The organism is Nitrospirillum bahiense (assembly GCF_007828025.1).
Classification (GTDB): Bacteria; Pseudomonadota; Alphaproteobacteria; order Azospirillales; family Azospirillaceae; genus Nitrospirillum; species Nitrospirillum amazonense.
This window is the reverse complement of sequence record NZ_VITO01000020.1, coordinates 1-57671: the sequence shown is the minus strand read 5'-3', so window position 1 is coordinate 57671 and position 57671 is coordinate 1. Positions and strand designations below refer to the sequence as shown.

Annotated in this window: 46 protein-coding genes (1 of these 46 running past the window's edge); 15 read left to right on the top strand and 31 right to left on the bottom strand. The window is 68.3% G+C overall.

Annotated features, from left to right (window positions below; genetic code table 11):
* The 5 genes from FBZ88_RS23500 to FBZ88_RS23480 form a co-directional block, all read right to left on the bottom strand.
* Positions 1-217: the start of a hypothetical protein gene (locus FBZ88_RS23500; RefSeq protein ID WP_145619527.1), read on the bottom strand. 929 nt of this gene lie to the left of the window's left edge; the window shows 217 of its 1146 coding nt (coding positions 1-217); its start codon is at positions 215-217; the stop codon falls past the left edge of the window.
* On the bottom strand, positions 217-3198 hold the full coding sequence (locus tag FBZ88_RS23495; protein WP_186464575.1) for a TonB-dependent receptor: 2982 nt from the start codon (positions 3196-3198) through the stop codon (positions 217-219). Before FBZ88_RS23495 ends, FBZ88_RS23500 begins: the two co-directional genes overlap by 1 nt.
* A 28-nt stretch (positions 3199-3226) precedes the next feature.
* Positions 3227-4222 carry a FecR family protein gene (locus FBZ88_RS23490; protein ID WP_145619525.1) on the bottom strand — a complete coding sequence of 332 codons (996 nt, stop codon included), beginning with the start codon at positions 4220-4222 and terminating at the stop codon, positions 3227-3229.
* Positions 4219-4767 (bottom strand): RNA polymerase sigma factor, encoded by a 549-nt coding sequence (locus FBZ88_RS23485; RefSeq protein WP_186464574.1) that lies wholly within the window; start codon positions 4765-4767, stop codon positions 4219-4221. Before FBZ88_RS23485 ends, FBZ88_RS23490 begins: the two co-directional genes overlap by 4 nt.
* Before the next feature lie 161 nt (positions 4768-4928).
* A complete protein-coding gene (locus FBZ88_RS23480; protein ID WP_145619523.1) occupies positions 4929-7727 on the bottom strand; it encodes a TonB-dependent receptor in 2799 nt (932 codons plus the stop codon).
* 246 nt (positions 7728-7973) lie between these two features.
* Here FBZ88_RS23480 and FBZ88_RS23475 point away from each other — a divergent pair, with 246 nt between their 5' ends.
* Both FBZ88_RS23475 and FBZ88_RS23470 read left to right on the top strand, forming a co-directional pair.
* Positions 7974-8204: a DUF4160 domain-containing protein gene (locus FBZ88_RS23475; protein ID WP_088874605.1), complete on the top strand. Its 231-nt coding sequence runs from the start codon at positions 7974-7976 to the stop codon at positions 8202-8204.
* Complete coding sequence (locus tag FBZ88_RS23470; RefSeq protein ID WP_145619522.1) at positions 8197-8625, top strand: DUF2442 domain-containing protein; 429 nt, start codon at positions 8197-8199, stop codon at positions 8623-8625. Before FBZ88_RS23475 ends, FBZ88_RS23470 begins: the two co-directional genes overlap by 8 nt.
* Before the next feature lie 150 nt (positions 8626-8775).
* On the opposite strand, the gene FBZ88_RS23465 is transcribed toward FBZ88_RS23470, so the two are convergent.
* The 5 genes from FBZ88_RS23465 to FBZ88_RS23445 form a co-directional block, all read right to left on the bottom strand.
* A complete protein-coding gene (locus FBZ88_RS23465) occupies positions 8776-10824 on the bottom strand; it encodes a hypothetical protein (protein WP_145619521.1) in 2049 nt (682 codons plus the stop codon).
* 82 nt (positions 10825-10906) lie between these two features.
* Entirely contained in the window at positions 10907-12412 is a 1506-nt protein-coding gene (locus FBZ88_RS23460; RefSeq protein ID WP_145619520.1) for a tryptophan halogenase family protein, read from the bottom strand.
* Positions 12413-12494: 82 nt separating this feature from the next.
* Complete coding sequence (locus FBZ88_RS23455) at positions 12495-15305, bottom strand: TonB-dependent receptor (RefSeq protein WP_145619519.1); 2811 nt, start codon at positions 15303-15305, stop codon at positions 12495-12497.
* A 208-nt stretch (positions 15306-15513) separates the two neighbouring features.
* Complete coding sequence (locus FBZ88_RS23450) at positions 15514-16488, bottom strand: FecR family protein (protein ID WP_145619518.1); 975 nt, start codon at positions 16486-16488, stop codon at positions 15514-15516.
* Positions 16485-17024, bottom strand: a complete 540-nt coding sequence (locus tag FBZ88_RS23445) for an RNA polymerase sigma factor (RefSeq protein ID WP_186464573.1) — start codon at positions 17022-17024, stop codon at positions 16485-16487. The genes FBZ88_RS23450 and FBZ88_RS23445 overlap by 4 nt, the downstream gene beginning before the upstream one ends.
* 250 nt (positions 17025-17274) lie before the next feature.
* On the opposite strand from FBZ88_RS23445, the gene FBZ88_RS23440 reads away from it, so the two are divergent.
* Complete coding sequence (locus FBZ88_RS23440; protein ID WP_145619516.1) at positions 17275-18897, top strand: ABC-F family ATP-binding cassette domain-containing protein; 1623 nt, start codon at positions 17275-17277, stop codon at positions 18895-18897.
* An 8-nt stretch (positions 18898-18905) separates the two neighbouring features.
* On the opposite strand, the gene kynB is transcribed toward FBZ88_RS23440, so the two are convergent.
* Genes kynB through kynU form a run of 3 tightly spaced genes read right to left on the bottom strand, consistent with a single transcriptional unit; the run spans position 18906 to position 21615 of the window.
* A complete protein-coding gene (kynB, locus tag FBZ88_RS23435) occupies positions 18906-19535 on the bottom strand; it encodes an arylformamidase (protein ID WP_145619515.1) in 630 nt (209 codons plus the stop codon).
* Positions 19532-20383: a tryptophan 2,3-dioxygenase gene (kynA, locus tag FBZ88_RS23430; RefSeq protein ID WP_246138822.1), complete on the bottom strand. Its 852-nt coding sequence runs from the start codon at positions 20381-20383 to the stop codon at positions 19532-19534. Before kynA ends, kynB begins: the two co-directional genes overlap by 4 nt.
* Positions 20380-21615 (bottom strand): kynureninase, encoded by a 1236-nt coding sequence (kynU, locus tag FBZ88_RS23425; RefSeq protein WP_145619514.1) that lies wholly within the window; start codon positions 21613-21615, stop codon positions 20380-20382. Before kynU ends, kynA begins: the two co-directional genes overlap by 4 nt.
* A gap of 133 nt (positions 21616-21748) precedes the next feature.
* Between kynU and FBZ88_RS23420 the strand changes: the two genes are divergently transcribed.
* The 7 genes from FBZ88_RS23420 (at position 21749) to FBZ88_RS23390 (ending at position 31270) form a co-directional block, all read left to right on the top strand.
* Positions 21749-22210 (top strand): Lrp/AsnC family transcriptional regulator, encoded by a 462-nt coding sequence (locus FBZ88_RS23420; protein ID WP_145619513.1) that lies wholly within the window; start codon positions 21749-21751, stop codon positions 22208-22210.
* Positions 22211-22327: 117 nt separating this feature from the next.
* Positions 22328-22639 carry a hypothetical protein gene (locus FBZ88_RS23415; RefSeq protein WP_145619512.1) on the top strand — a complete coding sequence of 104 codons (312 nt, stop codon included), beginning with the start codon at positions 22328-22330 and terminating at the stop codon, positions 22637-22639.
* On the top strand, positions 22636-25026 hold the full coding sequence (locus FBZ88_RS23410) for a membrane-bound PQQ-dependent dehydrogenase, glucose/quinate/shikimate family (RefSeq protein WP_145619511.1): 2391 nt from the start codon (positions 22636-22638) through the stop codon (positions 25024-25026). The genes FBZ88_RS23415 and FBZ88_RS23410 overlap by 4 nt, the downstream gene beginning before the upstream one ends.
* Positions 25027-25213: 187 nt before the next feature.
* Positions 25214-28702 (top strand): chemotaxis protein CheB, encoded by a 3489-nt coding sequence (locus tag FBZ88_RS31410; RefSeq protein ID WP_145619510.1) that lies wholly within the window; start codon positions 25214-25216, stop codon positions 28700-28702.
* The gene (locus FBZ88_RS23400; protein ID WP_145619509.1) at positions 28686-29084 is read left to right on the top strand and encodes a response regulator; all 399 of its coding nucleotides are present in this window, start codon (positions 28686-28688) and stop codon (positions 29082-29084) included. Before FBZ88_RS31410 ends, FBZ88_RS23400 begins: the two co-directional genes overlap by 17 nt.
* Before the next feature lie 157 nt (positions 29085-29241).
* Positions 29242-30411 carry a zinc-dependent alcohol dehydrogenase gene (locus FBZ88_RS23395; RefSeq protein ID WP_145619508.1) on the top strand — a complete coding sequence of 390 codons (1170 nt, stop codon included), beginning with the start codon at positions 29242-29244 and terminating at the stop codon, positions 30409-30411.
* Between the two features lie 52 nt (positions 30412-30463).
* Positions 30464-31270 carry an SDR family NAD(P)-dependent oxidoreductase gene (locus FBZ88_RS23390; protein WP_246138821.1) on the top strand — a complete coding sequence of 269 codons (807 nt, stop codon included), beginning with the start codon at positions 30464-30466 and terminating at the stop codon, positions 31268-31270.
* Positions 31271-31278: 8 nt separating this feature from the next.
* Here FBZ88_RS23390 and FBZ88_RS23385 read toward each other — a convergent pair whose 3' ends face one another.
* The 12 genes from FBZ88_RS23385 to FBZ88_RS23330 are packed head-to-tail and all read right to left on the bottom strand — an operon-like array spanning position 31279 to position 42871.
* Positions 31279-31542, bottom strand: coding sequence for a cytochrome C oxidase subunit IV family protein (locus FBZ88_RS23385; protein ID WP_145619507.1), 264 nt, complete (start codon positions 31540-31542; stop codon positions 31279-31281).
* A gap of 1 nt (position 31543) precedes the next feature.
* Complete coding sequence (locus FBZ88_RS23380; protein WP_145619506.1) at positions 31544-32155, bottom strand: cytochrome c oxidase subunit 3; 612 nt, start codon at positions 32153-32155, stop codon at positions 31544-31546.
* Positions 32148-33761 (bottom strand): cytochrome c oxidase subunit I, encoded by a 1614-nt coding sequence (ctaD, locus tag FBZ88_RS23375; RefSeq protein WP_145619505.1) that lies wholly within the window; start codon positions 33759-33761, stop codon positions 32148-32150. Before ctaD ends, FBZ88_RS23380 begins: the two co-directional genes overlap by 8 nt.
* Entirely contained in the window at positions 33758-34729 is a 972-nt protein-coding gene (gene coxB / locus FBZ88_RS23370; protein WP_145619504.1) for a cytochrome c oxidase subunit II, read from the bottom strand. The genes ctaD and coxB overlap by 4 nt, the downstream gene beginning before the upstream one ends.
* On the bottom strand, positions 34726-35496 hold the full coding sequence (locus tag FBZ88_RS23365) for an SCO family protein (RefSeq protein ID WP_145619503.1): 771 nt from the start codon (positions 35494-35496) through the stop codon (positions 34726-34728). Before FBZ88_RS23365 ends, coxB begins: the two co-directional genes overlap by 4 nt.
* A complete protein-coding gene (locus FBZ88_RS23360; RefSeq protein WP_145619502.1) occupies positions 35493-35870 on the bottom strand; it encodes a hypothetical protein in 378 nt (125 codons plus the stop codon). Before FBZ88_RS23360 ends, FBZ88_RS23365 begins: the two co-directional genes overlap by 4 nt.
* Positions 35867-36871, bottom strand: a complete 1005-nt coding sequence (locus tag FBZ88_RS23355) for a hypothetical protein (RefSeq protein WP_145619501.1) — start codon at positions 36869-36871, stop codon at positions 35867-35869. The genes FBZ88_RS23360 and FBZ88_RS23355 overlap by 4 nt, the downstream gene beginning before the upstream one ends.
* Complete coding sequence (locus FBZ88_RS23350) at positions 36868-37410, bottom strand: c-type cytochrome (RefSeq protein ID WP_145619500.1); 543 nt, start codon at positions 37408-37410, stop codon at positions 36868-36870. The genes FBZ88_RS23355 and FBZ88_RS23350 overlap by 4 nt, the downstream gene beginning before the upstream one ends.
* Positions 37407-37961 carry a DUF3341 domain-containing protein gene (locus FBZ88_RS23345; protein WP_145619499.1) on the bottom strand — a complete coding sequence of 185 codons (555 nt, stop codon included), beginning with the start codon at positions 37959-37961 and terminating at the stop codon, positions 37407-37409. The genes FBZ88_RS23350 and FBZ88_RS23345 overlap by 4 nt, the downstream gene beginning before the upstream one ends.
* Positions 37948-39312 carry an NrfD/PsrC family molybdoenzyme membrane anchor subunit gene (nrfD, locus tag FBZ88_RS23340; RefSeq protein WP_145619498.1) on the bottom strand — a complete coding sequence of 455 codons (1365 nt, stop codon included), beginning with the start codon at positions 39310-39312 and terminating at the stop codon, positions 37948-37950. The genes FBZ88_RS23345 and nrfD overlap by 14 nt, the downstream gene beginning before the upstream one ends.
* On the bottom strand, positions 39309-42203 hold the full coding sequence (locus FBZ88_RS23335) for a TAT-variant-translocated molybdopterin oxidoreductase (protein ID WP_145619497.1): 2895 nt from the start codon (positions 42201-42203) through the stop codon (positions 39309-39311). The genes nrfD and FBZ88_RS23335 overlap by 4 nt, the downstream gene beginning before the upstream one ends.
* Before the next feature lie 5 nt (positions 42204-42208).
* Complete coding sequence (locus FBZ88_RS23330) at positions 42209-42871, bottom strand: cytochrome c3 family protein (protein ID WP_145619496.1); 663 nt, start codon at positions 42869-42871, stop codon at positions 42209-42211.
* A gap of 207 nt (positions 42872-43078) precedes the next feature.
* Here FBZ88_RS23330 and FBZ88_RS23325 point away from each other — a divergent pair, with 207 nt between their 5' ends.
* The 3 genes from FBZ88_RS23325 (at position 43079) to FBZ88_RS23315 (ending at position 47372) form a co-directional block, all read left to right on the top strand.
* Positions 43079-43996 carry a DUF6328 family protein gene (locus tag FBZ88_RS23325; RefSeq protein ID WP_145619495.1) on the top strand — a complete coding sequence of 306 codons (918 nt, stop codon included), beginning with the start codon at positions 43079-43081 and terminating at the stop codon, positions 43994-43996.
* A 59-nt stretch (positions 43997-44055) separates the two neighbouring features.
* Complete coding sequence (locus FBZ88_RS23320) at positions 44056-45180, top strand: flavodoxin family protein (protein WP_186464572.1); 1125 nt, start codon at positions 44056-44058, stop codon at positions 45178-45180.
* Positions 45181-45299: 119 nt separating this feature from the next.
* On the top strand, positions 45300-47372 hold the full coding sequence (locus FBZ88_RS23315; RefSeq protein ID WP_145619493.1) for a methyl-accepting chemotaxis protein: 2073 nt from the start codon (positions 45300-45302) through the stop codon (positions 47370-47372).
* Here the strand turns inward: FBZ88_RS23315 and FBZ88_RS23310 are convergent.
* From FBZ88_RS23310 to FBZ88_RS23300, 3 genes are read right to left on the bottom strand one after another with little or no spacing between them, the layout of a single operon-like run.
* Positions 47359-47799 (bottom strand): hypothetical protein, encoded by a 441-nt coding sequence (locus tag FBZ88_RS23310; RefSeq protein WP_145619492.1) that lies wholly within the window; start codon positions 47797-47799, stop codon positions 47359-47361. The two genes, FBZ88_RS23315 and FBZ88_RS23310, sit on opposite strands and share 14 nt — an antisense overlap.
* A gap of 56 nt (positions 47800-47855) precedes the next feature.
* Positions 47856-48473: a response regulator gene (locus tag FBZ88_RS23305; protein ID WP_145619491.1), complete on the bottom strand. Its 618-nt coding sequence runs from the start codon at positions 48471-48473 to the stop codon at positions 47856-47858.
* A 31-nt stretch (positions 48474-48504) separates the two neighbouring features.
* The gene (locus FBZ88_RS23300) at positions 48505-49887 is read right to left on the bottom strand and encodes a histidine kinase (protein ID WP_145619490.1); all 1383 of its coding nucleotides are present in this window, start codon (positions 49885-49887) and stop codon (positions 48505-48507) included.
* Positions 49888-50098: 211 nt separating this feature from the next.
* Here FBZ88_RS23300 and FBZ88_RS23295 point away from each other — a divergent pair, with 211 nt between their 5' ends.
* Positions 50099-52531 carry a TonB-dependent receptor gene (locus FBZ88_RS23295; protein ID WP_145619489.1) on the top strand — a complete coding sequence of 811 codons (2433 nt, stop codon included), beginning with the start codon at positions 50099-50101 and terminating at the stop codon, positions 52529-52531.
* A 90-nt stretch (positions 52532-52621) separates the two neighbouring features.
* On the opposite strand, the gene FBZ88_RS23290 is transcribed toward FBZ88_RS23295, so the two are convergent.
* The 3 genes from FBZ88_RS23290 to FBZ88_RS23280 form a co-directional block, all read right to left on the bottom strand.
* A complete protein-coding gene (locus tag FBZ88_RS23290) occupies positions 52622-53623 on the bottom strand; it encodes an Ldh family oxidoreductase (protein ID WP_145619488.1) in 1002 nt (333 codons plus the stop codon).
* A 97-nt stretch (positions 53624-53720) separates the two neighbouring features.
* Positions 53721-55046: a PQQ-dependent sugar dehydrogenase gene (locus FBZ88_RS23285; RefSeq protein ID WP_145619487.1), complete on the bottom strand. Its 1326-nt coding sequence runs from the start codon at positions 55044-55046 to the stop codon at positions 53721-53723.
* The gene (locus FBZ88_RS23280; RefSeq protein WP_211102781.1) at positions 55043-55543 is read right to left on the bottom strand and encodes a DUF2231 domain-containing protein; all 501 of its coding nucleotides are present in this window, start codon (positions 55541-55543) and stop codon (positions 55043-55045) included. Before FBZ88_RS23280 ends, FBZ88_RS23285 begins: the two co-directional genes overlap by 4 nt.
* 260 nt (positions 55544-55803) lie before the next feature.
* On the opposite strand from FBZ88_RS23280, the gene FBZ88_RS23275 reads away from it, so the two are divergent.
* On the top strand, positions 55804-57489 hold the full coding sequence (locus FBZ88_RS23275) for a tyrosinase family protein (protein ID WP_186464571.1): 1686 nt from the start codon (positions 55804-55806) through the stop codon (positions 57487-57489).
* The last annotated feature ends 182 nt before the right edge of the window (positions 57490-57671 follow it).

Sequence of the window (57671 nt, the reverse complement as noted above, 5' to 3'; positions counted from 1 at the left end):
CGCGATGGGCCACGCAGGTGGCGGGGTTGAACAGGGCGTCCTCGGTCGCGGCCTTGATGACCGGATTGCGCACGGCGTCGACGTCCGCCCGCAAGCGGGCCAGGGCCTCGCGCGTGAGCGGCGAGGCACCCGCCAGGGCGGCGGCATCGGTCGCCAGCGCGGGCGGGGCCAGCAGCAGGGTGGCCAAGGCGGCGGCTAGGCGGAGGGGCGTCGTCATCAGAACTCCTGTTGCAGGCTGAGTTCATAGCTGCGGCCGGCGGCGATGGTCTGCACCACCGCGTCGCCATGACGGCCGACACTGGTGCGGTAGGCCAAGGCGTCGCCCAGATTGCGCACCGTCAGGCGCGCGCTCAAGCCCCCGCCGGCATCATAGCCGGCGCTGATGTCCAGCCGTCGCGTGGGATGCACCCAGGTGTCAAGCGCGCTGCCCGCCAGGGTCGTTCCGCCCCCGGAAATAAACGCGGTGCCGTAGGACTGCACGTAATCGTCGGCCCAGCGGTAATCCACGGCCAGATGCAGGGCGTCTCGGTCGTAACGCAGTTGCACCCCGGCCAGCCAGCGGGGCGCGTACTGCACCCGTTCCACGGCGTTCAAATCGGGGCTGTTGAGGCGCACCGCGGTGGTCTCCCAGCTGAGCGTACCGGCCAGATGGAAATCACGCAGGACCTCGGCCACAGGCGCCAGCCCCTGGTCCACCGACAGCTCCGCCCCGGTCAGCCGGGCGGTGCCGCCGTTGGTGGGGATGCTGAGGCGGACTTGCGCGTCACTGGTGGGGGACCCCACTGCCAAGCCGCCGCCGGCGTCGTAAAGGTAGTTCTTCAAGCGCTTGTGGAAGAGCGCCAGTTCCAATCGGCCCTCCTTCCCGGCTATGTCGCCCCAGGTCCAGGCGCCGGACAGGTCGAAATTCAGGCCGTCCACCGCCTTCAGGTCAGGGTTGCCCCGGGTTATGGTCACCACGCCATCACTGTCCTGGGTTGCGGTAGCGTTGCCCGCCAGCTGATAGGGTGACGGCGCGGTCTGGCTGGTCCAAACGGCGGCGCGGTAGGTCGAGCGCTCATCCGGTTGCCAGCGGGCAAGCACGCGGGGCAGCAGGGCGGTGAACCGGCTGCCACTCTCGTTCCAGCCGTAATGGACGCCGCCCGTGGGCACGCCGTTGTTGCCCGACAGCCAATAGCGGTTGGTCAGGTCGGAGAATTCCGCCCGGAACCCCGGCAACAGGGTGAGATCATCCCAGGTCAGCCGCGCCTGGGCATAGGCGGCCACCGTGCGCTCCCCACCGCTCAGCGTGTTGCCGTTCCAGGCATCGGCCGTCCAGGTCGCGGTGCCGTCGCGCTGGCGGTACAGCTGCGCCAGCCGATCGGGGTCGACCAGGGGGAATGTGAAATTGTAGATGCCGCTGAGCGGTGCCGTCAGCGTGCCGGCGCGCAGGCCCACGGCCGCCAGATCGGCGACGGTGGTGCCGGCGTCCACCGCACCCCGCCCGCCCACCAGTTGCCCTTCCTGGTCGCGGCGGTAGCTGTCGCGCTGGCTGTCGGTGATCTTCACCCCCGCCTCCAGCGTGGCATCGGGACCCAAGGCAAGCTTGCCGTCCAGGGCGCCGCCCAGCCTGTCCTGACGGCTGGACAGGCTGGTGATCTGGCCGCGGTTGGACACGGGCAGGCTTTCCACCCCGTCAGCCATTGCCAGAGCGCCGGATGGCGCCGCCACGACGGGATAGCCATACTGGTGCCCCAAGCTCAGTCCCTGGTTCACCGTGGTGCCGGTAGGATTCCAGAACGACAGCTCGATATGCTGGGGCCGGCCGTTTTCCCCCCAGGTGTAGAACAGGCGGGGCGACAGGGTGAGGGCGCCCGTGTGCCAGTCGGCGCCCAGCTGGGCCGTGCCCAGGGTGGCGGTGTCGGGGTTGGTCTCGAACCAGTAATGCACCTGGGTCTTGACGCTGCGGTTCTCATAAAGGCCGTTGCCCAGGGCGACGCGGGTGATGAAGCTGGGGTCGCGCCCGCCCTGGAAGCCCATCTGGTAGACCTCCTGGTCGGTGTCGGCCGTGGCCACGGTGACATGGGCGAAGGCGCGGAAGGTGTCGTTGGGCTGCCAGTCACCCGCCAGGCTGCCGCCCCAGCGCCGCGTCTCCCCTTCCGAATATTGCACGTTCAGCGAGGTGGCCAGCAGGTTGCGCGCCGGGTCCATGCCGGCTGGTGTCTGTCCGTTGGCATCGACCAGGCGGTATTCGAATTGGGTGGACTGGTAGGACTGTTCCACGCTGGCGAAGCGGTTGCGCCCGTAATAGCCGGTGACGGCCAGGCCCAGGCTATGGTCGCGGCCGAATTGGCGGGCGACGTCCACGGTGGCGAGGCCACCGCCCGAGGGCCGGCCCAGGCTGGCGGACCGTTCGTCCAAATTCCCCTGGACCAACAGGCGGGTATGCTCCCCACCCTCCAGGGCGGACGCCAGGCGCAGGTCGAACTGGCCCGCGGTGGCGTCGCCGTCGTCATGGGCGTCCGGCGTCTTGGTCAGTTCCACCCCGTCCATGGCCAGCGGCGGCAGCAGGCTCAACTGCACGGCGCGACTGTAAGGCATGCTTTGCGCCACCGACACCCCGTCCAGGCGGGTGACGGCGTAGGCGCTGTCCAGCCCGCGCACGGCGGCGAACTGCCCTTCGCCCCGCGCCGCCCGGTCAATGCCGCCCAGGTCGCCCTGAAGGGAGGTCACCAGCACGTTGACCCCGGCCAGCCGGCCCAGGCTTTCCGCCAGGGTGCGGTCGGCACCGTCGTGCAGATCCGCCGCGGTCAGGCTGTCGGTCACGGCGGTGGCGGTGATTTCCGCCGGGGGCATGCCGTGGTAGGGCGCCTTGACGATCACCACCTCGGGCAGCTGACCGCCGCTGGCCGGTGCCACGGCCGGTATGGCCGGGGTGGACGGTGCCCGCTCCAACTCGATGGCGCCGCCGTCGCCCAGGCGATAGCGCAGGTGGCAGCCGGATATCAGGCGGCCCAGCGCCGCCTCGAAATCCGTCACGCCCGCCAGCGGACCGGCGCGGCAGCCGCGCACCAGTTCCGGCCGGAACAACACATCGCGGCCGGACTGGCGCGCCAGGTCCAGCAGGGCGCCGCCCAGGGGTTGTTCCGCGATGGTGAACGGCGTTCCCGCCGGCGCGGGCGCCGCTACCAGCAACGGCAGCACGGCGCAAGACGCCGCCAACGGGCGGCGCCTGGTCCGGCGCTGGGGCTTACCGCCGGCGCGCAATCCGGTAATCCCCATTGGCGTCCTGCCGCCAGGTGATGGGATGCAGGCGGGCCAGGGCGGCGAGGAAGCCGGCGACATCGTCGGCGCGGTAGCTGCCGCTGACGCGGATGGCGCCCAGGGCGGGGTCGTCCAGATGCAGCACGATGCCGGTTCGTGCCGCCACCTCCGGCACCACCTGGGCCAGGGGCACGTCATCGAACAGCATGCGGCCGTCCTGGCGGGCCTTGACCTGGTCTATATTGGCCTTGCCCAGGCGCAGGGGGCCGCGGCCGTCCTGGTCCACCTGCTGGCCGGGCGCCAGGCTGGCCAGCACCCGGCCGCTGTCGCAGTCGCGGATCTCGGCCGCCCCCTCCAGCAGCACGGCGCGCACCTGCCCGCCGTGGGATGAAACGGTGAAACGCGTGCCCAGGTCGCGCACCTCGAGCGCCCCGGCCATCACATGGAAGGGGCGCAGCGCCTCGTGCGTCACCTGGAACTCCGCCTCGCCCTGGGCCAGGTCCACGCGGCGACCCAGCGGGTCGATGCGCACATGCAGGTGGGTGGACCCGCCCAGGCGCATGACGGTGCCGTCGGACAGGGTGACCTGGGCATGGTCGTGGGCGGCGGTGACGTAGTCGGCCTCGCTGACCGCGCCGTTCCACAGCCAGACCAGCGCCAGGACCAGGACGGCGGCAAGGCCGCCCACGGGGGGCATCCAAGCGACGGGGCGCCAGGAGCGGTGGGGCCGCGTCTGACCATCAGCCAGGCGCAGGCCACGGGCGCGGGTCAGGTCGGGCCGCAGGGCGCCCTTGTCGTCGATGGCGCCGCTGGCCGTCCAGGCACGGGTCACCAGGTCCATGGCGGCGGTATGCCGGGGGTCGGTCGCCAGCCAGGCGCGGAAGGTCCGCTGGCCCTCCGGCCCCAGTTCCCCCGCCTGTATGCGCCGCAGCCAGGCGGCGGCCGTTTCCAGCAAGACTTGATCGTGATCGGTGGAGGTCAACGCGCCGTCTCCACCATCGTCCGGGCCAGGTGGGCCAGGACGCGTTCGATTTGGCGAGACACCATTTTGACCTCAAGGCCCAGGCGGCCGGCCACTTCCCGGTGGCTCAGCCCATCAACCCGCACCAGCAGAAAGGCATGCCGCGCCAGGGGGTCGACGTCGCGCAGCGCCGCCTCCAGGCTGGCCAACTCCTGCCGGACCATGACGGTGTGCTCGGGCGTGGCGGCGCCGTCGTCGACCAGCTCCGCCACCTGGTCCAGGCCGTCGTGGGCGTCCTGGTGCCGGGCGGCGCTGCGGCGGAAGCGGTCGACCAGCAGGCTGCTGGCCACGCGCAGCAGGAAGGCGCGCCAGTTGTCCACGCCCCGGGCGGGGGCGGCGGCCAGGGCGCGCAGATAGACGTCCTGGACATAGTCGTCCACATCCTGCGCCTGGCGCACGCGGCGGGCGAAATAGCCGCGCAGCACGGATTGGTGCGCCTCGAACTCCGCGCCGTCGAACGCTGACGGCGCATCGCTCCTGGCCCGGGCATCGGCCTGACTGTCCATCTTTCCCCTCGGCCGGCTAATGGGCGCGGACAAGGTCATAGCGACGGCAGGCTGCAGATTTATGATGGAGGGCTGCGCCATGTGCAGGCTCCGGATGACGGGGACGCGGGGGTCGGGATGGGGGCGGGACCTGGCGGCCCCACCCCCGGTAGCGGAACGGATCAGTAGGTATACTTGACGGTCATCAGGGCTGTGGTGCCGCTGTCGACGATGTTCGACAGCGTCAGGTTGTTGTGCCCGATATGCGCCCAGTAGGTGTAGTCGCCGGTGAGGTTGGAGACGGAGCCGTCGACCGCGAAGCCGTTGTCGAACTTGTAGCCCACGTGCAGGTCCAGGCGGTTGGTCGGCCGGACCCACATGTTGTCCCAGCTGCCGCCCTGGCCCAGGTAGTCGTAATAGGCCAGGTAGGAACCGGTGTAGTTGTAACCGAGGTCGGCGGAGAAGCCGCCCACGGTGTAGGACAGGGTGGCGTTGGCCAGCCAGCCGGGGGCGTTCTGAATGGGCTGGTCGGCGTCCAGGCCCTTGATGCCGGTGTCGACCACCGACCACTGGCGGGTGACGTTGCCGCCGATGCTGAAGCCGGACAGCCAGCCGGGCAGGATGGTGTCGAACTTCTGCCGGAAGGCCAGTTCGATGCCGTAGACGTCGCCGTCGCCGCCGTTCTTGGGCTGGCTGATGCTGACCAGGTTGCTGGTGGTGCTGAAGGGGTTCACCAGGGTGGAACCGTTGTCGAACAGGTAGTTCGACAGCCGCTTGTAATAGACGGCGGCCGAGGCCGTGCCGCCCTGGCTGTTGTGCCATTCACCCGACATGTCCAGGTTGGTGGACTCGATGGGCTTCAGGTTGGGATTGCCCTGGGTGATGGTCTTCACACCCGTGTCGGCGCTGATGGACACGGAGGAAGAGGCCCCCAGCTGCACCAGGGCGGGCCGGGTGTAAGACTGGCTGACCGACGCGCGGTAGACCGTGTCGTTGTCCGGGCGCCAGTTCACCAGCACGCTGGGCAGCGGCTCGTTGTAGGTGGTGCTGCTGTTTTCCCAGTGGCCCACGGTCTTGCCGTCGCTGTTCAGCTGCCAGAAGGTGTTGTGGATGTCCGTGTGCTCGAACCGGATGCCGGGGATGACCTCCACCTGGCCGAACTGCAGGTTGGCCATGACATAGGCCGACGTCACCTGCTCCCGCCCTTTCAGGGTGTTGCAGTTCATGTTGTCGACGTAGTTGCCGTTGCAGGTGTCGAAGCTGCCGGCCGTCTGCAGCTTGTAGAAATAGTCCAGCAGGGCCTGCTGGCTAACCTTGGGCACCGACCAGCTGTAGCGGCCGGGATAGACGGAGGAATAATAGCCGTTGGCGATGCCCAGACTGGACCAGGTGCTGTTGGGGTAGCCCAGGGCCGAGAAATAGGGGTTGGTCCAGTCGCGGTTGGTGACCGCGCGGTCGCTTTCCACGAACTTCACGCCGGCCTTGATGAAGGACAGCGGGCCGTTGTCGTTCATGTCGTACTGGCCGTCCAGCTTGGCGCCGTACTTGTCCTGGTGGCTGCCCTGCTGGGTCAGCTGGCCGGCGCGGCGGGCCCACAGCGCGGTGGCGGCGTTGTTCAGGGCATCATACATGCCCGGGCTGAACACAGGCACCGGATAGCCGTCGTTGCTGCCCATGCCGGCGATGCCGCTGGGGAAGCGGGCGCTGCTGCTGTACTGGTCGATGCGGGACGACGCCTCGATGTGGTTGGGGCGGTCGTTGTTGGCGGCGCTGAAGAACAGGGTGGGCGTCAGGGTCAGGGCGCCCAGCTTCTTCTCACCACCCAACTGCAGGGTGGACAGGTCGGCGCGCTCCGGGTTGGTCTCATACCAGACGGAGGTGCGGTATTTGTCCACGCTCAGGCCGTACAGGCCGTTGGCCAGGGCGTTCCAGCTCTTGTCCGTGCTGATGATCTGGCTCAGCGTGCTGTTCTGCACCGCGTTCTCGCGGGCGAAGGAGCCGCGCAGGAAAACGGCGGTGGTGTCGTCCGGGTGCCAGTCCAGCGACAGGTTGCCGCCGTAACGTTCGGTGCTGCCGTCCGACACGCCGACGCTGATGCCGGTCTGACGCAGGTTGGACGCCGGGTCCGTGCCCGCCGGGTTGGTCGATCCGTTCTTGGCGCTGCTGACGGCGAAGCCCCAGCCGCCGTCGTTGTGGGCGCTGTCCACGCCCGCCATCTCGCTGTTGGTGAAATAGCGCTTGTCGTAATAGCCACTGACATAGACGCCGAACTGCCGGTCGCGGCCGAACTGGGTCGCCACCTCGGCGGCGGTGTTGCCGCCCAGCCCGGTCTCGCCATAGTCGCGCGCCCGGCTTTCCAGGCGGGCGCCGCCCTGGATGCTGAAGTGCAGCGGGTTGGCGAAGTCGTAGGCGGTGGGGGTGCGGAAATCGACCGTGCCGGAAATGGCGTCGCCGCTCATGGACGCGTCCAGCGTCTTGTTGACGACGATGGTCTGCAGGCCGGACGGCGGCAGCAGGTCCAGCTGGACGCTGCGGCTGTAGGGCAGGCCCTGGGCCACCTCCACGCCGTTCATGAGGTCGACGGCGAATTCGGAGTTCATGCCTCGGATGGCAACCAGCATGCCTTCACCGCGCGAGGCGCCGTCGATGCCGCCGGCCACCGACTGGCCGGTGTTGCTGACGGTTACGCCCGGCAACAGGCCCAAGGCCTCGGCCACGTTATGGACGGCCGTGTGCTCCAGCTCCGCCGCCGACATGATGTCGACGGTGTTGGACGCGCGGATCTTGGCGGTATCCGCCTGGTCGCGGTTGGAGAAGACCAGGATTTCGTCCAGCGTCCCGTCAGTGCTGGCGTCGGGCGCGCCGGCGTCGGCGGCGTTGGGGGCAGGGGTGGCGGGGGCGCTGGCTTCAGCGGCATGGATGGTCGGTGCGGCCAGCAGGGCGCCGGCCATGGCGCCGCACAGCAGGACGTCCTTGAGCATCGTGTGTCGCATAGTCTTCTTTCGGCTCCGTCATGGACGCCCACGACGGGCGCCCTCGGAAGCCAAGACGCGGCACGCGGCCAGATTCCGGGCTGTCACGGAACTTTAGTAATTTTGGTTTCGTTATTCGGCGCGGAGCCGTCCCCTTTTGACCTCGACATGTCTGGCAATTGCCGAGAAGCTTGATCGAGGGGCTAACTGACAGCGTACCATTCCCAAGCGCTTAGGTTTTTGATAAGGTAGGTCATGCCCACGATCCTGCGCATCGATGGCCTGCGCGTCGTTATCTATCCCAACGACCATCCGCCGGCGCATGTCCACGTCCTGGGGCCGGGGCTGGCGGTGGTGATCAACCTGGTGGGGATGGAACTGCGCGAGGCCATTGGCTGCACCGAGCGTGAGGCGCGTCGGATCCTGCAGGTGATCGCCGAACACCAAGAGACCCTGCTAACGGAATGGAGGCGTATCCATGGCTGAACTGACCGCCGCCGCCTTCGAGGAGGCCCAGGCCCGGGGTGAAGAACGCTTGCGCGGCCCTCGAGCGGAGAGCGCTCATTATGATGCCGGCCGCAATCGGGTGATCGTGCTGCTGACCACCGGCATCGAGGTGGGCTTCCCCCCTGACGTCGTGGAGGGCTTGGCGGGTGCTGCGGCGGCAGACCTGGCAGAGATCGAGGTGGAGGCGTTCGGCCTGGGGCTGCACTTCCCCCGCCTGGACGCCGACCTCTATGTTCCCGCCCTGCTGGAGGGCATCCTGGGGTCCAAGCGATGGATGGCGGAACATTCGCCAGCAGCCATGCTGGGCGCCAAAGGCGGGCGGGCGCGGGGCGGTGCCAAGGCCTCGGCCGCGCGTGAGAATGGCAAGCGTGGCGGCCGGCCGAAGAAGGTCAGCGCTTAGATCTGGGATGCGGATGCTCTACCTATCGCGCCGCCAGCATGGCGGTATTCCACCTGTCGGTCAGGGGCGGATCATTACAGACGGATGGACTGATACGTCATCCTGGCCGCCACCCCCGCTCCCACTGAGTGGATAGGGTTTGGTTCTGGCTCAGCGCCCCGCTCCCGGCGGCTGCACGGCCAGAAACACCGTGCTCCACAGCTGGGCGGCGTTGGACTCGTCGGCGTCGTTGCCGGCGGCGCCATAGGGGGCGACGACGTAGTGGCCGTCGCGAAAGTCCCAGGACCACAGTTCGGAATTCTGCACGCCCTTGGCAGCCTCGATGTCCCGCCACAGGGTGGCCTGCATCCGGGTCAGCCTGGTCCGGGTCGTGGCCGGCAGGTCGGTGCGCGTCAGCTGCCGTGCCAGGCCGGCGGCGGTCAGCGCCTGCTGCCAGGACCACACGACGGTGCCATGATAGGCGGTGCGCGGGAACAGCTCCTGCGTCGCCGCCGGCGCGTAGGCCGGGTTGGCGACCAGCATGCCGATGCCGGTCATCAGGCCGGCGGGGAAGGGGCGGTCCGCGGCCTCCACCGCGGCGTTCAGCGCCGCGGGGCTGGGGTGGCCGAACAGCATCTCGAACCCTTCATCCGAATGCAGGACGGTGACGGGGGTGCCGTCGGCGTTCAGTGACAGGGCGTGGAAGCGCACCGGGCCCTTGGGCAGGGCCGCCAGCGCCGCGTCGGCCGGCACGCCCGCCTTGGCGGCATAGGCGGCGACGGCTTGGTGCGCCTGCGCCGGCGCCACCGTCACGTCGAACAGGGCCGGGGCCTTGGCCCGCCACACCTTGGCGAGGTCCGCCGCCTTGGCCAGGTCGGCACGGGCCGCCGCGTCCAGCCAGGGGTCCAGCAGCTTGGCTTTCAGCAGGGCGTCCGCCGCTTCCAGGGCCGCCGGCACCAGGATGGCGTTGACGTCATAGGGGTAGACGCCGCCGCCCAGCCCGGTGTTGCTGTCCCGCCACTCACCCACCTGCTGCCCCGGCTTCAGCCGCACGAGGCTGCCGGTGCCAGGGGTTGCGGCGAAAGGTTTGGCCTGGGCCACCACCCGGCGCAGATTGCGGACCAGGGCCGCACCCGCCGCCTCGCTTGTCCCCTGCCGGCCATCGGGCGCGGCCAGGAATTCGGCGGCCGCCGCCCGGCCACGCGCGTCGTCCAACAGCCAGGCCCGCGCCACCGGCGCCAGCAGGAAGTCGCTGTCCACCATCTTGTAGTCATAGACCGGCGCGTCGGATGTCGTGCCGTCGGCCTTCAGATGGTCCAGGATCGCGAACTCGCCGATATCCTCCTCATGCGCGACTTGGCCGTCGGGCGACAGGCGGGCGAGGACGGAGCGCAGGCCGGCCGTCACCGCCTCCGGCTGCAAGGCTGGCATCATCAGCATGACCGACATCAAGGTGTCGCGGCCGAAATAGGTGTTGAACCGCCACGACCCGGCCAACAGCTTTTCCTGGTAGCTGAGGAAGGTCAGGGCGTCACGGCTGGCCGGCTGGGGGGCGGCGCTGCTGTTCAGCAGATGGTCGCCGGCCAGCGGGGTCAGCGGCGCCTCGCCGGTCAGCGCCGTGACGCGCAGGCCGATGGTGCCATCGGCACCGGCCTTGAGCCCACCGTCCGTCAGTTGGCCGTGGGTCACCGTCACCGTCAGGCGGTAGCCGGCCTGGCCGTCCAGGCGGTCGCGCGCCCAGTCCAGCGTATCCGGGGTGCGGACGGGCTGAACCTGAACCTGGGAGGGCACGGTATGCAGGGCCTCGTAGTCGCGCAGCACCCGGGTGCTGGACAGCACGCCCTGGCGGGGCACGGCGCTGTCGGCCTTCAACGCGGCCTCGAACACCACCCCGCGCAAGGGGCGGCCCTGGGCGTCGGTGGTGGTCACCGGCTGGGGTGTGCCGGTCAGGGTCCAACTGGCGGTGTCGGCCGTGTCCAGCCACAGGCCCACGCTGCTATTGCCGGCGGGAAAGGCCACCAGGATGCGCGCGTCCTTGCCGGAGCGCAGCAGCAGGTGGGCCGCCACCTCGCCCTCACGCACGAAGGCGTTGAGGTTCCGCCCCTCCGTCAGGCTGTAGGACAGGGCAGGCTTAGCGGCGCTATCGGCGAAGCATGCCGGCGCCCAGGCCAGCGTCAGGGCCAGGATGGAGCTGGAGAGCAGGTGCGGAAGGCGCGGCATGGGTGGGTCCTATGAGGCGGTCATGAACCAGGGGGCGCCGCCCCGGGACTGGGGGCGGTGGCGGGGTGGAAAAACGGAAAGATCAGGCAGGTCCCATCACGCGGCGGAGATATTCTTCGTGGCTGGGCAGGGTGGCGGCGGCCTTGGCCATCTGTTCGCGCAGGCGCAGCAGATAAGCCAGGTTCTCGTCCGCCGGCATGGTGTCCAGCAGCGGGTTGTAGTCGGTGGCCCGCAGTCCCTGGCCCATCATCACGGCGAACCAGCTGGCTTCGCGGAACAGTTCATCGGTCGAGAGCACGATGCGCCCGGTGCGGGTGAAGTGGCGTTCCTTCAGCGACAACCCCTCAGGCACGGCCATGGCCTGGCAGTGGCGCCACAGGGGCTCATCCCGTCCCTGGGTGCGGCTGTAGTGCAGCACCAGGAAGTCGCGCACGGATTCGACGTCGGCACCGTAGACCTGGTTGAACTGGCCGGCCGTCTCCTCCGGACAGTCGCGGGTGGGGAACAGGGACAGGAGCTTGGCGATGCCGCTCTGGATCAGGTGGATGGAGGTGGATTCCAGAGGCTCAAGGAAGCCGCTGGACAGGCCAATGGCGACGACATTCTTGACCCAGGACCGCCGCCGCCGCCCAGTTTGGAAGCGAATCAGGCGCGGGTCAGCCAACGCCTTGCCGTCCAGGTTGGCCATCAGGGTGGATGCCGCCTCATCATCGCCGGCGAACCGGCTGCTGTAGACGATGCCGTTGCCGGTGCGGTGCTGCAGTGGGATGCGCCATTGCCAGCCGAAGGCGTGGGCGGTGGCGCGGGTATAGGGGACGGGGTCGGGGACACGCTCGCACGGCACGGCCAGGGCGCGATCGCAGGGCAGCCAGTGCGACCAGTCCTCGAATCCGCTGTTCATCACGCCCTCGATCAGCAGGGCGCGGAGGCCCGAGCAGTCGATGAACAGGTCGCCTTCCACCACCTCGCCCCGGTGGGTGGTCAGGCGGGTGACGAAGCCGGTCTCCGGATCCTGCTCTATCCGCTCCACCTTGCCTTCGATCCGCTTCACCCCCAGCACCTCGGACCGGCGGCGCAGATGGGCGGCGTAGAGGCCGGCGTCGAAATGGTAGGCGTAGCCCAGGGTGGAGAAAAGGGAATTGGGGTCGGGGGCGGGCGGGCCGAACTTGTTCGCCATGGCCGCCAGCGTGGCGAGGGAATAATCCTGGTGGCCGTGCGGGAAACCGCCCAGGGTGGCGCGGATCCAGCGGTGGAAGAACATCTGGGCGTCGGCCGGCCCGCCATAGCGGCCGAAGGGGTGGAAATAGCGGCTGTTGCCCCCGTTCCACCCGGCGAACTCTATGCCCAGTTTGAAGGTGGCCTTGGTCTCGCGCAGGAATTGCGCCTCATCCAGTTCGACCAGGCGGTTGAACCAGTGGATGGTGGGGATGGTGGCCTCCCCCACGCCGATGATGCCGATCTCATCGGACTCGATCAGCGTCACCTCGAACTGCGGCGGGGTATTGACCTTGGCCAAGGCGGCGGCCGTCATCCATCCGGCGGTGCCGCCCCCCAGGATGACGACCTTCCGGATCCGGCGATCTGACACGGTTTCGCTCTCCTTCGAAAAAAAACGGGCGGCGGGCCCCGAGACTGATCCGCCGCCCTCAGGGGAGGAAGAGGAAGCCGGATCAGAACTTCGCGGTCAGGGACACCATGGCGTTCGGGCCGACGATGCCACGGCCATAGAAGTAGCCGTTCACGACCTGCTGGGTGAAGCCCTGGCGGGGGTTGCCCTCGGTCAGGCCCAGCTCATCCGTCACGTTGTCGACGCTGACGTTCAACGTCATGGCCGGCGTGATGTTGTAGATGGCGCCGATGGTCACGACGCCGTAGCCCGGCAGCTCCACCTGGTTGCCGTTGTCGGCGAAGATGCGGCCGACATACTTGTAGCGCAGGTAAATCTGGCCCTTGTTGTTGGGCAGGTTGTACTCCGGCGTGACGGCGTACAGGATTTTCGGCGTGCGACCCGGGATCTTGCCATTGTAGAAGGCAGCCACCTGCGGGGCGATGTTGGTGCCGTTGACGTCGATGAAGCCGACCTTGACGTTGCTGAACGTCGGGTCCTGGTAGGTGGCCTGGGCGTGCACGCCGAAGGCGCTCAGCGGCTCGTACTGTGGGCGATAGTACAGGTCGACGTCGACGCCGTTGGTTTCGGAATCGGCGAAGAAGCCCTGGTTCAGATTGGGATCGGCCGGATTGACGCCGCCGCCCCAAGTCTGGTTCTTGAACTCGGTGCGGAAGCCGCGGACAGTGCCGGTCAGGCCATAGTCGGAATAGGTGACGCCGCCTTCGTACAGGCTCAGGGCGGCCGCCTGCGGGTTGGTGCCCTGGGTCTGATAGGCGTGGGCGTAGCGGGCGTAAACCGACAGGTTCTGGGCGATGGTGTAGTTGACGCCGGCTGTGACGTGCACCGGCGACTCATGGCCCGAGGTGTAGTTGTAGGTGCCGTTGAAGGCGTTCGGGTTTACCTGGACGATGCCGCCCACACCCGCCGGGATGGGCTGGGGCGAGCTGTTGCCCGCCACGCCGACGGTGTCCTCGCGCTCATAGCGCACGCCGAAGTCGAAGTGCAGGTCCTGGTTCCATGCGAATTCGTCGTTCACATAGACCGACTTCGACGTCTGGTGGGTGGCGCTGATGCCCGCACCCCAGTTGCCGTAGGAGATCAGGCCGTTGTTGCCCAGCGTGCCCAGCACGTTGCCGGCGCTGTTCATGGCCACGATGTCATAGATGTTGGACTGGTTTTTCACGTCGTTGATGACGGTAGAGACGCCCGACTGGTCGTTGGCGATGTCGGTGGCGTAGATCATGCCGCCCACGGTCAGGCTGTTGGTCCAGCCATCGCCCGAGGTGTCCCATTTGGCGCCGAAATCGCTGCCCCAGTCGCGCAGCTTCACCAGCTGGCGGTTCAGCACGGTCTGCTGCAACAGGCCGTTACCGTTGAGCGCGTTCAGGGCCGCGGCATTGGATGCCGCGGTGACCTGGCCGTTGGTCAGGTTGCGGATGCCGAACTGCGTGGTGCCCGGGAAAGCGGCCAGGCCGGACTGCAGCAGGTCGTAGATGGGCGAGGCGCTGGTGGGCGTCAGGTAGGTGAGGGCCGACGCCAGGCCGCCGTTGCCGGTGCCGCTGCCGGCGAACACGCCGTTGAAGTCCCAATCCGTCTCAGTATAGCGGCCACGGGCGAAGAGGGAGATGCCGTGGTCGAACTCACGCTCCCCATCCACGCGGAACTGGTGGCCGGTGGCGTGGATGCCGTCCTGCATGCTGAAATTGCGGAAGCACTGGCCGTTGGCGTAGCAGGAGTCCGGCACGCTGACGTTGGCGAAGCCCTTGCCGATGATGTTGCCGAACTGCGTGTCCAGGCCCGGCACGCTGGAAATGGTGCCGTTGTTATAGGCATAGGGCTGGTCGGCGTAGTAGGGGTCGTGCTCGTCCCAGTCCTTGACGGTGAAGCGGATCCAGCCGTCCTCGAACTTGTGCTCCAGCTGGCCCTTCACATGGTAGGTCTCATACCGGAAGGGGGAGCTGCGCACGCCCGGCGTGCTGTCGTAATAGCCCGAGATGGCGAAGGCCGTGTCCTTCAGGTCCGGGATGGGGGACGAGAACCACAGGTCGCCGCGCCGGTCGCCATAGGTGGTGCCGGTGATGCGGGCGATGCCGCCGGCCTCGTCGAAGTTCAGCTTGCGCGAGATGAAGTTGATGGAGGCGCCGGCGGCGTTGGGCGTCAGGATGCCCGAGCTGCCGCCCTGCAGCGCCTCGACCCGGTCGATCGAGATGTCGTTCTGAAACACCTCGTCATCGTTCAGGCCGCCATAGATGGCGGGCATGCCGTCCTCGATCAGGCGGACGAACTGCTGGGTGCCGCCGGGCAGGCCGCGCACCGAGTAGTTGTTGGATACGGGGCCGGCCGTGCCCTCAACGAAGATGCCGGGGATCATTTCCAACACGTCGACGGTGCTGCGCGGCGCCTTTTGGGCCAAGTCGGCCTCGTTCACCGCAGTGATGGCGACGGAGGCGTTCAGCAGGTTGCGCTTGGAGCGCAAGCCGGTGACGATGATTTCTTGCAGGTCCGGCGCGCCGCCCATCTGCACGGTGTCGTCGGTGCCGGTCGTGGCGGGGGTGGCCTGGGCGACCTGGGGCTGCGCGGCGGCGCCTTCCGCCGCGGCGCCCTGGGCGGCGGCATTGCGCAGGGCCGGGGTCGCGGTGGCGGCGCGGTCTGACTTGCGGCTGACGACGGCGGCGCCCGAGGGGTCGCGGTGCACGGTCAGGCCCGTATTGGCCAGGATGTTGTCCAGCGCCTGCTGGGCGGACAGGCGGCCCTGGGCGCCCTTGGTGCTGATGCCGGCGACCTCGTCGGCCTTATAGATCAGCTGCGAGCCGGTCTGGCGAATATAGCTTTCCAGCGCGGTGCGCAGATCGCCAGCCGGGATGTCGATCATCGTTTCGGCGGCAGACGCCAAAGTGATCGCGCGCGCAGGTTGCGGCGCCGCCATGGATTCAGCGGCTTGCGTTAGGGCTGGCCAGCAGACCGTCGTCAGAAGGGCGGCGGAAAGGGCGTGACGGATATTCGGGTTTGGCACGATTTCTCCCTCATTTCTGGATTGTTGTATTTGGCTATGACGAAGGACCGTGCCGGATCCCCTATTCTCAATTTGAAATTCTTATTTCCCTGCCGTCGTCGATTACCTTCAGGCCGAAACCGCTGTGCAGCAGGCGGGCGAAAGCGTCGACATTGGTGGCCTCGAAACTGCCGCCGATGCGGATATCGCCCATGGGCCCGTCGGCCGGCACCACCAGCTGCTTGCGGTTATAGCGGTTGAACTCCGCCGCCACCTCCCGCAAGGGACGGTCGGTGAAAACCAGCGTCCCATGGCGCCAACCCAGGGAGTCCCGCACCTGTTCCTCGCTGCGCGGGCTTTTTCGGATGGCCTTGGGCTGCGCCACCGCCGCGCTCAACTGCGTCACCAGCGTGGGGGCCACGTCGTTGGGATGGGCCATGTCCTCCACCAGGACGGCGCCCTCGGCCACCACCACCTCCAGCCTGTCGCCGTCGCGGCGGACGGAGAATTTGGTGCCGACATCGACGATGCGCAGGTCGCCGCTGATGACGACGAAGGGGTGCTTGTCATCGTGCACCACCTCGAAGAAGGCCTCGCCCTTGTCCAGCCGCACTTCACGCGTCGTCTGGTCGACGGACGCGCGCAGGCGCGTGTTGGTGTTCAGCTCGATCTGCGATCCGTCCTGCAGGTGGGCGGTATAGCGGTCGCCGACGCCGGTGCTGAACTTCTGCCCGGCGGCGAAGGGCCAGTCCCAGTCATCCAAGGCGGGAACGATGACCAGCAGGGCCACCGCCGCGGCGGCGGCCACCATGGGCGCCCAGCGGCGCCACGGCGCGCGCGCCACGGCGGCGCGCGGTGGGGGCAGGACGGGGGCCTGGCGGGTAGCGCGCAGCTGGTCGGCCCGCTGCCACGCCGCCTCCAGCCGCAGGTAGGTCACGCGGTGGCGGGTGGAGGTGGCGATCCAGGCGTCGAACCCTGCCTTGGCTGACGCATCCAGCGGGCCGGCATCCTGACGGGCCAGCCAGCGCGCCGCCTGTTCCTCGATGGGATCATGCTCCATCATGGCTGTCCCACCTTGCGCGGGCGCCGGCCGAAGCGGCCGGTCACGGGTTCGGGGACGATGTCGACCATGGCGTCGGCGATCAGGCGCACGCCCTTGGCCACCTGCTGCTCCACCGTGCTTTCGCTGATACCCATGCGGCGGGCCACGTCACGCTGGGGCAGGCCGTGCACCTTGCGCAGCAGGGTCACCTCGCGGCAGCGCGGCGGCAGGCGGTTGATGGCAGCCTGCAGCAACCGAAGGATCTCGCGGCCCCCGGCGTTTTGTTCCGGGTCGGGCACAGTGTCGGCCACGTCCAGGTCCTCAAGATCGATGACGGTCTCGATGGAGACCACCTGCGCGCGGCGCGCGCGGTCGATCAGCAGGTTCCGGGCGGTCATGAACAGGAAGGGTTTGGTCATTTCAGGGATGGCCACGGTCGCCGCCTCGTAGACGCGGGTGTAGATCTCCTGCCGAAGATCGGGGATCTCGGACGCCTCTCGCCACTTGCGGCGCAGATAGCCCGTCAGCGCCGCCTCCAAGGGGAGGACTTCCTCCACAAACCATAGATCCACCGCACTTCTGTTCACCGGACGTCCTTCCTCCCTCGGTTTTCCGTGCGCACTCAGGCGCCCTTTCCCTGGATGACGAACGGGCGTCAAAAATCCGTTATGGGCAATGGGAAAATTTTCGGAGCCAGGATGTGCGGGGTGCCGGCCCATCGCTGGACGGGTATGCCGATCCGGGCACTATCGCGTCGCGCATCCTGTGGCATAAGGGGGCCAATCCCGCCTTTGGAACCTGGTCCCCATGATCCGCCTCGAAAACATCAGCAAGCACAACGGCCACCGCATCCTGTTCATGGAGACGTCCGCGGCCTTGAACCGGGGTGAGAAGGTGGGGCTGGTCGGCCCCAACGGCGCCGGCAAGACCACCCTGTTCCGCATGATCACCGGTGAGGAACTGCCGGACACCGGCCAGGTGTCGGTGGAGAAGCAGATCACCATAGGCTACTTCAACCAGGACGTGGGCGAGATGTCCGGCCGCAGCGCGGTGGCAGAGGTCATGGATGGCGCCGGCCCGGTCAGCGAGGTGGCCAAGGAGATGGCCGTCCTGGAGACCGCCATGGCCGACCCCGACCAGGCCGACCGCATGGACGAGATCATCGAGCGCTATGGCGAGGTGCAGGCGCGCTTCGACGAGCTGGGCGGCTATGAGCTGGAGGGACGGGCGCGCGAGGTGCTGGCCGGCCTCAGCTTCAGCCAGGAGATGATGGACAAGGACGTCGGCATGCTGTCCGGCGGCTGGAAGATGCGCGTGGCCCTGGCCCGCATCCTGCTGATGAAGCCCGACGCCATGCTGCTGGACGAACCCAGCAACCACCTGGATCTGGAAAGCCTCATCTGGCTGGAAGGCTTCCTGAAGGGCTACGACGGCGCCCTGCTGATGACCTCCCACGACCGGGAGTTCATGAACCGCATCGTCACCAAGATCATCGAGATCGACGGCGGGTCGCTGACCAGCTACTCCGGCGATTATGTGTTCTATGAGCAGCAGCGGGCACTGAACGAGCGGCAGCAGCAGGCGCAGTTCGAGCGCCAGCAGGCCATGCTGGCCAAGGAGCTGAAGTTCATCGAGCGCTTCAAGGCCCGCGCCTCGCACGCCAGCCAGGTGCAAAGCCGGGTCAAGAAGCTGGACAAGATCGAGCGGATCGAGCCGCCCAAGCGCCGCCAGATCGTGACGTTCGAATTTCCGCCGGCGCCGCGCTCGGGCGATGACGTGGCGGTGCTGAAGAACGTGCACAAGGGTTATGGCAGCCGCACCATCTACAAGGGCTTTGATCTCACCATCCGCCGCAAGGAGCGCTGGTGCGTCATGGGCGTCAACGGCGCAGGCAAGTCCACCCTGCTGAAGCTGATCGCCGGCGCGGACCAGCCGGACTCAGGAACCGTCACGGTCGGCGGCAGCGTCAAGATGGGCTATTTCTCCCAGCACGCCATGGAGCTGCTGGATGGCGAGCAGACGGTGTTCGAGGCCCTGGAGGCCAAGTTCCCCCAGGCGGGCCAGGGCTCGCTGCGGGCGCTGGCCGGCTGCTTCGGCTTCTCCGGCGACGACGTGGAAAAGCGCTGCCGCGTCCTGTCGGGCGGGGAGAAGGCCCGGCTGGTGATGGCCATGATGCTGTACAACCCGCCCAACTTCCTGGTGCTGGACGAGCCGACCAACCACCTGGACCTCGACACCAAGCAGATGCTGATCACCGCCCTGGCGGCGTACGAGGGCACCATGCTGTTCGTGTCGCACGATCGCCACTTCCTGGCCACGCTGTCCAACCGCGTGCTGGAACTGACGCCGGAAGGCATCCACCAGTACGGCGGCGGCTACACCGAATATGTGGCCAGCACCGGACAGGAGGCACCCGGCCTGCACAGCTGATCCCTATTCTAAGCCAAGGCGCGCAGGATGGCGCGGACGGGGGCGGCGTCGGCGTGGGCCAGATTCAGGGGCAGGGCGATCAGCTCGTAATCCCCCGCCGGCACCTCGTCCAGCACCAGCCCCTCCAGGATGGCCATGCCGTTGCGGCGCACGGCGTTGTGGGCCAGCAGGTCCTTGGAGGTCTCCGGGTCCAGGGATGGGGCGTCCACCCCGATCAAGCGCACACCATGGGCGGCCATCAGGTCGATGGTGGCGGCATCCAGGGCGCGGAAGTCGCTGACCCAGCGGTCGTGCGGGAAGCGCCGGTAAGTGCGCAGCAGGATGCGCGGCGGCGCGCCGGCCAGACTGTCCGCTACCTCCGCCGGCATGACCGGCCCATCGCCATCCATCACGTGGATAAGACGGCAGGGCCCCAGGTATGGCGCCAGGTCGACGGTGCCGATGGGCAGGCCGGCGGCGTCATAGTGCAGGGGGGCGTCGGCGTGGGTCCCGGTGTGGGTGGACAGGGTCAACCGGCTGACATTGACCGGGCACCCCGGCCCCAGGGCCCACACGCGTTCTTCCTGATAGGCGGTGTCGCCGGGCCACACCGGGATGCCGGCGCGGATGGGCTGGGTGATGTCCCAGATGCGGGTCATAGCGCCGTCCTCACGGAAAGCAGTTCGGGGAAGAAGCTGAGGCTCAGCGCCTTGACCAGGTAGCTGACGCCGCCGGTGCCGCCGGTGCCGGGCTTGAAGCCGATGATGCGCTCCACCGTCTTCATGTGGCTGAAGCGCCATTGCTGGAAACGGTATTCCAGATCCACCAGCTTTTCCGCCAGGTCGTACAGCTCCCAATGCCGGTGTGGGTCCTGGTAGACCGCCAGCCAGGCGGCCTGCACCCGGGCATCCGGCTCGTAGGGCTGGGCGAAGTCACGCTCCAGCTTCTCTTGCGGGATGTCGAACCCCCGGCGGGCCAGCAGGCGCAGGGCCTCGTCATACAGGCTGGGGGCGTTCAGGCTCTCTTCCAATGCCGCGAAGATGGCCGGCTCGCCCTGGTGCACCGTCATCATGCCGGCGTTCTTGTTGCCCAGCAGGAATTCCAAGTGGCGATATTGATAGGACTGGAAGCCGCTGCTCTGTCCCAGATGGGGGCGGATCAGGCTGTAATCCGCCGGTGTCATGGTGGACAGCACCTCCCACGACTGGATCAGCTGCGCCTGGATGCGGCTGACGCGGGCGATCATCTTCAGGGCCGGCCCCAGGTCATCCGCCTGGATCTGGCGCAAGGCCGCCCGCAGCTCATGCAGGGACAGCTTCATCCACAGCTCGGACGCCTGGTGGATGATGATGAACAGCAGTTCGTCATGCTCGCCGGACCGGGGATGCTGGGCGGCCAGCAGCTGTTCCAGCCCCAGGTAGCTGCCATAGCTCATGGGCGGGGCGGTGTGCAGCCCCTCCCCGGACAGGTCGACAGCGGCGGTATGGGGACGGGCGATCTTGGTCACGTCACGGCTCCACGGGTCTGATAGACGGCATCCTGCCAGGCGCCGCTGTCCATGATGTCCTTCAGGTGGGCCGCCGCGTCATAAACGTCGACATAGCGCACATAGAGCGGGGCGAAGCCGAAGCGGATCACATCCGGGGCGCGGAAGTCGCCGATGACCCCCCGGGCGATCAGCGCCTGCATGATGGCGTAGCCCTCGGGATGGCCGAAGCTGACCTGGCTGCCCCGGGCCTGGGCGTCGCGGGGGGAATGCAGGATGAACTGACCCGGGCAGGACTCCTCAACCAGCCGGATGAACAGGTCGCCCAGCGCCATGGACTTGGCGCGCACCGCGCGGCGATCGGCGCGGGCCATGATACCGACGCCAATCTCCAGGGCGGCCATGCCCAGGATGGGGGGCGTGCCGCAGAGCATGCGCTCGATACCGGGGGCCGGCGCATAGTCGTCGCCGAAGGCAAAGGGCGCCGCGTGGCCCATCCAGCCGGAAAGGGGGGAGCGCAGCTGCGCCTGGTGGCGCCGGGCGGCGTACAGGAAGGCCGGCGCCCCGGGGCCGCCGTTCAGGTATTTGTAGCCGCAGCCGACGGCCAGGTCGGCGCCCGCCGCGTTCAGGTCCACATCGATGGCGCCGGCGCTGTGCGACAGGTCCCACAGGGCCAATGCCCCGGCGGCATGGGCCTTGGCCGTCAGCCGGGCCATGTCGTGGATGCGGCCCGTCTTGTAATGCACTTGGGTCAGCAGCAGCAGGGCCGTATCCGCGTCCAGCGCCTGCTCGATGCGGTCAGGCTGCACCACCCGCAGCTCGACCCGGCCGCCCAGCAGGTCGCGCACGCCCTGCAGGATATAGAAATCGGTGGGGAAGTTGCCCGGCTCCGTCACGATCACCCGGCGGCCGGGCCGCAGGGCCAGGGCGGCCGTCGCCAGCTTGAACAGATTGACGGAGGTGGAGTCCGCCGCGATGACCTCATCCGCCTCCGCGCCGATGAGGGAGGCGATGCCGGCGCCGACGCGCTGGGGCAGAGTGATCCAGCCGGCGGTGTTCCAGCCACGGATGAGTTCACCTCCCCATTCGCGCGCCACCACATCGGCCAGGCGCTGCCGCGTGGCCTTGGGCAGGGCGCCCAGCGAATTCCCGTCCAGGTAGATGACGCCGTCGGCGATCTCGAACGCGTCACGGAATTCGGCCAGCGGATCGTCGCGATCCAGCGCTGCGCAGGCGGCACGGTCCAAGGGCATGTCCCGAGGTCTCCTTGAGGTTTCCCTATCCCCGATCATACCGCCCCCGAAGGGGAACATTGTTACGAAGATGCTTGTGTTGGCGAAGTGTTAAGAACATCGTTCTGCAAAATCGACGAATGGAAGAATGACTATGGATGCGATCGATCAGCGCCTGCTGACTATCCTGGAAACCAACGGCCGCGCGTCCTTCGCTCAGATCGCCGAGACGGTGGGCCTGTCCAAGACGCCGTGCTGGAACCGCGTGCAGGCCCTGGAGGACGGTGGGGTGATCACCGGATATCGGGCGGAGCTTGACCGGTCACGCGTGGGGCTGCCGCTGCTGGCCTTCGTGGACGTGGCCATCGACCTGGGGCGCCACCAGGCGTTTGAGGAGGCCATCGCCCAGGTCCCCGCCGTGCTGGAATGCCATACCACCGCCGGGCCGTTCGATTACGTCCTGCGGGTGGCGCTGCGCGACGTCGAGGCGCTGGACCAACTGCTGCGGACAGAATTGTCGCGCCTGCCGGGCGTCAAGACTTTCTCCACCCGCATTTGCCTGAAGACGGTCTTCCAGGCGCGTCCGCTGATGGCCGCGTTGGGCACCCAGCCGTAAGGGCGGCGGCCCAGGCGGCCCGCCGTTCCGGAACCTTCTCCCGTCGCGGCGGATTGTGGGCCGTGATCCCCGGAGTCACGCCGGTGGACGTCGCCCCTAGTGGAGGCTGTGGCCGCCATGGACTATATCTCCCTGTTTTTCGCCGGGGTCTTCCTGTGCAACGGCGTTCCCCATCTGGTTGCCGGCCTGCACGGACGGCCGTTCCCCACGCCCTTCGCCAAGCCGCCCGCCGCCGGCGACAGCCCGCCCCTGGTGAACTTCCTGTGGGGCTTCGCCAACATCATCGCCGGCCTGTTGCTTTGGTCGGTGCGCCCGGTCATGGCGGTGCTGACGCTCGATTTCGCGGTGCTGGCGCTGGGCGCGCTGCTGACGGGCGTCTGGCTGACCCTGCACTTCGCCAAGGTCCAGGCCGGGAAGTCCTCTCCATGAGCCCAGCCTGGGGCCGGCGCTTGTCTGTCGCGACGGCGGTGCTGATTGCGGTGTTCGGCCTTTATCTCCTGATCGGTGGTGCCTGGCTGATCCTCCTGCGCGGCAGCCCGTACTACGCCATCGCCGGCATCACCCTGTTGGCGATCGCCGCCCTGCTGTGGCGCCGCCGGGCGGCGGCCTTGTGGCTGTATGCCGCCCTGGTGCTGGCCACCATGGCCTGGGCGGTGTGGGAGGCGGGCTTCGATTTCTGGGCCCTGGCCCCGCGCGGCGACGTGTTGGTCCCCCTCGGCGTCTGGCTGATGTTGCCCTTCATCACCCGCGGGCTGTCGCCGGCGGCCAGTGGAGTGGGCAAGGGTGGGGCGGGCAGGGGACCGGTGCTGGTGCTGGGCGGCGTACTGGCGCTGGCCGTGGTGGTGGTTGGCGTCGCCCTGGCGCATGATCGGCACGCCATCCAGGGAACGGTGCGGCCTATGGGGCTTGAGGCGCCTGCCCCCGACCAGGCAGCGACCGACTGGCCGGCCTATGGCGGCAGCGGCAGGGGCGACCGCTATTCCGACCTGGCCCAGATCACCCCCGGGAACGTCGGGCGCCTCAAGCTGGCCTGGCAGTTCCGCACCGGCGACCTGCCGGGCCCAAACGACCCCGGCGAGATCACCACCGAGGTGACGCCCCTGAAGGTGGGCGACCTGCTTTACACCTGCTCCCCGCACCAGATCGTCTTCGCCCTGGACGCCGCCACGGGGGCGCTGCGCTGGAAGTTCGATCCGCAGGTCCAGCGCAATCCGGGCTTCCAGCACATGACCTGCCGCGGCGTGGCCTTCCACCGCACGCGGCCCGGGGCCACCACGGCGGACGGTACGCCGGCACCCGCCGAATGTCCCACCCGCATCTACCTGCCCACCGATGACGGCCGGCTGTTCGCCCTGGACGGGGAAACTGGCAGGCCCTGCGACGGCTTCGGCGACCATGGCCAGATCGATCTGAAGCGCGGCAGCGCGGTGAAGCAGGTGGGCTTCTACCAGGGCACCTCCCCGCCGGCCGTGACGGACAAGGTGCTGATCATGGGCGGCGCCGTCATCGACAACTACTCCGGCAAGGTGCCGTCGGGCGTCATCCGGGGCTTCGATGTCTACAGCGGCCGGTTGCTCTGGGCCTTCGACGCCGGCAACCCCGACCCGAACGAGATGCCGTCGGCCACCCATCATTTCACCGCCGGCAGCCCCAACTCCTGGATCGTGTCGGCGGTGGACGAGGGGCTGGGCCTGGTCTATGTGCCGCTGGGATCGTCCTCCCCCGACATCTGGGGCGGCAACCGCACGCCGGCGCAGGAACGCTATGACAGCGCCCTGGTGGCGCTGGATATCGCCACGGGCAAGCTGCGCTGGTCCTACCAGAATGTGCACCACGACGTCTGGGACATGGACGTCCCGGCCCAGCCCAGCCTGGTGGACGTGGCGACGCCGGCCGGATCCGTGCCGGCGATCTATGTCCCGGCCAAGACCGGTAACATCTTCGTGCTGGACCGCCGGGACGGGCACCCGATCGTGCCAGCGCCCGAGGTGCCGGTACCCCAGGGGGCCGCCCCCGGCGACCGGCTGTCCCCGACACAGCCTGCCTCGCAACTGAGCTTCCGCCCCCGGGACAAGCTGACCGGCGCGCAGATGTGGGGCGGCACGATGTTCGACCAGCTGGCCTGCCGCATCCTGTTCAAACGCCTGCGCTATGACGGGCCGTTCACCCCGCCATCCGTGCGGGGCACGCTGGTTTTCCCAGGTGACCTCGGCATGTTCGAATGGGGCGGCATCGCCATCGACCCGCGGCGGCAGGTGGCCATCGCCAACCCCATGTCCATCCCCTTCGTCTCCCGCCTGGTGCCGCGCGGCACGGATAACCCGGCAGCGCCCAACGGCCAGCATCCGCCGGGAACGGAACTGGGCGTGCAGCCCATGTACGGCACGCCCTTCGGCGCCAACCTGGGTGTTTTCCTGTCGCCCCTGGGCATCCCCTGCCTGCAGCCGCCGTGGGGTGAGCTGGCGGCCATCGACCTGCGCACCAACACCGTGGTGTGGCGCCACCGCGTGGGCACCATCCGCGACATGGCGCCCGTGCCGATACCGCTGGAACTGGGGGTGCCCATGCTGGGCGGGCCGCTGGTGACGGCGGGCGGGGTGGTGTTCCTGACCTCCACCATGGACTATGCCATCCGGGCCTTCGATGTGACGGATGGCCGGTTGCTGTGGCAGGACCGGCTGCCCGCCGGGGGCCAGTCCACCCCCATGTCCTACGAGCAAGGCGGGCGGCAATACATCGTCACCGTGGACGGCGGACACGGCTCCTTCGGCACCAAGATCGGCGACTATGTGCGGGCCTATACCCTCGGTGATTGAGGCGCCGGCAATGGGCATAGTTCCTTTGTCATTCTTGCGCGGCACAGCCCGGGCTGCGTTCTTCACAGGGCCCGGGGCGATGGTTCCCGGGGCGCGGTTGTCCATGGTTTCAATGATTTATGACCGCTCTGGTGGAAGGTTGGACTGATCGGCCGGCGTGATGAGGCAAAGGGCGTTGGAGGGGCATGTGGAGTTGCAAACCGATCCGCCGATCGTCGGCATCGGGGCGTCGGCAGGCGGGGTGAAGGCGCTGCAGGCCTTATTCGAGGCACTGCCCGACGAACCCAACGCCGCCTTCGTCGTCGTGATCCATCTGAATCCCGAACGGCGTAGCGAACTGGCCAAGATCCTGGCCACCCGCACCCGCATGCCTGTCTCGCAGGTCACCGACCGGGTGCACCTGCGCAACAACCACGTCTATGTCATCGCCCCGGACAGCGCACTCAACATCGCCGACCACATGATCTCGGCCCTGTCGTTTGACGAGCCGCGGGCCAAGCGGGCGCCCATCGATCTGTTCTTCCGGTCGCTGGCGGCGCAGCACAGCGACGGCTTCGCCATCATCCTGACGGGTGCCGGGGCGGATGGTGCCGTGGGCGTGAGGGCCATCAAGGAGGTGGGCGGCATCGTTCTGGTGCAGGACCCGGACGAGGCGGAATTCGCCTCCATGCCCCGCAACGCCATCGCCACCGACGCCGCCGACTTCGTCCTGCCCGTGCGCGACCTGGCCCGGCAGCTGACGGAATTGTTGCGGAACCGGAAGGACGGCGAGGTGCTGACCGCGCCGGACGACGACGAGAATATGATGCGCCGCATCCTGGCTCATGTGCGGGTGCGCGTGGGCCATGATTTCAGCCAATACAAACGTGCCACCATCGCCCGGCGCATCATCCGGCGCATGCAGGTCACGCAACAGGAAACGCTAAGCCAGTACCACACCTACCTGCGGGAGCATGCGGACGAGGCCCACGCCCTGTTCACCGACTTCCTGATCTCGGTCACCACCTTCTTCCGTGACAAGCGGGCCTTCGATCAGCTGGCGGCTATGGTGGTTCCCCAGTTGTTCGAAGGGAAGGAGGCGGCCAACACCATCCGCATCTGGGTCCCCGCCTGCGCCACGGGTGAGGAAGCCTACACCATCGGCATCCTCTTGCTGGAGGAGGCGGCGCGACGCGACGTGCGGCCTGAAATCCAGGTCTTCGGGTCCGACCTGGACGCCGATGCGCTGGTCGTAGCCCGCGAGGGGTGCTTTCCCCTGACCATCGAGCAGGACGTGCCCGAGGAGCATCTGCGCCGCTATTTTCAGCGCGAGGGCGACCATTACCGGGTGCGTCGGGAACTGCGCGATACGGTCATGTTCGCCAGCCACAGCATCCTGCGCGACCCGCCCTTCGCCCGGGTGGACATGGTGTCCTGCCGCAACCTGCTGATCTACCTGGACCGGGAACTGCAGCACCAGGTCTGCACCACCTTCCACTACGCGCTGAACCCCGGCGGCTTCCTGTTCCTGGGCGCGTCGGAGAACGCCGACAGTCCACCCGGCCTGTTTCGGGCCCTGGACCGCGACGCGCGCATCTACCGCATGATCCCCAATACCGGGGAAAGGCGGATGGCCCTGCCCATCATGCCCAGCGCCCACCATGCGGCACCCAGCCGTGGCGCGCCCGCGCACCGGCCCCTGGGGCCGGGCGGCGACGTAGCCCTGCACCGCCAGATGCTGGAACGCGTGGCGCCGCCCAGCATGCTGGTGGATGAGACGCACCGCGCCATCCACCTGTCGGAAACCGCCGGCCGGTTCCTGCAGCCCTCGGGCGGGCCCGTCACCACGGTGGCCACCGATATGGTCCGGCCCGAATTGCGCTTCGACCTCGAAGCGGCGTTGCACCGCGCCTTCGACCGGAAGGAGGCGACGCTGACCCGGCCGCTGGTGGTGAAGTTTGAAGGCCAGCCCCAGCGGGTCTATCTGCAGGTCAAACCAGTTCTTGAGGAAGGCGACCCCAGCCGCTACGCCCTGGTGCTGTTCATCGAGGGCGAGACGGTGCGGGCGGACGGCGACGGAGACGAGGGCGGCCAGAACCGCGAGCCGACCAACGAGACCATCCGCCAGTTGCAGGAGGAGTTGCAGCTGGCGCAAAACCGCCTGAGGGCGACGCGGGAGGAATCGGAGGCGACGAACGAGGAGTTGCGGGCCGCCAACGAGGAACTGCAGTCCATCAACGAGGAGTACCGGTCTACCTCGGAGGAGCTGGAGACCAGCAAGGAGGAGCTGCAATCCACCAATGAGGAGCTGCAGACCGTCAACAATGAACTGAAGCAGAAGCTGGCCAGCGTGTCCCGCGCGCACAGCGATCTGCAAAACCTCATGGCGGCGGCGGACTTCGGCACCCTGTTCCTGGACCCCTCCCTGCGCATCAAGCGCTTCACGCCCCGCGTGACGGAGCTGTTCAACATCACCGCCACCGACGCCGGCCGGCCCATCACCGACTTCACCCACCAGCTGGATTATGACCGGCTGGCGGACCACGCCCACGCCGTGCTGCGGGAGTTGACGCTGCTGGAGCATGAGGTGCAGAGCCGTGGCGGCGGCTGGTACCTGGTCCGCATCCGGCCCTATCGCACGGTGGATGACCGCATCGACGGCGTGGTGGTGACCTTCTTCGACATCACCGAGCGTCGCCGGGTCGAAGAGGCCCTGCGCGACAGCGAGGCGCGGCTGAAGCAGGAGATGCGCCTGGTCGAATTCTCACGCGCGCCTATTTTCGTCTGGGAATTCGACGACGGCATCGTCCAGTGGAACCGGGGCAGCGAGGAATTGTACGGCTACTCCCGGGAAGAGGCGAAGGGCCAGGACGTGGCCGAACTGCTGCGGTCGACGCTGGAGGACGGCAGCTTCGACAGTGTGCGCGAAGCCCTGTCGGAAAAAGGCGCCTGGAGCGGCGAGTTGCGGCACACCACCAAGGACGGCCGGGTACTGACCGTTGAAAGCCAGATCGAGATGATCAGCGTCGGCGGCCGGCGGCTGGTGCTGGAAAGCACGCGCGATGTCACCGACCGGAAGAAATGGGAACGGCGCCAGCGCCTGCTGCTGGGCGAACTGCGCCATCGCGTGGGCAATACACTGGCCGTGGTGCAGTCACTGGCCCGCCAGACCCTGCGCACGGCCGGGTCCAGCGAGCGCTTCGTCGACCTGTTCGAAGGCCGCCTGACCGCGCTGGCCCGGGCGCATACCCTGCTGGTCGATTGCCAATGGGAAGGGGCGGAATTGATAGCCCTGGCCCGCATCCAGCTGGCGGCCTACATCAGCGCCGATCCGCAACGCCTGCGGCTGGAGGGCGCCCACGTCCTGCTGCCGCCCCACCTGGCAACCCCCTTTGGCCTGGTGTTGCACGAACTGGCCACCAACGCCGCCAAGTACGGCGCCCTTTCCGTCGCCGGCGGGCGGGTGGAACTGGCGTGGACCCAAGTGACCCGCGAGGGCCGGCCCTTCCTGACGGTGACCTGGCGGGAATTCGACGGCCCCGCCGTCGTTCCGCCGGAACATCACGGCTTCGGCGGAGTTTTGATTGAACGTGGTATGCCCGGGGCCACCGTGACCCGGCTTTTCGAACCCACGGGCCTGGTGTGCACCATGGAAATCGACCTTGAGGAGGAAGAGCAGGATGGGGACGACAGCTGATCCCGAGCTGCCGCTGGCCGGCACGTGCATCCTGGTCGCGGATGACGAGGTGATGATCGCCATCAACCTGGAGGAGACCTTCCGGGATGCGGGTGCCGATATCCTCAGCGCCGCCACCGTGCCGCAGGCAATCGTCGCCGCCCGCAATCCCCGCCTGACCGCCGCCATCCTGGACGTGCGCCTGGGGCGTGAAACGTCCGAAGCTGTGGCCGACATCCTGACCGAGCGGGGCATTCCCTTCTTCTTCTACAGCGGTCAGATGCTGTCGCCGAGCATGCAGGCCAAATATCCCGGCGTCCCGGTGCTGACCAAGCCGGTGCGGCAGGACGCCTTCATGGCGACCATGCTGGCCCTGGTGGCGGGGCAGAGGGCACTGGCCTGACCGGAACCGTCCCGCCCGCGTAAATTTCGGGCCATAAGCGGAACCCCGCCGTGCCGTCCGGATTGATCCCGCACTCGGGGAACCACCCTCGCTTCAAGCCCGCGGCGCCGGAGAGGTCTTCCCGTTCAATCCGTGATCGACATGGAAGGGATACCTCATGAAAGCGCTGACCTGGCACGGCAAGGGTGATGTTCGATGCGAGCATGTTCCCGATCCGACGATTGAGCATGCACGCGACTGCATCATCAAGGTGACGGCCTGTGCCATCTGCGGCTCGGACGTGCATCTTTACGACGGCATTATTCCCTCCATGGAAAGCGGCGACGTGCTGGGCCACGAGACCATGGGCGAGGTGGTCGAGGTCGGCAGCGGCGTCAGCAACTTGAAGGTCGGCGACCGGGTGGTGGTGCCCTTTACCATCTCCTGCGGCGAATGCTTCTTCTGCAAGCGCGGCTATTACTCCGCCTGCGAGCGTTCCAACCCCGACAAGGCCAAGGCGACCAAGCTGTGGGGCAACTCCCCAGCGGGACTGTTCGGTTATTCGCATCTGCTGGGCGGCTACAGCGGCGGCCAGGCGGAGTACCTGCGCGTTCCCTACGCGGATGTCGGCCCCCTGAAGGTTCCGGGCGGCCTGACGGATGAGCAGGCGCTGTTCCTGTCCGACATCTTCCCCACCGGCTACATGGCCGCCGACTTCTGCAACATCCAGCCGGGCGACACCATCGCCATCTGGGGCTGTGGCCCGGTGGGCCAGATGGCCATCCGCAGCGCCTACCTGCTGGGGGCGGAGCGGGTCATCGCCATCGATCATGTGCCGGAGCGGCTGGAACTGGCCCGGCAGGGCGGCGCCATAACCCTGGATTTCAAGGAAGAAGACATCTACGACCGCATCATGGACCTGACCCAGGGCCGGGGCGCCGACGCCTGTATCGACGCCGTGGGGACGGAACCCGACATCGGCAGCGGCTTCGACGCCGTGGTCGACCGCATCAAGGTCGCGACCTTCATGGGAACGGACCGGCCTCACGTGTTGCGCCAGGCCATCATGTGCTGCCGGAACTTCGGCACCGTCTCCATCGTCGGCGTCTATGGCGGCCTGCTGGACAAGATCCCCATGGGTTCCGCCATCAACCGGGGCCTGACCTTCCGCATGGCCCAGACGCCGGTCCAGCGCTACCTGCCCCATCTCCTACGGCGCATCGAGGAGGGGGAGATCGATCCCTCCTTCGTCATCACCCACCGCGCATCGCTGGAGGAGGGGCCGGAGCTCTACAAGACCTTCCGCGACAAGCAGGACGGCTGCATCAAGGTCGTGATGAAGCCCTGACCGCCCATAAGCCAATCCCCCAAGAAACCATTCCCCAAGAAGGAGAAACGCCATGGCTGCTTCCCGCGCGCCCATGCGCCTGTTGGCCGTCGTCACCGGTGCCTCGACCGGCATCGGCTATGAACTCACCAAGCTGTGCGCCCAGAACGGCTTCGACCTGGTGGTCGCCGCCGATGAACCCGAAATCCATGACGCCGCCGACACCTTCCGTGCGCTGGGCGCGCACGTCGAGGCGGTGCAGGCCGATCTGGCCACCCTGGACGGCGTCGATACGCTTTATGCCACTATCCAGGCCCAGGGCCGGCCGGTGGACGCCCTGTTCGCCAATGCCGGCCGGGGCCTGGGCAAGGGCTTCCTGGATCAGAACTTCATCAAGGCCAAGCGGGTGATCGATACCAACGTCACCGGTACCGTGTACCTGATCCACCGGGTAGGCCGCGACATGCGGGCGCTGAATTCCGGTCGCATCCTCATCACCGGATCCATCGCCGGCTTCATCCCGGGCAGCTACCAGGCCGTCTACAACGCCAGCAAGGCCTTCCTGGACAACTTTGCCTACGCCTTGCGCAATGAGCTGGAGGGCACGGGCGTCACCGTCTCCTGTCTCATGCCCGGGCCGACGGACACCGATTTCTTCCGCCGCGCCGAGTTGCTGGATACCGAGGTCGGCACGGCCAAGAAGGACGATCCGGCCAAGGTTGCCCGCGACGGCTTCGACGCCCTGATGAAGGGTGAAGCCGACGTGGTCAGCGGCTGGAAGAACAAGCTGCAGGCGACCCTGGCCAACATCATGCCGGCGGAAATGCTGGCGGACCAGCACCGTGGCATGGCCGCGCCCGGAACAGCCCACAAGCACTGACCCGTCGCTCAACGCGTCAGGTAGTCCAGCGCCAGATAGCCCAGCAGGATCAGCAGCCAGAAGGCGGCCCCCAGCGCCATGATGCGCATGAGGCCGCCTTCACGGCGTAGCTGCATATAGACCCAGGCGATCAGCGCCGCCTTGGCGGATGCGATGCCCAGGCTGGCCACCAAGCTGGGCGTGCCGGTCAGCACCAGGCTGGCGCCTACGGTCAGGCCCAGCAGGGTCAGCAAGGCGGCCCAGACGGCGATCAGGGGGGCCACGACCTTCATCTCAGCGCACCAGGTAGAGGATGGGGTAGAGGAAGACCCAGATGACGTCCACCAGGTGCCAGTAGAGGCCCACCACCTCCACGCCTGTGGCCCCGCGCGGCAGGGCCAGGCTGCGGCGGTGGACGCGCCAGGCCAAGCCGGCCAGCAGGGCCACGCCCACCGTCACGTGCACGGCGTGCAGTGCCGTCGCGACCAGATAGAGGTCCATGAACAGGTGGGCCGCCGGGCTGTCGAATGCCTCGGCCGGGGTGAAGGCCGGCAGCAGCTGTTCACGGATTTCCATCCCGTACTCCATAACCTTCAGGGCCAGGAAGCCGAGCCCCAGGCCGGCGGCGGCCAGCAGGCCCGCCACGGTGCCCTTGACCTTGCCCATGTCCGCCGCCGCCACGGCCAGGGCCACCGCCAGGCTGGAGGTCAGCAGCACCACGGTGTTGGCCGCCCCGATGCCGTAGTGCAGGCGACGTGACGCGGCCGCCACCTCCTGCGGGTGCAGCAGGCGCAGGGCCAGCGCCACGGCGAACAGCCCGCCGAACAGCATGATCTCACTGGCGAGGAACAAATACATGCCCATCAGCGTGGTGTCGCGCTGTCGGCTGGGGGCGGCGTCAGCCATGGGCGGTCTCCCGCTTGGCGTCCGGTTCCACCGGGTACTGGTAGGGCGGTCCATCCACGGTGGGCAATTCATGGAAGTTGTGCTGGGGCGGGGGCGAGGGCACGGTCCATTCCAGCCCGGTGGCCCCCCAGGGATTGGGCGGCGCCTTTTCCCCATGCCGCAGGGAATAGAGCAGGTAGGTGAAGGGCAGCAGATAGGCCAGGCCCAGCACGCTGGCCCCGGCCGACGACAGGACGTGCAGCGTCTGGAACTCCGCCGGATAGACGTGGTAGCGCCGGGGCATGCCCAGATAGCCCAGGATGAACTGGGGGAAGAAGGTCAGGTTGAAGCCCAGGAAAATGAAGATGGCCGACAGGCGCCCCCACACCAGGGGCAGCCAGCGGCCCATCATCTTGGGCCACCAGTAATGCAGGGCGCCGAAGTAGGCGGACACCGTGCCGCCCACCATGATGTAGTGGAAATGGGCGATGACGAAATAGGTATCGTGCACATGCACGTCCACCGCCAGCATGGCCAGGATCAGGCCCGTCATGCCGCCCACCACGAACAGTCCGATGAAGCTCATGGCGAACAGGAAGGGCGGGTCCAGGGCGATGTGGCCCTTATACAGGGTGGCCGTCCAGTTATAGACCTTGATGCCCGAGGGCACCGCCACCGCCAGGCTGAGGAAGCTGAAGACGGCGCTGGCGTACATGGATTGCCCCGCCACGAACATGTGGTGGCCCCAGACCAGGAAGCCGATGATGGCGATGGCGATGGAGGATCCGGCCACGAAGCGGTAGCCGAACACCGGCTTGCGCGCCGCCGTGGACACCAGCTCGCTGATCACCCCCAGGGCCGGCAGCACCATGATGTAGACCGCCGGATGGCTGTAGAACCAGAACAGGTGTTGGTACAGCAGCGGGTCGCCGCCCAGCGCCGGGTTGAAGACGCCGACACCGAACAGCCGCTCCGCCGCGATCAGCACCAGGGTGATGGACAGGACCGGTGTCGCCAGCACCAGGATCAGCGAGGTGGCGTAGATCGACCACACGAACAGCGGCAGCCGGCCCCAGGTCATGCCCGGGCAGCGCAACCGGTGCACCGTTACGATGAAGTTGAGGCCCGTGAGGATGGAGGAGAACCCCACCACGAAGATCGCGGTGGCGGCCAGGATGACGTTGCCGTTGGCGAACATGGAGGATAGCGGGGTGTAGAAGGTCCAGCCCGTGTCCACCCCACCCAGCACCAGCACCGCCAGGGTGAACAGCCCGCCCAGCATGTAGATGTACCAGCTGAGCAGGTTCAGGCGCGGAAACGCCAGGTCCCGTGCCCCGATCATCAGCGGCACCAGGAAATTGCCGAAGGTGTTGGGAATGGACGGGATCAGGAAGAACCACACCATGATGACGCCATGCAGGGTGAAGGCGCGGTTGTAGCCTTCGTTGCTCATCAGGTCGGCTTCGGGCGTCAGCAGATCGATGCGGATCAGCGCCGCCGCCGCCCCACCCACGAAGAAGAAAAAGGTGATGGACAGGAAATAGAGGATGGCGATGCGCTTGTGGTCCGTGGTCAACAACCAGGACTTCAGGCTGTGGCCATGCTCCAGGTAGCTGACCTCGGTCATGGCGATCCCCCGTCGTCGTGATCCTTCGTGGGTGGTGGCGCGTTCGCCAGGGATTTGATGTAGGCCACCAGCTTCAGCACATCTTCCTCCCCCAGCACGTTCTGGAAGGTGGGCATGATGGCGGGATAGCCCGCCGCCACCTGGGCCTGCGGCAGCAGGATGCTGTCGCGCAGGTATTGGTCGTCCGCCGTCACCACGCTGCCATCGGCCAGGGGCACCGGCCGGCCATACAGCCCTTCCAGCGGCGGGGCGTGCACCGTGCTGGCCGCACCATGGCAGCCGCTGCAGCCCCGGGTGCGGAACAGAACGGCCCCTTGCGCTGCCAGCGAACCGTCGGTGCCCATGCCCTCCAGCCAGCGGGCATAGTCGGCCGGCGTCTGCACCACCAGCCGGCCGCCCATGACGGCGTGGTCGGCGCCGCAAAACTGGGCGCAGACCAAGGCGTAGCTGCCGGGCGTGTCGGCGGTGAACCACAGGCGGGTATACCGGCCCGGCACCACGTCCTGCTTCAGGCGCAATGCGGGCACGAACAGGCTGTGGATGACATCCTGAGAGGCGAGAGTGACGACCACCGGCCGGCCGGCCGGCACATGCAACTCGTTGATTTCCGCCTGGCCGCCCGGGTGCTGGAACTTCCACATCCACTGCTTGCCCACGGCGTTGATGGCCAGCGCCTCGGCCGGCGGCTGGTAGAGATCGATGTACAGGCGGGTGGACCAGACATAGAAGGCCAGGGTGGCCAGGAAGGGGATGGCGGCCCACGACACCTCCAGCCAGACGCTGCGGTTCGCGGCATGGGTGCGGTCGGCCGGCTTGCCCCGCCGGTACTTCACCGCGAACCAGGGGATCAGGATGAACACCGGCGCCGACAGCAACACGGCCAGGGCCGCCAACCCCAGGAACAGCGTGTCCACCTGATGCGCGTGGTGCGAGGCCTGGCCGCCCCAGAAGGTCAGCAGCCGGTTCATGACTTCACCAGGCGGCGGTCGCGCCACAGGGACCAGGCGATCCAGCCGCCGCCGCCCAGCGCCACCAGGGCGCCCAGGATGCGCAGCAGGGTCCAGATCAGGGGCCCATTACGCCCGGTCATGGGATCGTAGTGGAAGCACAGCAGCAGGATGCGCTGGCCCCAGTCGCCAGCCCGGCCCTGTGCCGCCTCGTCCAGGGCCTGTTGCAGCGCGTCGGGTGCGGGCGACAGGCCATAGAGCCAATGGTTCAGCGTCCCGTCTGGACGCAGGACGGCCACTGCCGCCACATGGGCGTACTGCCCGATGCGGTCATCCCAGGCGTAGCGGTAGCCCAGGGCGCCGGTCACCGCCCGGATTTGCTCCCCTGTGCCGGTCAGGGCGTGGATGCCGTCGGCGGGCACGGCGGGGAAGGCGCGGCGCAGATCGGCCAAGTCGGCGCTGGCCTCGGCCGGCCCCTCGCGCGGGTCGATACCGAAGGCCACCAGTGTGAAATCGCGGCCAGGGCGCAGTCGCTGCGCCAGGATGGCCTGGGCCAGGCCCGCCAAGGTGACGCCGCAGATGTTGGGGCAGCGATGCAGGACCGGAACCAGGACCAGCGGCTTGCCGTCCGCCAGCCCGCCCAGGCTGACCGCCCGGCCGTCGGCCTCACGGAAGGTGCCATCCAGGGGGATGCGGTTGCCCAGCAGCGGGTCGATGCCCGCCGCCTGGAAGGGGTCGAAAGCCGCCAGCCAGAACGCGGCGGCGATCAGGGCGAGGGCGCGCCTCATTCCGGCGCCTCCGTGTCCTTGTCGTCCGGATCCGGCCAACCCTTCCTGGCCAGCAGATCCATGGCCCGGTCAATGGGGATGATGGCGCGTCCGGCGTCGCGGTCGGCCCAGCCATAGTGGGTGAGGTCGGCCTTCGCTCGCGCCCGAACTTGGTCGCCGCCAAGGTACGGCACCTCATCCAGGGGGACGCCCGCAACGGGCGGCGGGGCTGTGACTGGCGTCGGCCCCCGGCCATGGCCCAGCAGATGGATCAGCCCGGCCACGACGCCCAGCGCCACGGCGACGGAGGCCACCAGGCCCGCCGCCGACCACAGCACGACGCGGGGGGACATATCGCGCGGCTCGGGAGCCTGGGTTTCCGGCGTCCGGTTCATGCCCGCACCTCCCGCCAGCGCAGGCCGACCCAGCTGAGCAGGCCCATTCCCAGCAACGCCAGAACGCCAGCGACCCCTGCGGGGCCCTGGTCGCGGGGCAGGTCGGGCAGCACCAGCCAGGCCGTTTCCAGCACCTTGCCCAACAGCACGAAGGGCGCCATGCGGGCCAGGGCCAGGCGGCTGCGGCGGATGGGCGGGAAGAACAACAGGAACAGGGGCAGGAGGCCCAGCATGGCCACGGCGTACTCGACCACGGCCCAGGCGCCCTCACCACGCCGCTGGTACCAGCGCACACCCGGCGCCAGGTCGGTGGACCAGTTGATGAAATAGTGCATGAAGGCGAGGTAGGCCCACAGCATCAGGGCCGTCAGCCATACCCCCGCCAGCACCCCCGCTGGCGCCGTCTTGTCCGCCATCACCCGCAGGGGGATCAGCACGGCCAGTGCCGTCACCATCTGGATGGACAGGATGTAGAGCCCGAAGCCGGAGGAATGGAAGTCCGGATCCAGCGACATCAGCCAGTCGGTGGCCACCAAATCCTGGAAGGGAACCAGCAGGATGAGGGTGAGGATGGCCATCGGCACCGCCGGCCGCCGCCGCACCAGCCCCCAGGCCAGCAGGCCGGCCAGGGCGAAAAACAGCACGCCGCGCAGCCGGAACGGCCATGACGACAGGTACCAGCCGCGAAAGCCCGCCATGACCTCATCCGCCCAGGGGTACAGCACACGCGGCGCGATCAGCAGGGGCAGCAGGGCCAGCGCCGCCAAGGCCAGCAGGGGCAGGGCGGCTTCCGCCCCCGGCGCCAAGCCCTGGCGCCATACGCCGGGGATGAGGCGCGTCATGGCCAGGAGGATCAGCGCCGCGATGGGCAGGCCGCTCCAGAAGGCGAAGGCCGCCAGCCATCCGCCGAGCGCCACGGCGGGCTCCACCGCCGCATAGGCCAGCACGGCGCCGCATAGGAGCAGGCCGCAGACGGCCGGGAAGTAGCGGCGGGCGGTCAAGGCGGCCCCCCATCCAGCTTGGCCCTGTCCGTGGCATCCAGCGCGTCCGCCGGCGCGTCGCGGTGGAGTTGCAGGGCACGGATGTAGGCGGCGATGGCCCACCGGTCGGCCGGGGCCACCCGGTCGGCGTAGCTGTACATGACGCCGTGGCCGCTGGTGATGACCTCTACGAAATAGCGGGACGGCGCCTGTACCAGGCGCGGCTCATGCAGGCTGGGCGGGGCCGGAAAGCCCCGGGCCGGCACGGCGCCGTGGCCGGTGCCGGCGACGTCATGGCAGGGGCTGCAATAGATGTCATAGCGCTGGCGCCCGCGTGCCAGCAGCGCAGCACTCATGGCCGGGCGCCGGTCCAAGGCGGCGGCGCGGGCGGGGTCGTCCTGCGCCACCGCGCCGGCCGGCGGCGCCTGCATCGCCTTGCCATCGGGGAACAGCCGGCCCGGCCCCGCCGCCTGGTAACGGGGCTGGTGGGTCATCTCATCACAGCCGACCAGCAGGATGATCAGGACCGCGCACAAGGCCAGCAGCAGCAGGTATCTCATTCCGGCCCCTCCGTCTGCGGCACGCCCACCACCCGCACGGGCGCCAGATCGCCGAGGAACCGGGCCGCCTCGTCAAAGCGGGCGTCTTCGCCCAGGATCACCAGGAAGAACTTGTCGGAACTGGCCAGGTGGAAATCCGGCACCCCGAACACCGGGTGGTGCAGGCGGGGCAGGCGGTTCAGCACCAGCATGCCCAGGATGGCGCTGAGCACGGCGCCCAGCACCGTCAGCTCGAAGGTGATCAGCAGGGTGGCGGGAAGGGCCACCAGCGGCCGGCCGCCCACGGGAATGGGATAGTCCAGGTTGCTCCACACCTGCAGGCCGAAACCGGTGGCGGCACCCATAACGCCGCCGGCCAGAGTCAGCCAGGGGACGCGGTTGTCCTGGATGCCCAAGGCCTCCGTCAGGTCGGCCACCGGGAAGGGGGTGTAGGCGTCCAGCCGACGGAAGCCCGCGTTCCTGGCCCGTTTCACGGCATCCACCAGGTGTTCGGCGTCGTCGAATTCCGCCATCACGCCGAAGGGCGGCAGGGGGGCCTTACGCTCCGGCATGGCCGCCCCCCTTCTCTTCACTTTCCTCGAACAGCGCTTCCTTCACCTCGAAGGCGGAGATGACGGGCAGGAAGCGGACGAACAGCAGGAAGGGCACCAGGAACACGCCCAGCATGCCGGCGAACAGCGCCACCTCCCAGAAGCTGGGGGTGTAGGGCCGCCAGCTGGACGGGACCCAGCTGTGATGCAGGCTGGTGGCCAGCAGCATGAAGCGTTCGCACCACATGCCCACCATGGCGGAAAAGCCGATGAGGAACAGGGCCAGCGGGTGGCGCCGCACACCCCGCCACCACAACAGCTGCAGCGGAACGAAGTTGGCGATGACGGCGCCCCAATAGCTCCAGGCGAATGGCCCGGTCAGCCGGTCGGCCAGCAGGGACAGCTCCGGCCTTTCCCCGCCATAGAGGGCGTCGAACACCTCCGCCGCGTAGCCGTAGGCGGTCATCAGCCCGGTGGCCAACAGCAGGCGGCCCAGCATGTCCAGGTGCAGGGGGCGCACCAGATCCTGCAGCCCCAGGGCGCCGCGCAGCACCACCGCGATCATCGAGACGACGGCGAAACCGGAGAAGGCGGCCCCCAGCACGAAATAGGGCGGGAAGACCGTGGAACTCCATCCCGGCACCGGTCCGGCGGCCAGCAACAGCGAGATTTCCGAATGCACGGAAACCACCAGCGGCACGGCGATCGCGGCCGTCAGGCGATAGGCCTGGCCCCAGCGCGCCCAGTGCCGGGCGGACCCGCGCCAGCCCAGGGCGCCCAGCCCGTACAGCACCTGGGCCAGGCGGCTGCGAGCCCTGTCCCGCGTGGCCGCCAGATCCGGCACGATGCCGATGTACCAGAACAGGGCGGAGACGGTCAGGTAGGTCAGGACGGCGAAGAAGTCCCAGGTCAGCGGGCTTTTGAACTGCGGCCACAGCGTCATGCTGTTGGGATAGGGGGCCACCCAGTAGAACAGCCAGGGCCGGCCCAGATGCATCAGCGGGTAGAGGCCGGCGCAGACCACCGCGAACAGGGTCATCGCCTCCGCGAAACGGTTGAGCGAATTGCGCCAGTGGACGTTCAGCAACAACAGCATGGCCGAGATCAGGGTGCCGGCATGGCCAATGCCTAAGAACCAGATGTAGTTGATGATGTCGAAGCCCCAGTTGACGGGGATATTGAGGCCCCACACGCCCACGCCGTTCCACAGCAGGACGCCCAGCGCCGTGAAGAAAAGGGCCAGCAGGCCGCAGGCGGGCAGGAAGCACAGCCACCAGGCGCGCGGCCGGGGATAGTGCAGGGGGATGCCCGTCACCTCCGCCGTCACGTGGGCGTAGGCGGCGGCCCGCTGGGTGTCCGTCATGTCCGTCATGCGGGGCCCCCATCTTTGTCGATGGGGGCGGGCTCGATGCGGGCGAGGTAGGTGGTGCGCGGCCGCGTCCCGGCCTCGGGCACCAGGCTGTAATTGCGGGGACTGGCCTTTTGGCGGCTGACGGCGGAGTTGGGGTCGGTGATATCCCCGAAGGTGATGGCCTGGGTGGGGCAGGCCTGCTGGCAGGCGGGCACGATGGCGCCGTCGGGGATGGCCCCCCCTTTCAGCTTGGCCTGGATGCGCGCGGCGCTGATGCGCTGGACGCAGTAGGTGCACTTTTCCATGACGCCGCGCTGGCGCACGGTCACGTCCGGATTGCGCTGGGCCTTCACGGATTCTGGCGCGTCTGCGGTATAATCGTACCAGTTGAAGCGGCGCACCTTGTAGGGGCAGTAGGACGAGCAGGTGCGGGTGCCGATGCAGCGGTTGTAGATCTGCAGGTTCAGGCCGTCGTGGCTGTGCACCGCCGCGTTGACGGGGCAGCCCATCTCGCACGGCGCCTGTTCGCAATGCATGCAGGGCACAGGCTGGAAATAGGTGGCAGGCGCCGCCGGGTCGCCCGCGTGGTAGCTGTCGACGCGCAGCCAATGCATTTCCCGCCCCATGGCCACCAACTCCGCCCCCACCATGGGCACGTTGTTCTCCGCCACGCAGGCGACGACGCAGGCGTTGCAGCCGATGCACAGGTCCAGGTCGATGGCCATGCCCCAGGACGGACGCTCGCGCGGCGCGTCGGGGTAGAAGCTGGGCGTGGGCTCCTCATGCGGCACCGCGGGGTGGTACGCCGGTACCGTGCGCACGAAGTCGCCGCCCTCCATGGCGTGGTGGCGCTGGGTGCTGGCGACGTCCCGCCGGCGGCCCGTGGCCTCCAGAGACACCGGGCCCCGCACCAGGGGATAGGCGTCGTGGCCCAGGCCATCCGCCGTCTGGCCGGGCAGGCGCCGGCCATAGCCCAGCGTCAGGGTGATGGTCAGCGCCTGTTGCCCGGGCAGGACCCAGACGGGACCCGTGATGCTGGCGTCGCCCGCCGTCACCCGCACCTCATCGCCATTCCTCAGGCCGCGCTCGGCTGCCAGCTGGGGGCTGATGTGCACGACGTTGCCCCAGGTGACCTTGGTCAGCGGCTTGGGCGTTTCCTGTAGCCAGGCGTTGTTGGCGGATGCACCGTCCCCCAGGGTGGGATCCGGCCGGACCAGCAGGGTCAGGCCGCTGGAGGTTACGGCCTTGGCGGGTGTGGGAAGGTCGGCCGGAAGGGCGGCGGGCGGGGGCGTCACCCAAGCGGGGGCGCTGTCGGGAATGAAACCGCGCACCAGCGCGTCGGTCCAGCGCCGCTCAAAGTCATTGCCCCAGGTGGGACGCCAGGTGGCCTGCACCACCTCCCGATCCGTGGCGCCGCCGCCCATCAGGCCGTCCAGCAGGGCGTGGCGCCCGCGCACGTCGTAAAACGGGCGCACCAGGGGCTGGATCAGGCTGACGGTGCCGTCCACCGCGCGCGCGTCGCCCCAGCTTTCCAGATCATGGGCCAGGGGCGCATGCCAGTGGCAGGCCGTGGCGGTTTCGTCCACCAGCGTTCCGGCATGCAGGCTGAAGGGCACCCGGGCCAGGGCGTCGCGGAAGGTGGCGGCCTCGCGGGCGGCATAGGCCGGGTTCGCGTCCAGGACCAGCAGGGCGCGCACCCGGCCTTCGGCCATGTCCCGCAACAGGTCATGCCATGGCGCGGCTGTGGCCACCAGCGGCCCGGTGAAACGCAGGCAGCCGCCCAGCGCACCCAGCCGGGCGTTCAAGCCCAAGGCCTGGGCCTGCAGCGCCGGGTCTTGCCAGGGTCCAACGGTGACCAGCGAGCGGCCGGGATGCACCCGCAGCGCCGCCCTGGCCTCATCCGCCCAGCGGGCTTCCTGCGGGCTCAAATCCGCCGTCTCACCGCCCAGGGCCTGCAGCAGGGCCGGCAGCCGCTGTACCCCGGCCGCCAGCCGCAGGTCAGCACGGGCGCCGGTCAGGGTGGGGGTCGGTTCCGCCACGAACAGCCGGCAGGCACCCTGGCCGGTCTGGCTCGCCAGGCGACGCCGCGCCCAGCGCCGGGCCAGCGTGGCCTGGGCGGGCCCCGGCCCCAGCGGGTTGTCGTCCAGGCACACCATCACGTCCGCCTGATCCAGCAAAGGGTGTGCCTGCAAGGGCTGGCCGAAAGCCAGGCGCGCCGCCTCCAACCGCGAGGCGTCACCCATCGGGTCCAGCACATGCCAGCGCGCCTGGGGCCAGCGTTGGGCCAGAGCCGTGATCTGGCGGACCAGCGTGGGGGAGGTGGTGGGGCCGATCAGCAGGCGCAGGCCCTCACCCTGGCTGGCGTCCGCCGCCCGCGCCATCCCGTTCAGCGCGGTATCCAATGCGGCCCAGGTCGTGGGCTGGTTGCTGTGGCGGGGACCCTGCGAGCGGTCGGGATCGTAAAGATCCAGCAGGGCCGCCTGGGTGAACAGGTCGGTGCCGCCGCCGGTGGCGGGGTGGCTGGCGTTGCCCTCCAGCTTCACCGGCCGCCCGCTGTGGGTCTTGCCCAGAACTGGCTGGGCATAACCGCCCAGGCGCACGGCGGTAGCGTAGTGGCGTGCGACGCCCGGCACGTCGCCCTCCGGTGCCGTGACATAGGGCAGGGCCGTCTCATCCGGCCGGCCGTCGCAGCCCGTCAGGCCGGCCAGCGCCAGGCTGGCGGCCACGGCCTTAAGCGCGGCGCGGCGGCTCAACCCGCCAGGTGCCAGCGACGGCAACAGGGCCGGGAACTCAGCCGCCAGCAGGTCACGGAAGGCGGCGGTATCGGCCAGATCCTCCAGGCTGCGCCAGAGGCCGGTGCCGGTACGGCCGCTGAGGGCCTGGATGACGGTGTCGCGTGCCGTGCGGTCCATGGGCGTCACCGGTGGCACAGGGTGCAGTCGGTCATGCGCTCGGGCCTGATCCCGAACAGCGCCGCCTGGTGGGGGCCGTAGTCGGCGTGGCCCTCGCGATCCCAGGCGCGCCAGTCCATGCGCGTCACCTGGTCGGGCGGGCGCAGGTGCGGTCCGGGGTCGCGGTGGCAGTCCAGGCACCAGCGCATCTGGAAGGGCTGGGCGCGCATCATCAGGGGCATCTGGTCCACCCGCCCGTGGCAGGTGACGCAGGGCACCCCGCGCGCCACATGGATGCTGTGGTTGAAATAGACGTAGTCCGGCAGGCGGGCCACCCGCTGCCAACGGATAGGCGTGCCGGTGGCGAGGCTGTCGCGCACCGGCGCCAGGGCCGGCGCGCTGGTCCACAGCTGGGAATGGCAGGTCATGCAGGTGTGGGTGGCGGGAAACCCCGCGTGCGGCCCCGTTTCCACCGTCGTGTGGCAATAGCGGCAGTCGATGCCGACATCGCCCACATGGTGCTTGTGGCTGAAGGGAACCGGCTGGTCCCGAACCCAGCCCACGGCGGTGATATAGCTGGATCCGATGGCCCCATCCCACAGCAGGCCCGTGACCAATATGCCCAGCGCCGCCAGCAGCACGCCGGCGCGCAACCAGGTATCGGCGGATGCCGTGAAAATCTGGGGCATGGGGCAGGGGTCCCCTTATTCGGATGTTGGGCTTCGGAACGTGAACGGAACCGAGCCGCCCCCTGAACCGGCGCCCGGCCGGTTTGGTTCCCGGCCTGCGGCGTCCTGTCGCGCCTGAGGGAGGGCGAGGCTTTGGCGCGGCAGGAACAAGCGCCGGCCTGCGGCGTTCATCCACCTGTAACAATCGTGATGCCGCCAAAGAACGCCATGGACCTGACGCACAAGGTGAAGGCGGGGCTGGATGAACTCCGCATGCTGACCCTGGGCTGCCAGGTCCTGGTGGGCTTCCAGTTCCAGGCCGTCTTTCAGGAGCTGTTCGCCGATCTGCCGGACCACGCCAAGGCGGCCAACATCGCCGGCCTGCTGCTGATGATCCTGGCGGTGGGCCTGTTGATGGCGCCGGGCATCCATCACGCCCTTTACGGCGATCACCAGGCGACACGGGGCGTCGCGCACATGACCAGCCGCATGGCGGACTGGGCCCTGCCGCCCTTTGCCCTGTCCCTGGGCTTGGACGTGTTGATTGGTGCCGAGCAAGTCTATGGCACGGCGGCGGGGGTGGCTGGGGGCCTGGCGTTCGCGGCCCTGGCGCTGGGCGCCTGGCTGGGCTGGGGGATGCTGGCGCGGGCGCGTCATGGCCGGAAGGAGCGGGAAATGGCTGATCTGCGCGGGGATGAGACCGCCGACGTGGCGCAGAAGATCACCTTCATGATGACGGAGGCACGAACCATCCTGCCGGGCGCCCAGGCCATGCTGGGCTTTCAGCTGGCCGTGGTCCTGACCAAGGCCTTCGCCAGCCTGTCGCCCCCGGAAAAGGCCCTGCACGCGGCCGCCCTGGGTTGCGTCGCCCTGTCCATCATCCTGCTGATGGCGCCGGCCGCCTATCACCGCCTGGTTTACGCCGGTGAGGCCAGCCCCCGTTTCCTGACGGTGGCCAGCCGCCTGGTCACGGCCGCGACCCTGCCCCTGGGCGCGGGCATGGCGGCCGACGCCGCCGTCACCATCGGCTTCATCCTGGGCTCAGCCATGGCCGGCGCCGTGGCCGGCGGCTCTGTCCTGCTGGTCCTGGCGTTGCTGTGGTACGCGAATCCCTGGCGCCTGCTTCGCCGCCGGCTGGTGACCTGAGGCCGGAACCGGCCGTCACCGTCGCCGGTTGTGCGGGTTTCCCCGCTGTGATGGATGCCATGCCGGATCCCACCCAACCCCGCGAAGGTACCCCCAGCCCCAGGCTGGAGGAGGCGGAGTTCCGCCGCCGCTTCCTGGCGCCCTTCCAGGATCCGGCATTCGATGCCCTGGGCGGGGAACTGGACCGCATCGCCGCCGCGGCCTGGGACGCCTACAGCCACCAGCGCAAAAGCCCGCGCACCCGCAAGGCCGGCCCCGGCTTCCATGATCCCGGTTACGAGCTGGCGATCGACTGGATCGCGGCCCATGAGGCCATCGCGGCGGCCCAGGCTCAGCACGACGATGCCACCGGGCCCAACCGGTTCCTGCTGATCAGCGGCTCATCGCGCAGCGAGCACACCTGTCCAGGTGAAATGTCCAAGTCGCACCGCCTGGTGGATTTGGCGCGGTCGGTGCTGGAGGCGGCCCCGGACATGGTGGTGGAGGTGCTGGAGCTGCATCGCCTGGCCGCGGAGTACGGCCGCCATATCCATCCGTGCAAGGCGTGCTTCTCCACCGCCGCCCCGCTCTGCCACTGGCCCTGTTCCTGTTACCCCAACTATTCCCTCGGGCAGGCGCAGGATTGGATGAACGAGATTTACCCCATGTGGGTGCGGGCCCATGGCGTGATGATCGTGACACCGGTCAATTGGTATCAGGTGTCCTCACCGGTGAAGCTCATGATGGATCGCCTGGTTTGCGCCGACGGTGGCAATCCCGACCCCACCCTGACCCAGGGGAAGGACGCCCAGCGGGCCAAGGCGGTTGAGCTGGCGGGCTGGGACTATCCCCGCCACCTGGCCGGGCGCCTATATTCCGTCATCGTCCATGGCGACGTGGAGGGGGCGGAAAATGTGAGGCGCAGCCTGTCGGACTGGCTGCGCTTCATGCGGATGGTGCCGGCAGGGCCCCAGGCGGAGCTGGACCGCTACATCGGTTATTGGAAGCCCTACGCCACCAACCACCAGGAGCTGGACGCGGACGAGGCGGTGCAGGAAGAGGTGCGCAACGCCGCCCGCACCCTGGGCCAGGCTGTGAGGGCCACGCGCCAGGGGCGCCAGGTGGCCGCCGGCGACGATCTACGCCCGCCGCGCCAAAAGCCGGCGCCGTTGGTGCTTAACCGTTTGTTCAAGGATTTGTCCTAATTCTCACGGTAGGGATTAACCACTACGGCTAGCCATTGCGGGATGGCGGCCGTGGTGCGGGGCGCGGTTTCGTCGGGTGCGGGACCGGACGCCCCTGGGACCGTGAGGGGAGACGTCCGATGACCATACGCAAATTGATCGCATCCTGCCTGGGCGGCGTTGCCGTCCTGATGCTGGTGCTGGGCGCCGTGGTGGCGGTGGAGCAATGGCGGGTGGCGGCTGCGGCGGCGGATGCCCAAGGCCTGGCCCGCGTCATGGCGGCGCTGACCCGCATGACGGAGAACCTGGCGGTGGAGCGTGGCCCCACGCTGGTGGCGCTGGGCAGCGCCGATCCGGCGACGTTGGCGCCGATGAAGGAGCAGCGCGCCAAGTCTGATGCCGTGCGCAAGGCCCTGGCTGACCTGCTGGCCACCGAGGATTTCGATACCAAGGACAGCCTGAAGGCGGTCATGTCCACGCTGGACGGCCGGCTGGCCACCCAGCGCGGCATCGTCGATGCCCTGGTGGCCAAACCGGTGGCGGATCGCCCGGCGGGCGAGATCGACACCTATGTCAAGGGCATGTTCGCCATCATGGCGGACCTTGGCGCCGAATTGAACGCCACCAGCCGGTCGCTGCTGCAGCGCGCGCCGGAGGCGGGGCACTATGCCAACATCGCCGTGATGGCCTGGTCCTACCGCGACTATGCCGGTCGCCAGTCCTCCATGCTGTTGCAGGCCCTGAACAGTGGCAAACCCATGAGCCCGCAGGCCACGCGCGACGTTCAGATCATGCAGGGGCATTTGGACGACCTGGAAGGGCGGCTGGACGGCCAACTGGCCCTGGCCGGCACGCCCGACAGCCTGGTGAAGGCGGCGGAGGCGGCGCGCCAGGGGTATAAGGGCATCTTCGGCGCCATGCGCGCCAAGGTGCTGGAGGCCAGCGCCGCCGGCACACCCTATCCCGTCGACGTCACGGAATACCGCAAGACCAGCGTGCCCCAACTGGCCGGGATCCTGGGCATTCGCGACGCCGCCATCGCCGAGGCGACCCGCCTGGCCGATGAGCAGCATGCCAGCGCCAGCCGGGCCCTGCTGCTGGTCACCCTGCTGCTGCTGGCCGCCGGCGGCGTGCTGGGCGGCATCGTCTGGCTGGTCGGCCGCCGGGTCACCGGCCCGCTGTCGGTGTTGACGCAGGTGGTGATGAAGATCGCCGGCGGCGACCACGACTTGGCCGTCCCCTTGACGGAACGCCGCGATGAGATCGGGGAGATGGCGGGCGCCATCTCGACCTTGCGGGTTAATGCCAAGGAGGCCGACATCCTGGCCGATCGCCAGCGGGAGGAGGAAGCCGCCAAGGAACAGCGCCGCCTGCGCCTGGAGGCGGCGACCCGGGAATTCGCCACCTCCATCGACCAGGTGGTGGCGGGTTTCTCCGGGGCCGAACGCTCACTGCGCGGGGCGGCGGATAGCCTGACCCTCTCGGCGGGCGATACCATCAGCCTGTCCAACACCGTGGCCGGCGCCGCGGAGGAGACCTCCGCCAACGTTCAGACGGTGGCGGCGGCGGCCGAGGAACTGAACCAGTCCATCAGCGAGATCGCCCGCCAGATGGTGGGCGCCACCACCACCTCCGAGGCGGCGGTGCGCGAAGCCTCAACCACCAAGCAGTCCATCGACGGCCTGGTCGGTGCGGCCCAGCGCATCGGCGACGTGGTGAAGCTGATCACCGACATCGCCAGCCAGACCAACCTGCTGGCCTTGAACGCCACCATCGAAGCGGCGCGCGCCGGTGAAGCCGGCAAGGGCTTCGCCGTCGTGGCCAGCGAGGTCAAGGCCCTGGCCAACCAGACGGCCAAGGCGACGGAGGAGATCCAGGCCCAGGTGGGCGCCATTCAGGAGGAGACGGCGCGCGCCGCCGCCGCCATCGATGGCATCACCAACACCATCGCCAGCATGAGCCAGATCACCACCGGCGTCGCCTCGGCGGTGGAGCAACAAGGCGCCGCCACGCGGGAGATTGCCCGGAACGTTCAGCAGGCCAGTGTCGGCACGCAAGAGGTGTCGTCCAACATCACCGGCGTGCGCACCGCCGCCGATGAGACGGGCAGCGCCGCGCGCAGCGTGCTCAGCTCCTCCGACGTGCTGGGCCGCGAGGCCGACACCCTGCGCTCGGTGGTCAGCGGCTTCGTCGCCACCATCAAGGCGGCGTGACGGCGGCACGGGGCTGGGAAGGGGAGCCGTCGCCGGACGTGGCGGCCCCCTTCGCGGTCCGCGCCATGAGCAGGGCCGCCGCCAAGCTGAAGCCATAACCCCAGAGCAGCCAAGCGCCAGCCAGGCGGCTGACGGTATCGTTGGGCCCGTAAACCCGGGGGAACCAGTTCAGGACCAGGCCGTCGGCGACCATGACCACGGCGCCCACCAGACCCACGCCCGCCATCAGCTGTTCCGGTGCCAATCCCGCCAGCCGCCGGATGAGGTACACGGCCGTCCACGCGACCGAGACGGTACTGGCGAAGTTCAGCGGATTCCAGAAGGGATCGGTCAGAAGCTGGGGCAGGCCGCGCAGGTAGGCCAGCGCCAACAGCCAGAACATACCCCCCAGCAGGACCAGAATTGCGACCTGTCGTCCCGTCAACATCACATCACCCCCTTGCGTCGCTTGCATCCGGTTCAGCATACGCGCGAGCGGGCCGGTCAGCTCACGCCCATTTCAATGGACAGGCGGATCAGGTCGGCGGTGCGGGCCACGCCCAGCTTGGCCTTGATGGCGGTGCAGGTGTTGGCGATGGTCTTGTAGCCCACGCCCAGTTCGCTGGCGATTTCCGCCAGGGCCCGGCCTTCGCCCAGCAGGCGCAGGATTTCCAGGTCGCGTTCCGTTAGGCGCTGCGCCGGATGGCTGGCCGGCATGCCGTGGACCGCCAGTTCCTGCGCGATCTCGTTTTCGACATAGCGACCGCCCTCGGCCAGGCGGCGGATGGCGGCCAGCAATTCCTCCGGGTCGGCGTTCTTGCTCATGTAACCCTTGGCGCCCGCCGCCAGCGCGCGCGAGGCGTACAGCGCCTCGGCATGCATGCTGAACACCAGGACGCAGGCCGTGGGATCTTCGATCAGCAGGCGTTGCAGCAACTCCAGCCCGCCCACGCCCGGAAGGTTCAGGTCCAGCAGCACGATGTCCGGCCGGTCTTCGCGATAGCGGGCCAGGGCGTCGCGGCCCGTGGCGGCCTCGGCGATGGCGACGCCGGGCAGGGGGGCCAGCAAGCGCCGCAGGCCGGAGCGCACAATGGCATGGTCATCGACAAGCAATAGCTTCATGGGGCCGTCATTCCTGATGCCGTCATCCTGATCACGCCGCTTCCGGGGTCGCCACGGCCGATATGCCGGCGGCCGAAGGCAGCACGGCGTGGACACGCACGCCGCCTTCCGGCCGGTTGGCCACCGTCAGGCTGCCGCCCAGGGCCGCCACCCGTTCCGCCATGCCGCGCAGGCCATAGCCTGTGCTGGGTGGCGCGTCCGCCGGCAGTCCGTCGCCGTCATCCGCGATGTCGATGGTGATGCCGCCGGCCAAGGACGTCACGCCAACGCTGACGGACCTGGGCCGGCCGTGGCGGATGGCATTGCTCAGGCTTTCCTGCACCACCCGGTAGATCGCGGTGTCCCCGGCCTCACCCAGGTGCGCGACAGGCGTCACGGTGACGGCGATGGCCACGTCTGGCCGGCGCGCGCGCCAGAAGGCCGCCAGGTTCTCCAGGGCGGCCCTCAGGCCCAGGTCGCTGAGGCCCGGTGGGCGCAGGCGGGCCAGGATGGCCTTCACCTCCTGCTGCACATGGGTCACCGCCTCGCGGGCGGAGCGGGCCTGGTCGCGCATCGCGGCGTCACCCGCCCGTTCCGCCGCCGCCATCAAGGCGGTGACGTCAACATTGATGGCGAAGAGATAGGGGCCGACCTCGTCATGCAGGTCGCGGGCGAGATCCGCACGCTCCTCTTCCTGGATGGTCTGCAGTTGTTCGTGCAGGCGGCGGTTGCGCGCCTCCGCCGCCGCCAGGCGCTCGATCATGCGGTTGAAGCCGACGGCCAGGCGGCGCAGTTCCGGCGGGCCCGCCTCCGCCACCGGCCGCGCCGTCTCCATGCCGGTTTCCGCTACCTGGGCGAAGGCCTTGGACAGCCGGTCGATGGAGCGCAGGGCCCGGCCCAGCGTCCAATAGACCATAGGCAGGGCCAGCGCGCTGAACAGCAGCATCATGACCGCGTCGTCGCCCAGTTCGCCCCACACCTCCGACACCTCGCCTGAGGGATCGGTTTCCAGGCGCAGCCACAGGCCCTGTCCGGAAAAGCCGGGCAGGGGCACCTCGGCGCTCAGTTGCGGCACGTCCAGCGATCGCACGAACCAGGCGGGGGCCGGATGGTCGGGCACGGCCAGGCGGGAACTGGCGACCACCCCACCGCCCGGCTGGCGCAGGCTGACTTTCAGGTGGCGGTCGCCATTGAAGGCACCGACCAGCCGGGTCAGCAGGACTGTAATGTCCTCGTCACTGCGGTCCTGCGGCGCCGGTCGGCCGGCCAGGTGGGCCAGCGCGCTGCCGACCGTGTGCTGTCCCACGGACAGGGCCGCCTCCATCTCCGTGCGCACGGACCGCTCCGCCCGCAGCCAGGCGGCGGCCCCGCCGGTGGCCAGGCTGACCAGCAGCAACAGGGCGATGCTCAGGACCAGGCGGATGCGTAGCGACATGAGGTTGGTTCCCCAGTGGCCGGTAAATGTGTGGCCGCCCACCTTCGGACGGCGCCTCCCACCCCTATCTAACAGGCGCTTGGGGGCCAGGTGCAACAACGGCCGTGATATCGGGAATTTTTCCCGGGAAAATCGGGAAGGGGGCCTATGGCCGGTCCTGGGCCCCGGGGCTAGCCTAAGGTCAGCTCCATCCTACCGGTGCGCCCCGATAATGAAAAACATTCCGGCCGGCTTGTTGGCTCTGCTCTGCACCACCTGTTCCACCCTGGCCTGTTCCACCCTGGCCCTGGCGGCCGAGCCCGACCCGGCCCCCGATGGCGCGCCGCCGACCTTGAGCGACATCATCGTCATTGGTGTGACCCCTCTGCCGGGCGCCAACGTACCGCTGGACAAGGTGCCGGCCGCCGCCAGCACCCTGTCAGCGGATGACTTGGCCCGCCTGCATTCCGTGTCCATCCTGGACGGCATGGCCCAGCGGATGCCGGGGCTGGCGCTGTCGGACACCCAGGGTAACGCCCTGTTCCAGGATGTCCGCTACCACGGCTTCACCGTTTCCCCCCTGCAGGGCACGCCCCAGGGCATCGCCGTCTATCAGAATGGCGTGCGCCTGAACGAGGCCTTCGGCGACACGGTGAACTGGGACCTGGCGCCGGAGGTGGCGATCGACCGCCTGACCTTGGCCACCAACAACCCGGCCTATGGGCTGAACGCCCTGGGCGGGGCGGTGACCCTGGAGATGAAGAACGGCTTCACCTTCCAGGGCGCGAACGCCGAGCTGCTGGGCGGCAGCAACGGCCGGATCCAGGGCTCGGCCGAGTTCGGCTGGCAGTCCGGTGGTTTCAGCCTGTATCTGGCGGCAGAGGCGGAGAAGGATGATGGCTGGCGCAAGCAGTCGGCGTCCGACGTCGAGCGCTTTTACGGCGACGCCGGCTGGCGCAGCGAAACGGCGGAGGTGCACCTGATCGCCGCCGCCGCGCGGTCCAGCCTGGGCGTCGTGGGGCCCACGCCGCTGGAAATGATCCAGGCGGACGAGACCGCCGTCTACACCTGGCCGCAGACCACCAAGAACGACAGCGGCATGCTGGCCCTGAACGGCAGGATCGACATCGCCCCGGGCTGGGCCCTGCAGGGCAATGTCTACGGCCGCCATTTCGGGCAGAAGCATGTGGACGGCAACGACAGCGATTTCGAAGGCTGCAGCGCGCGCTCCTCCTACGGCGGCAAGCTCTGCCTGGAGGATGACGCCTTCGGCACGCCGGCGGGCGGCAAGACAACCGCGTTCCGCAACCAATTCGTCATCACCGACCTGGCCGGCCACACTTTCGCTTTCGACCGCGACGCGACCTACGGCACCCTGGATCGCAGCGCCACCGACACCACCGCCGTGGGCGGGTCGCTGCAACTGACCAGCGACCGGCCGCTGATGGGCCTGGGCAACCGCTTCGCCGCCGGCGGCAGCATCGATCACAGCGACATCCGCTTCACCGCCACCAGCACGCTGGGCATCATCAACCCCGACCTCTCGGTGACGACCCAAGGCGGCGACGCCAGCGATATCCCGGGGGCCGGCCTGATCATCCGCACCCTGGGCAACCTGGGCTATGCCCCCGTCTGGCTGTCCGGCACCACCGACTATTACGGCGCCTATGTCACCGACACGCTGGACCTGACGCCGGCCCTGTCGCTCACCGCCGGCCTGCGCCTGAACGTGGCCGACATCGGCACCCGCGACCGGGGCGGGGCGGCGCCCGAACTGAACGGCGACAACCGCTACACCCACTGGAACCCGCAGGCCGGGCTGACCTATCAGCTGGGCGGTGGGGTCAGCGTCTATGGCGGCTATTCCCAGTCCAACCGCGCCCCCACGCCGCTGGAGCTGGACTGCGCCGATCCGTTGCGCCCCTGCCTGCTGGAGAACTCCCTGGTGGCGGATCCACCGCTGCGCCAGGTGGTGGCCAACACCTACGAGGCCGGCGTCCGCGGGACCCAGGGCATCCTCTCCGGCCGGCTGGACTGGACCGTGGGCCTGTTCCGCACCGATAGCGATAACGACATCGTGGCGCTGGCCAGCAGCATCCAGGGCCGCGGCTATTACACCAACGTGCCCGGAACCCGCCGCCAGGGCGTGGACGCCGGCCTGACCTTCGCCGCCGAGCGCTGGCAGGTCTACCTGAACTACAGCTTCGTCGACGCCACCTATCAGTTCGACGGCGTGCTGGCCTCCCCCAACAACCCGCAGGCGGATGACAACGGCACCATCACCGTGCACAGCGGCGACCGCATCCCCGGCATCCCCCGCCACCAGGTGAAGCTGGGCGGCGACGTGATGGTGACCGACGCGTGGAGCTTGGGCGGCGCCGTGCAGTACTATGGCAGCCAGTACCTGGTGGGGGATGACGCCAACCAGAATTCCCAGCTGACACCCTATTGGACCATGGACCTGCGCACCTCCTACCAGATCCTGTCCAACATCCAGCTGATCGGCGGCGTCAACAATCTGTTCGACCGCCGTTACGCCAGCTACGGCACCTATTTCGATACGGCCGGCGCCAGCGACATCTTGGGCCGCTCGTTGAGCGACGCCCGCACCCTGACCCTGGGTGCGCCGCGCACCTTCTATGGCGGTGTGAAAGTGTCGTTCTAAGACGTTGAATTCATGCAGTTCCCTGTGGGCGACGCGATAATGCCGTCAGGGAAGGGGGACCGGTTCCATCCGCTGCCGGTCCCCCTCTTTTTATCCGCCGGCCGCCAGGGTCTGGAGTTCTTCCAGCAGCGCCGGCGGCACCTCCAGCCCCTGGGTCTGTGCCCGGGCGCGGGCGGCCAAGCGGCGGTCGCCCGGCAGGCGCGCGCCATCCGCGACGATGGCCTGAACCAGTTCCCCCATGCGGCCGGCGAAGTCGGGGCCGCTGAACGCCGTGGGATCGAAGGCGATGATGAGTTGGCCCACGGCGGGGTTGGGCCCCTGGGTGTCCAGGAAGGAACTGGCCTGCCAACCGTACCGCCCACCGGCCAGCGCGCCGCAGAGGATTTCCACCATCAAGGCCAGCGCCGCCCCCTTGGCTCCGCCGATGGGAGCCAGCGCGCCCTTCAGCGCCGCTGCCGGATCGGTGGTGGGGTCGCCATCCGCGTCCACCGCCCAGTCGGCCGGAATGGGACGCCCGGCCTTCTGCGCCGCCACGATCTTGGATCGGGCGACCAGGGACAGCGCCATGTCGATGACCAGCGGCGCCCGCCCCGCCACCGGCGCGGCGAAGGCCAACGGGTTGGTGCCAAGCATCACCCGCCGCCCGCCTGCCGTCGCCATGGCGGCCGGGGTGTTGGACATGATCAACGCCACCATGCCCTGGTCCGCCAGCCGCTCCACCACCAGGCCCGCTTGGCCGATGTGGTGGGAGGCGTGGATGCCCGCGCCCGCCGTGCCCATCTGGCGCGCCAGGGCGGCCACGGCATCGACAGCCATATCCACGGCGGGATAGGCGAAGCCGCCGGCCGCGTCCACCCGCAGGCTGGCGGCGGCCGTCTGGATCAGGCGGGGCACGGCCCCGCCGTCAACTTTGCCGGCATGCACCTGGGCGGCATAGGACGGCACGCGGGCCAGGCCGTGGCCGGCCTGGCCGTCGGCCTCGGCCGCCACCAAGGCGCGGGCCACGCTGCCGGCGGCGGCAGGCAAGGTGCCGTTGGCGGTCAGCGCCTCGACAGTCAGCGTACGGGCATCGGTGAGGGAGAGAATGGGCATGGCGGCGGCACAGGTTGGGGACGGGCACGGCTGAGCGATGATCGCCCAGCTATGCCGCCATCCGGCCCATTTGTCGCCGCCTAACTGCGGGCTGCGGCTATTGCGCCGTCACCCGCCAGACCGTGTTGCCCACGTCGTCCGCGATCAGCAGGGCCCCGGTCTTGTCCACCGCCAAGCCCACCGGGCGGCCGTGAGCCTTGCCGTCCTGGTCCAGGAAGCCAGTGACCACATCCACCGGCTGACCATTGGGCTGGCCGTTGCTGAACGGTATGAAAATCACCTTGTATCCATTTGGAATCTTTCGATTCCAACTGCCATGCTCGCCCACGAAGGCGCCACCCTGGTAGCTGCTGGGCAGGGTGTTTCCGGTGTAGAAGACCATGCCCAGGGGGGCGACGTGGGTGCTGAGGGCATAGTCCGGAACGATGGCGCGGGCGACTAGATCGGGGCGCTGCGGCTTCACCCGCGGGTCAATGTTCTGGCCGTAATAGCTGTAGGGCCACCCGTAGAAGCCGCCATCCTTCACTGAGGTCATGTAGTCCGGCACCAAATTGGGCCCCAACTCGTCGCGCTCGTTCACCACCGCCCATAGGGTGCCGGTCTGCGGTTCCCAACTCAGGCCGTTGGGATTGCGCAGGCCATCGGCGTAGATGCGCCAGCGGCCGGTGGCGCGGTCTACCTCCCAGACGGCAGCGCGGTTCTTTTCCGCTTCGATGCCGTTCTCGGTGATGTTGCTGTTGGATCCAACGCCGACATAGAGCCGCGTGCCATCCTGGCTGGCAACCAGGCTCTTGGTCCAATGATGGTCGATGGGGCCGCCGGGCAGGGGCGTCAGGGTGGTGCCCTCCGCCGTGATCTGGGTGTCGCCCTCGGTATAGGGGTAGCGGATGATGGCGTCGGTGTCGGCCACGTACAGGTCGTTGCCCACCAGGGCCACGCCGAAGGGGGAATTGAGGTGGTCCAGGAAAATGCTCTGGGATTCCGGCACGCCGTCGCCATCCGCGTCGCGCAACAGGGTGATGCGGTTGCTGTCCTTGGTTTCACCGCCGGACGTGGCCAGTGATTCCACCCAATGCATGATCAGGTCCTTGGGGCGCTTTATAGGCTCACCCTTGGGCGCCACGGATTCGACCACCAGCACATCGCCATTGGGCAGCACGGTGAGGGACCGGGGATGGTGCAGTCCGGTGGCCATGGCCTGGATTTTCAACCCTTGGGCCACGGCCGGCTTTTCCCCATCCTTCCAGCCGACCACCTTGGCCACCTTCATGGGCGGCAGCAGGTATTGCTGCTGCTTGGGCAGGGTGGGGTTGGCGCCGATCTGAGCGTTGGGGTCCGTGCCCTTGCTGCCGTCGTCGCACGCGCTCAGGGCAAAGGCGGCCACACCGGCCAGGGCCAGCAGGCGAAGGACATGCCGCTTCATGGCCGCACCTCCACCACCCGGCGGCGGTAGACCAGCACCGACCAGCCGATCCAGTTGCTGGTCAGCACGACGATCAGCACCAGGGCCGACAGGATGAGGCCCTGCGGCACGACGGAGGTCCAGGCGTCGCGGCTGTGCACGAAACAATTCAGGATGGCCAGGCCCAGCGCCACCAGGTTGCCCAGCACGTGCGGCCAGATGGGCGCCTGGGTGACGACATAACGGCGCTGCCCCAGGTCCACCAAGCCGGCGATCAGCGCCAGGCACCCCAGCACCACGCCGGCGAACAGCAACCAGGCGGAAAAGTCCGCCCACATCATTTCCGCCGTGCCCCAGTAGGCGAGATCGGTGAAGAAGGCGCCGACAAAGCAGACGCTGGGGAAGGGGACCAGCATGGGATAAAGGGGGTGGCGCACAACCTCGGTGGTCGTGCTTTCCACGGTGGTCAGATGCACCGGTGTCCCCTGGACCGTCGATCGCGTGATGTCACTGGGCATGGCCATTCCTCTCCATAATCTTCCCCGCGCCTTCAACCCCTTAGGCGTCGGCGTGGTTCCGGAGGGCGCGTGGCTCCCGCTTTTGGGTACGCGTAAAAAGAGTATGTCTTCCGGATTGGCGACAGTTCGCAGACCGCCATTTTGCGCAGAAACGCTCAGATTTTGGCTATTCATCCGCTATTAATACGTGTATATCTGGGGTGACAAAGCCCGTGGCTCGAGATATGAATCGCGCATCGATTTCACCCAGGGGTTGTGAAATGCGCATCATCCCATCATCGCGGGCCGCCCGTCGTCTGATCGGCACGGCGGCCCTGGCCATCGCCACGGCATTCGCCGTCCCGTCCCTGTCCAATGCCGAGGTAAACGCGGAGGCGGCCAAGTCTCCGGGCGGCATCCGCCTCAGTTGGCAGGACTTCGCCAAGGATCCGGCCAAGGTCGCCAGCCTGCGCAAGGCCGTGGCCGTCATGAAATCCCGCAACAGCGCCGACCACACCAGCGCCGTGTACCGCACCAGCTGGGAGTATTGGGCCAACATCCATGGCTATTTCGGCCCGGATTCGCCTTTCGGCACGGTGGCCGAGAACACGCAGGGCCTGCCGCAGCAGTACCTGGTTTATTTCAAGGGCATCCAGGACACGACCCCGCCGGACCAGGTGGCCAAGGACGTGTGGGCGAATTGCCAGCACGGCACGCCCTGGTTCTTCGCCTGGCATCGCCTGTACCTGCTGTATTTTGAGAAGCAGTTGCAGGCGGCCTCGGGCGATCCGACCTTGCGCCTGCCGTATTGGGACTACAGCAACCCGGCCCAACTGGCCATGCCGGCGGCCTTCATCGACAAGACCTACGTCGACGGCTCGGGCAAGACCCAGCCGAACCCGCTGTACGAGGCCCGTCGCGCGCCCGGCTGGCTGACGGGCAAGGCCACGCTGAACGGCAGCTCCACCAACATCAATTCCGCGCTGAAGCTGAAGCAGTTCACCGCCTACCAGAACTATATCGAGGGCAGGGTGCACGGCTATGTCCACTGCACCGTGGGCGTGACCTGCCCGGTGGTGGACATGGGCTCGGTGCCCTATTCCTCCAATGATCCGGTGTTCTGGTCGCACCACGCCAACATCGACCGGATGTGGAGTTGCTGGAGCAACATCGGCGGTCACCAGAACCCGGACACCGACGCCTTCCTGAACCAGCCCTATTCCTTCGTCGACACCAACGGCAAGGAATTCACCGTCACGGTCCGCGATCTGTTCAACGGCACCATCGTCGACTACAAATATGAGCAGGAAACGAACTGTGCCCGCGGCGCCGGCGAGACGCTGGTGGCCAGTGCCGGTTCGACGGTCGCGCTTGCCGCCGCGGCGGTGAAGGCCGCCGACCAGCCGCCCAACCCGTTGCCGCCCAATGGGGCCCCCAATGGGCCAGCCACCGAAAGCCTGCTTGCGGAGCCCCAGCCATTGAATGCGCCCTCCCAGCCGCTGGCACTGACCCAGGCCAAGACCAAGGTGAAGATCACCATGCCCCAGGGCGGTGAGAAGGCGCGGTTGCAGGCGTTCGCGCTGGCTCCGCAAAACGCGGCGGCCACCGAGACCCATCTGATCCTGGAGGGCATCAGCTACAAGGCGCACCCCGGCACCATGTTCGACGTGTTCCTGGAGAACAGCAAGGATCCCAAGAAGCGGGTGCAGGTGGGCACCATCAGCTTCTTCAGCCTGTCGGGTGCTGCGGCCGCCAAACATGCCGAACACCAAGCGCCCAAGACCGACGACTTCGACGTCACCGACGCCCTGCGCGAGGTCGCCGGCGGCAAGGCCAGCCTGTCCGACGTCACCGTCAGCTTCGAAGCCACCACCGGCCGCGAGGGCACGGGCGAGAAGCCGACGATGAACGCCGATGCTGGCCTGACGATCCAGAAGATCAGCCTGATGGTTCAGCCGGCGCAGTGATCCTGGATCGCATAAGCTGAAGTGCCTGGAAGGGACCGCCGGAAACGGGGTCCCTTCCAATGGCATATGTTATTTTCCATAAGATTGCTTATCGGTTTTTGGTATGTAGGCGGGTGGACTCAAAAACGAAGTGCGACTTTCCAACGTTCTCAGTGAGTTGGACAGGAGGTCGCAGATGGGGT

Excerpts from the sequence above, each read along its gene's own strand:
- FBZ88_RS23485 (WP_186464574.1), bottom strand. The coding sequence starts at position 4,767 with ATGGACAGTCAGGCCGATGCCCGGGCCAGGAGCGATGCGCCGTCAGCG.
- FBZ88_RS23480 (WP_145619523.1), bottom strand. The coding sequence starts at position 7,727 with ATGCTCAAGGACGTCCTGCTGTGCGGCGCCATGGCCGGCGCCCTGCTG.
- FBZ88_RS23475 (WP_088874605.1), top strand. The coding sequence starts at position 7,974 with ATGCCCACGATCCTGCGCATCGATGGCCTGCGCGTCGTTATCTATCCC.
- FBZ88_RS23470 (WP_145619522.1), top strand. The coding sequence starts at position 8,197 with ATGGCTGAACTGACCGCCGCCGCCTTCGAGGAGGCCCAGGCCCGGGGT.
- FBZ88_RS23465 (WP_145619521.1), bottom strand. The coding sequence starts at position 10,824 with ATGCCGCGCCTTCCGCACCTGCTCTCCAGCTCCATCCTGGCCCTGACG.
- FBZ88_RS23455 (WP_145619519.1), bottom strand. The coding sequence starts at position 15,305 with ATGATCGACATCCCGGCTGGCGATCTGCGCACCGCGCTGGAAAGCTAT.
- FBZ88_RS23450 (WP_145619518.1), bottom strand. The coding sequence starts at position 16,488 with ATGATGGAGCATGATCCCATCGAGGAACAGGCGGCGCGCTGGCTGGCC.
- FBZ88_RS23440 (WP_145619516.1), top strand. The coding sequence starts at position 17,275 with ATGATCCGCCTCGAAAACATCAGCAAGCACAACGGCCACCGCATCCTG.
- kynB (WP_145619515.1), bottom strand. The coding sequence starts at position 19,535 with ATGACCCGCATCTGGGACATCACCCAGCCCATCCGCGCCGGCATCCCG.
- kynU (WP_145619514.1), bottom strand. The coding sequence starts at position 21,615 with ATGCCCTTGGACCGTGCCGCCTGCGCAGCGCTGGATCGCGACGATCCG.
- FBZ88_RS23420 (WP_145619513.1), top strand. The coding sequence starts at position 21,749 with ATGGATGCGATCGATCAGCGCCTGCTGACTATCCTGGAAACCAACGGC.
- FBZ88_RS23415 (WP_145619512.1), top strand. The coding sequence starts at position 22,328 with ATGGACTATATCTCCCTGTTTTTCGCCGGGGTCTTCCTGTGCAACGGC.
- FBZ88_RS23410 (WP_145619511.1), top strand. The coding sequence starts at position 22,636 with ATGAGCCCAGCCTGGGGCCGGCGCTTGTCTGTCGCGACGGCGGTGCTG.
- FBZ88_RS23400 (WP_145619509.1), top strand. The coding sequence starts at position 28,686 with ATGGGGACGACAGCTGATCCCGAGCTGCCGCTGGCCGGCACGTGCATC.
- FBZ88_RS23395 (WP_145619508.1), top strand. The coding sequence starts at position 29,242 with ATGAAAGCGCTGACCTGGCACGGCAAGGGTGATGTTCGATGCGAGCAT.
- FBZ88_RS23390 (WP_246138821.1), top strand. The coding sequence starts at position 30,464 with ATGGCTGCTTCCCGCGCGCCCATGCGCCTGTTGGCCGTCGTCACCGGT.
- FBZ88_RS23385 (WP_145619507.1), bottom strand. The coding sequence starts at position 31,542 with ATGAAGGTCGTGGCCCCCCTGATCGCCGTCTGGGCCGCCTTGCTGACC.
- FBZ88_RS23380 (WP_145619506.1), bottom strand. The coding sequence starts at position 32,155 with ATGGCTGACGCCGCCCCCAGCCGACAGCGCGACACCACGCTGATGGGC.
- ctaD (WP_145619505.1), bottom strand. The coding sequence starts at position 33,761 with ATGACCGAGGTCAGCTACCTGGAGCATGGCCACAGCCTGAAGTCCTGG.
- coxB (WP_145619504.1), bottom strand. The coding sequence starts at position 34,729 with ATGAACCGGCTGCTGACCTTCTGGGGCGGCCAGGCCTCGCACCACGCG.
- FBZ88_RS23365 (WP_145619503.1), bottom strand. The coding sequence starts at position 35,496 with ATGAGGCGCGCCCTCGCCCTGATCGCCGCCGCGTTCTGGCTGGCGGCT.
- FBZ88_RS23360 (WP_145619502.1), bottom strand. The coding sequence starts at position 35,870 with ATGAACCGGACGCCGGAAACCCAGGCTCCCGAGCCGCGCGATATGTCC.
- FBZ88_RS23350 (WP_145619500.1), bottom strand. The coding sequence starts at position 37,410 with ATGAGATACCTGCTGCTGCTGGCCTTGTGCGCGGTCCTGATCATCCTG.
- FBZ88_RS23345 (WP_145619499.1), bottom strand. The coding sequence starts at position 37,961 with ATGCCGGAGCGTAAGGCCCCCCTGCCGCCCTTCGGCGTGATGGCGGAA.
- nrfD (WP_145619498.1), bottom strand. The coding sequence starts at position 39,312 with ATGACGGACATGACGGACACCCAGCGGGCCGCCGCCTACGCCCACGTG.
- FBZ88_RS23335 (WP_145619497.1), bottom strand. The coding sequence starts at position 42,203 with ATGGACCGCACGGCACGCGACACCGTCATCCAGGCCCTCAGCGGCCGT.
- FBZ88_RS23330 (WP_145619496.1), bottom strand. The coding sequence starts at position 42,871 with ATGCCCCAGATTTTCACGGCATCCGCCGATACCTGGTTGCGCGCCGGC.
- FBZ88_RS23325 (WP_145619495.1), top strand. The coding sequence starts at position 43,079 with ATGGACCTGACGCACAAGGTGAAGGCGGGGCTGGATGAACTCCGCATG.
- FBZ88_RS23320 (WP_186464572.1), top strand. The coding sequence starts at position 44,056 with ATGCCGGATCCCACCCAACCCCGCGAAGGTACCCCCAGCCCCAGGCTG.
- FBZ88_RS23315 (WP_145619493.1), top strand. The coding sequence starts at position 45,300 with ATGACCATACGCAAATTGATCGCATCCTGCCTGGGCGGCGTTGCCGTC.
- FBZ88_RS23310 (WP_145619492.1), bottom strand. The coding sequence starts at position 47,799 with ATGTTGACGGGACGACAGGTCGCAATTCTGGTCCTGCTGGGGGGTATG.
- FBZ88_RS23305 (WP_145619491.1), bottom strand. The coding sequence starts at position 48,473 with ATGAAGCTATTGCTTGTCGATGACCATGCCATTGTGCGCTCCGGCCTG.
- FBZ88_RS23300 (WP_145619490.1), bottom strand. The coding sequence starts at position 49,887 with ATGTCGCTACGCATCCGCCTGGTCCTGAGCATCGCCCTGTTGCTGCTG.
- FBZ88_RS23295 (WP_145619489.1), top strand. The coding sequence starts at position 50,099 with ATGAAAAACATTCCGGCCGGCTTGTTGGCTCTGCTCTGCACCACCTGT.
- FBZ88_RS23290 (WP_145619488.1), bottom strand. The coding sequence starts at position 53,623 with ATGCCCATTCTCTCCCTCACCGATGCCCGTACGCTGACTGTCGAGGCG.
- FBZ88_RS23285 (WP_145619487.1), bottom strand. The coding sequence starts at position 55,046 with ATGAAGCGGCATGTCCTTCGCCTGCTGGCCCTGGCCGGTGTGGCCGCC.
- FBZ88_RS23280 (WP_211102781.1), bottom strand. The coding sequence starts at position 55,543 with ATGCCCAGTGACATCACGCGATCGACGGTCCAGGGGACACCGGTGCAT.
- FBZ88_RS23275 (WP_186464571.1), top strand. The coding sequence starts at position 55,804 with ATGCGCATCATCCCATCATCGCGGGCCGCCCGTCGTCTGATCGGCACG.